Here is a 57671-nt window from a genome sequence, read left to right on the forward strand (position 1 = left end):
GGACTAGGTTGAAGGAAGTTTGCACTTTACTTCTTTCGGCGATCCTAGCAAGCAAGAAGAAACCTCAAGAAAGCAATTGGGTGATTTTAAGACCCCTTGTCGATGGCTAGGATCGACAGGAATTCAGTAAAAAAGAGATTTGTTATGACCAATTTATTTAACCATGATGAGCTAGAACTTAAAGCCGTAGAAAAGACATGGACTGCCGAGTTCTTGCTTAAGCAAGACGGAATTTTCTACTTAAAAGACATTGTCGAAAAACTCGAGATCGATGCTGCGAAAATCAAAAGACTTGTTCGCCAGATGAGAGAGGATGGTAAAAACCCGTGGGTATTAGCAGGCATTCGCAAAGTCTGGAATCACTGGGTTATCAGAATGACGGTTTTTGCGCCCTTTTACCGAGAGAATCTACGGCGAACTTACAAGAAGGTCGACCCAAATTGGGATGGAAACACGCTGTTAAGCCAGGAAGGGGTTTTTTACCTTTCCGACGTGTGTAAACTTATTCCATTTTCCGCGCATCAACTCCGCTATCAAGCAAAGAAAATGGCGAACAGCAGAGAGAAAATTGGTGTATTCAAGGACCCTGATACTAAGGGTTATGCCGTAGATATGGCGGTATTTTCCCCCTGGATTAGGGCCGTTTGGCAAGACACAGGGGTGAGCAAGTAACCGGTCTACAAGGGTGTTCAAAGCTCGCGGGTAGCGGTTGCAAAGGGGCTTTTGCGACCGCTACCCGCTAAACCAAAAATCTACCCATCACGGGAAAAAGAAACAGAGAAATGGTTTTTTCATTGATCTCCCACCTTGGGGGCGGATTCGTCGCGGCTGAAGGTCGATTTGGGTTCAGAACGCATGCAGTTCGGGTGCATCAACGTTCACGGGCCTATTTCGAGGCTGCCGCGACATTTTTTTGAAACGGGTGGTGTATGCCAATATTCAGGCTATTTCGGAAAAACAAGAAAAAGGAGAGCGCCCCAAGCTTTGCGGTTCATTCTGCCGGCTTATCCCATCGTGGAAACGTACGGGAAACGAACCAAGACGCATTCATGTTTCCAGATAAGGCGAGCTGTGGTTCTGCTGTGATGGCTGTTGCCGATGGCATGGGAGGACACGAGGGCGGCGAGGTTGCTGCAAAGCAGTGCATCAAAATCTTTGGCGAAACCCTCAAAGATGGTTATGACGGCGCCTGGCGGTGGCCGGACGCCTGGGGAAAACCGCCGAAAACCGGTGAAAGAGACCTCGAAAGCTTCATCCTTGAACATGCCTTAATGACCGCGCATCTCGCGATAAGCAAGCTTGCGCGGGAAGACAGCACCCTGCATGACATGGGAACCACTTTCACCGGCGCATTGATCGAAGGTGAAACGCTTTACAGCATCCACGCGGGGGATTCTCGGCTGTTTCTCTACAGGAACGGTTTTTTAAAACAGCTCACCCGCGATCATCGTTTTGACCCCGCGGTGAGTGACACGCTGATGATCCCGGCGGAGTTGGCTGAACGCTACACCCTCCCAAACGTCTTAACCCAATCCGTTGGTAATGGACCTTTAAAACCTGACCTTGACAGTCACAAGCTACAGTGGGGCGATGTTCTTTTGTTTTGCTCCGACGGCCTAACCGACATGATCTCCGACGAACACATCCGGCGAATTCTTGGGGCGGAACCATCCGCACAGCAACGGGCTCAAGCGCTCATCGATGCCGCCCTTCTCCAAGGTGGACGGGATAACGTTACCGCGGTGGTTGCCACGTGTCAGTAAACATTCGCTGTTGGTAAGCCTGAAAGGATCTTTAAATGAAACGTCCAACCGGGCGTCCCATGAAATACGCGTCCATCATCGAACAGCTTGATGAGGACGATCTTTATACGCCGGCAACCATCGCCGATTTCGCGGAAGAAATCGGTTTCATAGACGCCCGCGATCCCGAGCAACATCGACTTGCGCGTCAACGGGTGCGCATCGCGATGGGCCGTTTCTCAAATAACCATAACTTTCCCGATGAGGGTGACGGCTTTGTGACGCTTCGCGGCCAACCGCCCATCCCGGCCTGGTTTGGGTGGCGCTGGAAAAATGCCATCCATGATTGACGTCAAATCCTTTCCATCTCCTCGGCCGTGGTCAGGGGCTTCCTGTTGTCCCACGAGGCACCCGACCACGGTTTTTTTTAGGCCGCGTTTCGCTTCACCTTTGCAAGTTTGAGGATGTTGTTTTCGATTTTAACCATCCACGACCGATTTGTGTCGGGGTCGAACTCGTCTCGAACGTAACCATCAGTTACATCGCCCTGGTGGTTGAGGAATGCCTTAAGCACGCTTCTCGGAACCCCTAGCAGTTCGGCCAAAGATGCAAACGTCCGGCGCAACGCATGGGGCGTGAACTTGATCCCCGTTTCCGCCACAATTCGTGGTTGCAGTTCAGAGTAGGGCGCGATGTGGGTGCCCTTCCGATCTCGAAAGCCCGGAAAAACGTAAGGCGAGGAAGAATCGCGCTCATCATATCGTTTTTTCAGCAGGTCAAGAACAAAGGGGCCGATTGGCTTGATGTGGCGCCGGGAATTCTTTACCACGTGGCCAGGTAGCGTGATGGTTCCGTCAGTAAACGAAATGTATTCCCATTTCAGTTTGCGGCATTCACCACCGCGAAAGCCGGTAAAAAGGCCTAGCAGATAACAAAGCAAGTGGCTTCTGTCGGGCTCGCCAAGGGGCGACTGATACAGTTTGACGAATGCTCGGGCAAGAGAACCCAGGTTCTTTTTCGTGACCACAAGCTGTTCCTTTTGCCATTTGAGGTCAGTCAGCTTTAGGGCCGAAATTGGACAAGCAGGAAAGTCTCTTTCCTCTTCAATCGTATAAATCGCGTACGCCTTATTCCACATCGATGAAAGCATCTGGAACGCTGATTTCGTTTCGCACTTGCTAATTTTTAGAATTTCCTTGTGGCGAACTTTCTGTTCCTTGATCGAGATTTCCGAAACAGGTCGGGACATCCAGTCCGAAAAATGGCGGCGAAGGGTGTACCCGTAATTTTGGATGGTGTTGGGTTTTAAAGATCCTTCAGCCATCGCTGTTTCAATGGTGACCCCCAAGGTAATGGGTTGATCCTCGGGTTGGGAAACAAGTGCGTCTTGCATCTCTTCGCAATCGGTTTTCTTCTTCCGTGGGTCCTGGCCGAGATCACAAAGGTGAAGAAACCCGCGCGCTTCTTTTCGGGCGCTTTCGACGTCCCAGGCTTCCAACTTGCCAATTTACCTTGACCGGTGGTTGGCTGGATTTGGCGCCGCTAGCGTCTTTGACCCGAGATTCAAAAAAGTAGTTGCTCTTGGTTCCGACGCGGAGCTTTAGACCTTTGACGAGCGTGTCACGGTAGACGATTTGACCGCGTTCGGTGAAGGGTAGGCCGACGAGCTTCGCTTGGGTAAACTTGAATTCGCGTTGTTGGGTGCTTGCTTGTTTCTTCATGTAAAGGTGACCTCGCTTGTTTTGATTCGTGTCGAAGTTGCGACATATGCGACACGAACGAGCTAAACCAGGGGAAACCACGGAAGCAAATCGCCACCGCGGCCACCTTTACATTATCCTGAAGGGCATTAAATAGAGCGACTTAGGGATTAAATTAGTAACCAGGGGGAACCAAGCAAAAACCCCACAACTATTTGTGAGAAATGCGGGCTAGTGGACGCGTTGGAGCCAGTGGCGCGTTTCCGCCTCGGGGTCCTCGGCCTCGGTGACGGCCGTGATCACGGCCAGTGAATCCGCACCCGCCGAGAGCAAGGTGGCGATGTGGTGTTTTTTGATGCCGCCAATGGCCACCAGCGGGTAAGACAAGCTGCGGCGCCAGCGGCGCAACGCCTCAATGCCTTGTGGGGCGAAACGCATGTCTTTGGTTTGGGTGGTGAAAATCGGACCGACGGCCATGTAAGAAGGCCGCAGGGCGAGGGCGCGGGCGACCTCCCAATAACAGTGGGTGCTGACGCCCAGACGCAGGCCGGCCTGGGCAATCGCGGCAAGGTCGGCTGTTTGCAAATCTTCCTGGCCGAGGTGTACGCCGTAGGCACCCTCGTCGATGGCGATTTGCCAGTAATCATTGATGAATAGGCGACAGGAACTTTGGCGTGCGATTTGGACCGCACGGCGAATTTCGTGGACCAGGGCTTGACCGCGCAGCGCTTTGACGCGTAACTGGCAGGTTTTGACGCCGAGCGGGAGCAGGCGTTCCAGCCAGGCGCAGGAATCAACAATGGGGTAAAAGCCGAGGCGGTCGGGGCCGCAGTCTGGGAAGCGGAGGCGGTTGTTGCCTTCCTCGGCCGTGGCCGTCAGCCAGGGGAGGTCGCCTTCAAACTCCGGCCAGCCGCCCTGGTGGACCGGTGCGCTGCCCGCGCCCAGTGGCTGAGCCAAGCGAATCGATTGGCCGACAAAGGCCTTGGCAATGACCAGCGCATCGCGGATTTCGTAGCCAAGGGCAAGGGCGGCGGCGAGGGCCGAGGACAGAGTGCAGCCTGAGCCGTGGTTGTTGCCTTGGGGATGCCGTTCACTGGTGAGCCACAGGGATTGGGTGCCGTCGGTCCAGTAGTCTTGGGCGGTCGCGCCGGAGCCGTGGCCGCCTTTGATCCAAACGGATTGGGAACCCAGTGCCAGCAAATCGCGGCCGGCGCTTTCGATGTCTTCCGTGTTTTTAAGCGTGCGGCCCAGCAGGGTTTCCGCCTCGGGCAGGTTGGGGGTGAGCACGGTGGCGCGCGGAATCAGCAATTCACGCAGGCTTTGGATCGCATCCGATTGCAGCAACACGTCGCCGCTGGTGGCGACCATGACGGGGTCGATGACCACGGGTACGTCGAGGTCGCCAAGGTGACGATGGACGGCGAGGATGGTGTTGCGGTCGGCGAGCATGCCGATTTTTACCGCCCGCGGCATGAGGTCGTTTTTGAGCGCGCGCAGTTGGGCGTCGATCATGTCCGGGTCGGTCACCGAAATGGCCGAAACACCGGCGGTGTTTTGCGCGGTTAAGGCGGTGATCACGCTACAGCCGTGGGTGCCCAGCGCGTTGAAGGTTTTGATGTCGGCTTGAATGCCGGCGCCGCCGCCCGAATCGGAACCGGCAATGGTCCAACAAATCGGGTGCGGTTGCTTCTTGGATGTGCCGCCCTCGGCGGGGTGTTGGCTCATGAGTTGGCTCCATGCCAGAAAGGGGTGCCCAGGGTGGGGGTGCTGGGGCTGGCGAAATCGCGTTTGGGCATCACGCCGGCCTCGTAGGCCAAACGGCCCGATTCGACGGCGCCGGCGAAGGCGCGCGCCATGGCGACGGGATCCTGGGCCAAGGCGACGGCGCTGTTGATCAAGACACCGTCGTAACCCATTTCGAGGGCGCGGACGGCGTCGGAGGGGCGGCCGATGCCGGCGTCCACGATCAAACTTACCTCGGGTAGGCGAGCGCGGATCATGGTCAGATTAAACGGGTTAAGCAAGCCTTGGCCGGATCCGATCGGGGAGGCCCAAGGCATCACCGTGCGGCAGCCGGCCTCGGCCAAACGCGTACACAGCACCAGGTCGTCGGTGGTGTAGGGGAATACCTCGAAATCTTGGCGGATCAGTTCCTCGGTGGCTTCCAGCAGGCCGATGGGGTCCGGTTGCAGGTTGTAGTCGTCGCCGATCACTTCCAGTTTGATCCAGTTGGTGTCGAACAGTTCGCGCGCCATTTGCGCGGTGGTGACGGCTTCTTTGACGGACTTGCAGCCCGCGGTATTGGGCAAAATGCGTTTGCCGAGATCTTTAATATAGTCCCAGAACTGCTCGCCGCCGCCGTCGGCGGGGTTTTGACGGCGTAACGAGACGGTGAGCACATCGGCGCGCGAGGCTTCGATGGCTTGGCGCATGATATCGGGTGAGGGGTACAGCGCGGTACCGATCAGCAGCCGGCTCAAGTTCCGGCATTCGGGTTCGTGCCACATTTTAGCCTCCCTGCATGGGTGAAAGGACTTCCAGCGATTCACCGCCGCGTAAGGTGACGTCGGCGTAACGGCTACGCGGGACAAAATCACCGTCGAGGGCGACGGCAAAGCCGCGACCATGGAAGCCGCGGTCCGCGAGGAACTCGTCCAGGCGCATGGGCTTCGCCAGTTGACCGGCCTCGCCGTTTAGTGTGAGTTCAATCATGTGCCGACCTCCAGGGGGTGCTTTTTGCAGGACATCATAGGACGAAATCGCGCTGGTGCCAACCGAATCAGGGCGCATCGTCGCTTTGCAACAAGGTGGGGTAAGGTTGGGGTTCGCCCGATAAAACCGCGACGCAAGCGGCGGTGACGGCGGGGGCGATTAAGTAACCGTGGCGGTACAGACCGTTGACGCGCAACAGGCCGGCGCCGACCTGTAAGGCGGGTAGGTTGTCCGGCAGGGCGGGGCGACACTGGGCGGCGGTCTCCAGTATTTCGGCCTCGGCAAAACCGGGATGCAGGCTGAAGGCGGCCGACAGCAGTTCCAGCGCGGAACGGACGGTGACGGGCCCACGGGCGTCGCTTTCAATTTGGGTGGCGCCGATGACGACCTGTTGGTTGGGACGTGGGCTGATGTAAATCGGGTAGCGAGGGTGCATTAGGCGGATCGGCCGGCCGATTTGGACCTCGGGTGCGTACAGGCGAACGACTTCACCGCGAACACCGCGCAGGTGCGGCCATTGCGCGCGTGCGCCCAGGCCGCGGCAATCGACAACCTGATCGAAGTGGTAGCCGGCTTGCGCGGTTTGAATGCATCCCGGTGCCACCGCCGTCACCGCGACCTTTTCGTGCCAAACGACCTCGGCCGCATCCAGTGCCGCGGCCAGGGCCGGCAACAACATGCGCGGTTCCAATTGACCTTCCGGCTCGAGGAAACAGGCACCGTTGAAGCGGGGTGCCAGCTCGGGTTCCAGCTCGGCCAAAGCGCGGCGGTCCAGGCGGTGGAGTTGTGCCGCGGTGGTGTTTTTCCGGGTGACCTGTGCCCGGAACGCTTCTAGTTCACGGTGATCTTGCTGGTGGGCGACGACCAGGCTTCCACTGCTCTGGAAATAAACCGGTTCGGGTAAGCCGGCCAGCCATAGGGGCCAGGCTTTGAGAGAGGCCAAACCGAGTTCGGTGATGATGGGTTCGGCTTTTTCCAGCTCGGCCAAAGGCGTGAGCATGCCGGCACCGACCCACGAACAACTGTCGTGACCGGCGCGGCTGTCGCGATCAAACAGGGTCACCGTGTGGCCCGCGCGTTGCATCGCCAAGGCGATCATGCGGCCGATCAGACCCGCGCCCGCGATTCCTAGCGACCTGGTCAAGCAGGCCTCCTCATGAAGGGAACCCTGTCCACGCGTCCGCGAGGCGAACGCGTGGCGATGGGGTGGTTACTTGACGGGAACGTAGACCTCGGAGCCGCTCTCGCGAAACTCTTTGGCTTTTTTCTGCATGCCGTCGTCCAGGGCTTGTTCCTCGACGAGGTTGTTGTCGCGCGCGTAGTCGCGAACCTCTTGGGTGATTTTCATCGAACAGAACTTGGGGCCGCACATCGAACAGAAATGCGCCACCTTCGAGGAATCCTTGGGCAGGGTTTCGTCGTGGTAGGAACGTGCCGTTTCCGGGTCCAGCGCCAGGTTGAATTGATCTTCCCAACGGAACTCGAAACGGGCCTTACTGAGTTCGTCGTCCCAGGCGCGCGCGGAGGGGTGCCCCTTGGCGACGTCTGCCGCGTGCGCCGCGATTTTGTAGGTGACGATACCGGTTTTAACGTCGTCGCGGTTGGGCAGGCCCAGGTGTTCCTTGGGGGTGACATAACACAACATGGCGGTCCCGTACCAGCCGATCATGGCGGCGCCGATGCCGGAGGTGATGTGGTCGTAACCAGGCGCGATGTCGGTGGTCAGCGGGCCGAGCGTGTAGAACGGCGCCTCGTGACAGTCGCGCAACTCTTTTTCCATGTTCTCTTTGATGAGGTGCATCGGCACGTGGCCGGGTCCTTCAATCATGACCTGAACGTCGTGTTTCCAAGCGATTTTGGTGAGCTCACCCAAGGTTTCCAACTCGCCGAACTGGGCGCGGTCGTTGGCGTCGGCAAGGGCGCCGGGTCGCAAGCCGTCACCGAGTGAGAAGCTCACGTCGTAGGCTTTCATGATCTCGCAGATCTCTTCGAAGTGGGTGTAGAGGAAGTTTTCTTTGTGATGGGCCATGCACCACTTGGCGAGGATGGAACCGCCGCGCGAAACAATACCGGTAATGCGGTGCTGGGTGTGGGGCACGTAACGCAGGAGCACGCCGGCGTGGATGGTGAAGTAATCGACGCCTTGCTCGGCTTGTTCTATCAGGGTGTCGCGGTAAAGTTCCCAGGTCAGTTCCTCGGGCACGCCGCCGACTTTTTCGAGTGCTTGGTAAATGGGGACGGTGCCGATGGGAACGGAGGCGTTGCGGATGATGTAATCACGGGTCGTGTGGATGTTCTTGCCGGTGGAGAGGTCCATCACGGTATCGGCACCCCAGCGGGTAGCCCACACCATTTTTTCCACCTCTTCCTCGATGGAACTGGTCACCGCCGAGTTACCGATGTTGGCGTTGACCTTCACCAGGAAGTTACGGCCGATGATCATGGGTTCGATTTCGGGGTGGTTGATGTTGGCGGGGATGATGGCGCGGCCCTGGGCGACCTCGTCCCGCACGAATTCGGGTGTGATCGTGGCGGGGATTTGCGCGCCGAAGGGGTTGCCGGCGAGGCGTTTGTCGCGCTCACGGCTGACCCAGTCGTTCATTTCGCGGCGTTTGATGTTCTCGCGAATGGCGATGTATTCCATTTCCGGCGTGACAATGCCTTTGCGGGCGTAGTGCATTTGGGTGACGTTGGCGCCCGCTTTGGCGCGGCGCGGTTCGCGCAACAGGCCGGGTTCGGTCGCGATCTTGCCGGCGGTGGCCGAGTAACCGTTGTCGATGGGTTGGACGGAGCGGCCGGTATAGGTTTCGGTATCGTTGCGCGCGTCGATCCAGGCGTGGCGCAGGGGTGCCAGACCTTGGGTTGGGTCGATTTGGGCGGTCGGGTCGGTGTAGGGACCGGAGGTGTCGTAAACCGTAAAGGTATCGCCGTTGGTCAGGCTGATTTCGCGCATTGGCACACGCACATCGGTGTGAAGGGTGCCTTCTTGATAAATTTTCCGTGACGCGGGGAAAGGTTCTCTTGTAATCCGTGCGTTCGGGCTAATGACTGCATGTTCGTCTTTGGCCATCAAACTGCTCCTTAACATCAGTGGCAATACCGGCCGACGCGGGTCGGCGTATCCTTTTTAGACCGTGCCCGGGGGGGAAGGGAAAAACGTGTCACAACGGGCGTGCGACAATCGCGCGAGGTGGTGCCAAACGTTGGCGTGCGGTTGTCGGGCGTCATGACCCGGGCGGCTTCGGCTCAGGTCGGATAGAAGGCCGATCATAACACTATTAACCCGCATTTCTCACCAGGGATTCCCGATCCGACGGGCTAAATGCGTCTGTTTAACCCGAGCCGGTCATATAAAAACGGAACACCGCGGTGAATACGATCCCCACCAAAAACAGGGTGGGCACCTCGTTGAGCAAACGACACTGTTTCGAGGTGAGGTACACATCGTCTTTCTCGAAGCGGCGGCGGGTTTTGCCAACGAAACCGGTGTAACCCGCCAGCATCAACAACATCGTCAGTTTGATGTGCAACCAGGGTTGCTTAAACAAATGCGGCTGCATCGCCAGCATACTGAAACCAAAGACAAAGGTCGCCACCATCCCGGGGACGGTGATGATTTTGTAGAGCTTGCGCTCCATGGTTTTGAGCATGGTGACGCAGCCGGCGTCGTCCTTGTTTTCCGTGTGGTACACGAACAGGCGGAACATGTAAAACAGACCCGCGAACCAGGTCACCATCGCGATCAGGTGCAGGGCTTTGAGCGACAAATACATGATTGCCTCGGTTGCTACAGATCGTCGTGACGGAAGTTTTTCACCGTTTCCACAAAAGCGGCCACGTTTTCAATCGGCGTTTCCTTGTGAATGCCGTGGCCGAGGTTGGCGATGTACCCGGATTGACCGTGGTTAATCTCCAGCATGGCTTTGGTGCGGCGAATGACGTAATCCTTGTCGGCAAACAAAATCATCGGATCGAGGTTGCCCTGGACGGCGTAGTCTTCGCCCAGGATGCGGCGCGATTCGGCCAAGGGCATGGTCCAATCGAGGCCGATCACATCCGCTTCCGAGGTACGCAGGAAGCTGCGGTAGTGGGCCGCGTTTTTGATGAACAAAATGCGCGGGACACCCAGCATGCTGGTGCGTTCGAGGATCTTTTTAATGTAGGGGAACACGAACTGCAGGTAATCGTAGGCGGAGAGCGCGCCGCCCCAGCTGTCGAAAATTTGGATGGCGTTGGCGCCGGCCGCGACCTGTGCTTTGAGGTATTCAATCGTGCTGAGCGTGAAATGTTTCATCAGCGCGCGGAAGGCGACGGGATTGGCGTACATCCAGCGGCGCACGTATTCAAACGTGGAGCCACCGTGACCTTGAATCGCGTAACAGGCCAGTGTAAAAGGTGCGCCGCAAAAGCCGATCAGGGCTTTGGACGGGTCCAGCTTGGCGCGGGTCATGCTAATCGCTTCGCCCAGGTAGGTTAAGTCTTTGCTGTAGTCCGGTTCGCCAAGGGCGGCCACGTCGGCCTCGGTACGGACCGGGTTGTCGATGACCGGGCCTTCGCCTTTGGCGAAACGCAGTTGCAGACCCATCGGCATCAGCGGCAGCAAGATGTCGGCGAAAATGATGGCGGCATCCACGTCGAAGCGTCGAATCGGTTGCAGCGTCACCTCGGTGACCACCTCGGGGTTGGCGCACATTTCCAGAAAGGAATATTTGGCGCGGATCTCGCGGTACTCGGGTAAATAACGGCCGGCCTGGCGCATAAACCAAATGGGTGGGCGCGGCGTGGGCTTTCGATAACAGGCATCAATAAAAATCATGAAACGATTCCCTCCTCAACGGCGGCTTTTATCCCGTCCAACAGCATGTCCAGCTCGGTGGTGGTCATGGCGGCGTTCAGGAAACCGACCTCGTAGGACGACGGCGCCATATAAATGCCGCGGTCCAACATCAAACGATGCAATTTTCCGTAGATCTCGCCGCTTTCGGCGGCAATGGCTTCAGCCGTGCGCGGTGCTTGCGCCCGTTTGAAGTAGAACCAGAACAGGGAACCCAGGCGAATGAAACCGAGGTCGGCCACATCGGCCAACAGGGCTTCCATGCGCGGGTCCAGATAGGCACCCAGCTTTTCGATCACGGCGGGTACGTCGGCCTCGTAGTACGCTTTTAAGGTTGCGTACCCCGCGGCCATGGCCACCGGGTTGCCCGACAAGGTGCCGGCCTGGTAGACCTTCCCGAGTGGGGCGATGTGGTGCATGATCTCGGCGCGACCGCCGTAGGCACCGACCGGCATGCCGCCGCCGATGACCTTGCCCAGGCAGACCAAGTCCGGTTGGACGCCGTAATGGGCGTAAGCCATGACTTCCGGCATGCGGAACCCGGCAAGCACTTCGTCGAAAATCAGCAAGGCGCCGTATTGATCGCACAAGCGGCGCAGGCCCGCGATGTATTCGTGGCTCTGGATGAGCAAACCGTTGTTGGCGGGCACGCCTTCAATGACGACGGCCGCGATTTGCTCGCCGATCTCGGCAAACAGTTTTTGCAGGCCCTCAAGGTCGTCAAGTGGCGCAAGCGCGGTGAGTTCGGCAAAGGCGTCCGGGACCCCGGCCGAGGCGGCGGTGCCGAAAGTGGCCAAGCCGCTGCCCGCGTCGACCAGCAAATAATCCACGTGACCGTGGTAGCAGCCGCGGAATTTCAAAATCTTGTCACGGCCGGTGGTGCCGCGGGCCAGCCGAATCGCCGACATCACCGCTTCCGTTCCGCTGTTCACAAAACGCATCATTTCGACCGCATCCAGCTTATCGGCAACCAGTTGGGCCAGCGCGACTTCTTCTTTGACCGGGGTTCCGAAGGTCCAGCCGCGTCCAACCACCTCGGTGATGGCGGCTTGAACCTCGGGATGACGGTGACCCAGGACCAGGGGACCCCAGGAACCGCAAAAATCGAGGTACCGGTTGCCGTCGGCGTCGAATAAATAGGTGCCTTCGCCTTTTTCCATGAAAATCGGGGTTCCGCCGACGGAGCGAAATGCGCGCACGGGTGAGTTTACACCCGCGGGCAGTACTTTAACCGCTTGGTCATAAAGTGTTTGCGAGTTTTTCATGATCGTCCTTGCGTGACTTTCGAGAAGTGTGGGAGTTGACGTGTACCGACCGGGTTCGTCGTGAAACGAACGGAAATTTTGCCGTTTATTCTCTTGCTTTCAGGGCCAACTGATCTGGAGCCGGCAACTCTCGGATCAATGCGGCCGTCTCTGGGCGGCTGGGCTGAAAATCAATGGTCCATCCGAGCCGGCGAACCGTTGCTGCTGTTGACGGACCGATAACCGCGACTCTGGGTGGGGACGTTTGAAAGGAACTGAAATAATCCAACGCGGTTGTAGGTGCCTGGAAATATACCATGCTGTTTGGGGCAACGGGAGGAAAAACTTTGGAAAGTTTACGGGTCGCATAAACCTTATATAAAGTGCATTCTCCATCGGGGAAAGCGTCGGGAACGGTCGCTTTGGTTTTGTTGCCGCACAGGAACAGCAGGCGTGTTGGGCGGGTGCCGATTCGTTGCCGCAAACGGGTGACCAATTCGTCCGCGTTGGCCGGTGGCGCGTCGCGAAACCAACAGTCCGCCGCCTCGAGTAATGCGTGGGTGGCGGCGCCGACGGCGGCGACCGGCGGCGCGTTGGGCGGCGCGTGGTCGGCGAACCATTTGGCGGCTTGTTTCGAGGTAATGACCACCGCCTCGTGGTGTGGCCAATCCGGCGGTTCGCTCGGCGGTTGGAAAACCACCTTGCGAAACGGCAGGTGCCCGACGGTCCAGCCTTTCGCCTGCAAGGCCTGGCGAACCTCGATTGGGACGGGATCAAGTTGCGTGAAGAGAAATTGCATGCTTCACGGTCCTTGGTTTAGGTGAGTTTCAGCGCCTCGAGCGTTTCGTCGACCAAGGTGGTGATGTCCGCGGCGCGGTGTTGGAAACGCAAGGGTTCATCCGAATTCCCGTGGGCGCCGCGGAACACGCGGATTTGAAATGCGCCGTCCACCGCCTCGATGTACACGCCGAGCGGCATTTGGCAGCCGCCTTCCATGGCGCGGAGCACGCGGCGTTCGCCGTCGCTGGCGGCGGCGCTGGGCGCGTGGTGAAGGAAATCGAGCGCGCGGGTTTCATTCTCGCGAACCTGCATCGCCAGGGCACCCTGGGCCGGGGCCGGGACCAGTTCGTCCACTGAAAGTGGGTAGAAATGGAGATCGTCTTGTTGGATGTCGAGACGGTTCAGACCCGCTTGGGCCAGCACGATCACATCGGCGGCGCCGTCGACCATTTTCTGGATGCGGGTGGGCACGTTGCCGCGGATGGGCACAAACTCAGCCTCGGGCGAGTGAACCTTGAGGCCGGCGACGCGGCGATTGGAGCTGGTGCCGACGGTTAAGCCGTTGAGGTTAAAGGTGCCGTCGGCGTTTTTACCGAGCGGTTTTTTGCTGACCAGGCAGTCGCGGGCGTCTTCCCGTTCGGGGATGGCGACGATTTTAAGACCGGGCGGTGATTGGGTTGGCAGATCTTTGAGGCAGTGAACCGCCAGGTCAACATCGCCGTTGAGCAGGGCGTGTTCGATTTCCGCGGTAAAAAAACCTTTGCCTTCCATTTTGTCGAAGCGGTCTTTAACCACGTCGCCCTTGGTGCGGATGATGTCGATTTGTGCTTCGTAACCGTTTTCTTTAAGTTGTGCTTGCGTCCAGTTGGCTTGCCATAGTGCGAGCTTACTGCCGCGGGTGCCGATTTTAATCATGATACCTGCGATTTAAAGAGTGGGGATTTCTCGGCAATCTGGCGGGTATAGGCGTCGACCGCCTCGGGGCCCAATTCTTTGGCCACCCCTTTCAGGCCGAGGATCGGGATATTGGTCAACTTCTTGACCAGGACGTTGATCGTGGCTTGCAATTCTTCGGTCAACTCGTCGCCCAGTTGGGCCTGCTTGCTTTTGAGCAGGTGGTTGAGCGCGCGTTCGCCGGTTTCGCGGAAGTGATTGGAAATGGCCTTGTTGTAGTTGGCGAGGTCGAGGTCCAACCAAGCCTGCTCCACTTTTTTGAGGCCTTCGACAAACAGCGGTTCGGCCTTGGGGATTTCGGCCTGGCGGGCGGCGCGGTTGGCGGCCAGGATCTCTTCCATTTGGGCCAAATCGAAGTAGCTGATGCCGGGCAGTGTGTCGGCTTCGACGTCCACGTCGCGGGGCAGGGCCGCGTCCATCACCAACGCCTCGGGGTTGTGTTTTTCGAACCAGCTTTTGCTGAACAGGGCGTGGGGCGCACCGGTGGCCGTGATCATCACGTCGAAGGGGACCGGTTCGGCGATGAAATCGCGAAGGGCGATTGCGCTGCCCTCGTATTCTTCGGCCAGTGCCGTGGGCAGGGTTCGGTTCACGAAAATGAGCTCAAAATCTTTGGACTTAACGAAGGTGGGCAAAATGCTGGTGATAAAGTGGCCGGCACCCACGAAAACCAAGCGTTTGCTGCTTTTGCCACTTACTTGTTCGCGTGCTTTGCGGTGGGCCAGTGAACCCATGGACACCACGTTTTTGGTGATGTTGGTTTGGTGGCGAACCTGTTTGGAAACGCGCAGCGCCATGTCGATCAAAATGTTCAGGCGTGAACCCAGGTGGCCGTGTTTCTTGGCGCTGCGGGCCTGGTCCTTAATCTGTTTGGTGATTTCGGTTTCGCCGAGCACCATTGAGTCCAAAGAGCCGGCCACCTTGAACAGGTGTTTGACGGCCTCGGCGTCGCGGTAATGGTAAAAATCGCCGACGGAAAGGGTGTGGTCCATGGAGGTTGCGGCCGCGTTCAAAAAGGCGGCACAAAAAGCGGTGTCGTCCGCCGTGGCTGCTTCGGGGGCGTAAATGACAAACTCACGACGATTACAGGTTTGCAAAAAGAAGATCTCTTCGATGGCCAGGGCTTCGCGAATTTCCGTCAAGAATTGGGAAATTTGCGCCGGCTGTTGCCATTGAACCTTGGCAACCCGTTCGAGTTCTGTGCGTTTGAAACTTGTTCCGATGATGTGTAATGCGTCGTTCATGGCTCCCACCGTGTTGGGCGCGACTTGGGCCGCGCGATGTTCTTAATCTACACCAGAAGGAGGGGTGGCGCCGCAAAAGCCGGCGTTAAATCTTGTTGACGTCGTTCACAAAAAGTTCACATCGCGAAACGGTGAGTTAAGTGTCTTGAGGCAATAGATTTAGCTTGTGTCTTTCAAAAGCTTTGGCGCCGATTTAAATAGGATAAAAACGATACCAATTGTCTTTTGTCCAAATTTGACATTTTTTGCGACTTGATTTTGGTGTTTATTTGTGGTCTGTTCGGGGTCTAATTGTCGTTAAAAATTGAACTTTTTGGCGATCTGGATGTCGAGGCTGAAATCCACCGCCGGCCCGTCGCCGGTTAGATCTTCCGCGAAGGAGATTTGCGCCTGCCAATCTTTGCCCCAGTGACGGCGCCAGCCTACCGTGAAATTCACCGAATCATCCTCCAGGTTCTCTAAACCCGTGTTTTGAAATGGCGAGCCGCCCCAGTCGAGTTGGGCCAGGAGCGACGACTTTTCGCCCGTGTTGCGCTCCAGCGCGACGGAAAGGAAGGGGAAACCCCCGTTTTGGACGGCCCGCCAGGCCTCGGGGCGGCCGATGCTCACCCAGGCCGCTTGCAGGTGCAGGTGGTGTTTGCGACCGCGGCGTTGGACCAACAGGTTGAGGCCCGCGTCTGTTTCACCGCTCGACCAGTTATCGGCGCCCCAGGGCGGTTTGATTTGCAAGCTCGCCGCGACCGTGAGGCGCGGGCCTTTGCGAATCTGTTTTTTGAGGGTAATCACCGGATCGCTGAAGCCGCCGACCGGATCGCGGAAATCGATGAGGGCCGGGCCGACGCTGGGCCCTAGGAAAAAGGAATAGGTGTTGTTGGGTACATCCTCGCGGTTGTCGTTGGGCAGGTTGAGCAGGCCGTGGTATTCCTGTATGAAATGGTCCAAAAAGCCACCGCGGGTTTCGTGGTAACGCCATTCCGTGCTGATTTCCCAGCCTCTGCCGAAGCCGTAGCCGCGTTCCAGGTGAAAGGTCCACAGCTCAAAATCAATGTTTTGTACAAAACCCTCGTTGCTCTCGCGCTCGAAGACGTTGGTGTAGGTGTTGCCCAATGAGAACCGCGAGGTGCCCGCGCTCAGGACCGCCGCGGTGTCGACCCGCGGGCTGAGGAACCGTTGGTAAACCGGGTTGCGTTCGCGGATGTGGAACGGGCCCAGTGGTTCCCCGGCGGGGAGCGGGGTTGGGACGAGCAACAGAAGCGACACTAAGGCGCACACAATCAGATGGTTCAAGGGGGATCCTTTGTCAGCCCGGGTTCTAGGTTGGGGAAAAGATCATGCTAACACGGGGATCAATTCTCGTTATACTGTTCAGCCCAATGGACCGGTTTTTGTGGCCGGGACCCCTCGAACGGAGCAGGTACCGTGAACAACGCCGAACTCTTATCCTCGTTTCCTATTTATGTGGGGGACGGCCTAACCCCCTGGCAGCAGGCCGGTATTCTGGCCGAACCCGGCGGCGGCAAAACCCTGGAAGATTTTCGCACCTTGTCGTCGGCCGACCCCATCGTCCGCGCCCATTATCCCGCGACCGCCGATGCCGACGCGGTGGCTACCAAACGCTGGCAAAAGGCCCAGCGCGCCGAAAGTCAGTTCTGGCGCACCTGGCGGCAAAACACGCTTTACAAAGACGTGTCGCTTTATGATTTCTGGCTGGAAGTGGTCGAAAAAACCGGCGGTCCGCTTGCGCCGGGTCGCACCCTCGACGTCGGTTGCGGTCCGGTATCCGTGCTGAATTTTGTGCGCCCCAAGGGCATGCAGCCTTTTGGGTTAGATCCCTTGGCCGAGGTGTATGCCCGCGAGAAGTTGATCGAGTGTCGCGACGATGTGCGGCCGATGCCGATTGCCGGTTTGCCCGCGGAACGCATGCCTTTTTTAGATGAATCCCTGGACCAAGTGATTTGCCTGAACGTGCTTGACCATGTCAGCGATGCGCCGCGGGTGCTGGCGGAAATCCATCGGGTCCTCAAAAAGGACGGTTACCTGCGCCTGTACGTTCACACCTTTGCTTCTTGGATCAAACGCTTTTTGTTTTTTGATACGCCCCATACCTACCATTGGGATCATGAAGAATTTAAGGCCTTGGTCGAAGCCGGCGGTTTTAAAATCGTGCATGAACTGATGGAACCCAAAACCTTCGATCTGCCCGAAACGCTGTTGGGCAAACTGGGGTTTTTCCCCTACTGGGTTGCGACCAAGGTGGCTTATACCAGCTACTTTAAGGTGCAACGTGTTTAGCCCCGTGGTTGCCGAGGTGTGCCGGTGAAAGCCGGCGCAACGGGCCGGTCCGTCCTGCCCGTAGAAACCGTCCTGCCGCAAGTGGCCGAGGCCTTGCGGCGTCATCGTGCCGTGGTTTTGGAAGCACCCACCGGCAGCGGGAAAACCACCCGCGTGCCGCCTTTTCTGTACCGTTCCGGGTTGCTCGGCGACGGCCAACTCGTGATGCTTCAACCGCGACGGGTCGCCGCCCGCGCCTGTGCGCGCGCCATTGCCGATCAACTGGACAGTCACCTCGGTGATTTGGTCGGTTACCAAGTGCGCTTCGAGCGCCGGGTTTCCGCCAAAACGCGTGTGGCCGTGGTGACCGAGGGCATTTTGACGCGCCGGTTTATCAGCGATTCTTTGCTCGAAGGCGTTTCCTGTGTGGTGCTCGATGAGTTCCACGAACGCTCGATTCACACCGATACCCTGCTCGCCTTCCTCCACGAATTGCGGCAGTTGCGCGACGACCTCACGATTGTGGTGATGTCGGCCACCCTGCGCGGCGAGGCGATTGCCGCTTATTTGGGCGACTGCCCGATTGTGCGCGCGGAGGGGCGGCTGTTTCCCCTTGAAACCAGCTACTTACCTTTGCCCAAGCGCCACGCGTTTGGGGAGGGCGTCGCCGACGCTTTGCGGCAACTGTTTTCCGTGAATGACGACGGCGGGCATGTGCTGGTGTTTCTCCCGGGGGTGCCGGAAATTGAACGGGTTCGCCGCTTTTTGGCCGAGGGTGCTTGGCCCGCCGAGGTAACCTGTTTGCACGGGTCTTTGAGCAGCGAGGAACAGGACCGCGTGCTGGCGCCGGGCGGACCGCGCCGCATCATTTTGGCCACCAATGTTGCCGAGACCTCGCTCACCATCTACGGTGTCAGCGCCGTCATCGACGCCGGTTACCACAAACAAATGACCTACGACGTGTTTCGCGGCCTGAACCGTCTCGAAATGAAACGCATCAGTCTGGCGAGCGCGGTGCAGCGGGCCGGCCGTGCCGGTCGTCAACGCGCCGGTCGGGTGATTCGTCTTTGGGACCCAACCCAGCAAGCCCTGTTGGAAGCGGAGGAACGCGCGGAAATCCACCGTGTCGATTTATGCGATCACCTGTTGCCGATCATTGACTTCCACGGCCCCAACTTGGCCGATTTCCCTTTTTTTGAGCCGCCCGCGGCGGCGAGTCTGGATGAATCGCTGAAGGTGCTGCACATGTTGGGCGCCCTCGATCCAGCCGGGCGTCTCACCGAAAAAGGCAGAACCATGACCGCCTTCCCGCTGCATCCGCGGTTGGCCTCGATGGCGGCCTTCGCGGCCGAACACGGCGGGCTCGAGCACGCGCTGGCCCTGTGTGCGGTGCTCCCAGAGCTCCCGCGCGAAGATCACCGCGGTCTGCCCGAGCATGTTGAGGATTTCCGGGTTTGGTTGGCGGATCCCCGCGGCCGACCGCCTTTTCCCGGCGCCCGCACGGCCCAACGCGGGTTGCGGCAGCTCGAACGCCTGGCCAAAAAAACCTGGCCGAGGGCAAAAGCGCGCGCAAACTTGCGCGATGAGGACCTCGCCCTCTGGCTCCTGCAGGGTTACCCCGACCGTTTGTTCCGTGTCACCGCGCCGGGCGCGGCCGTGGGCGGTGGTGGTCGTGGTGTCACCCTGCCCAATGATCACCTTAAGGTCGGCCAACTCTTTTTAGCCCTCGAATTACGCGACGGCAAAGGCGGCGCCCGCGCCGGTCGCATCGTGCCTGTCGCGGCCACATGGCTCGACGCTTATCTCGAGGTGGAAACCCGGCTTGTTGCCGTTTACGATCCGCGGCGCCAAGCCGTCGTCGGAAAACGGCAACGCTGGGTCGGTGATTTTCTGGTTGGTGAAAAAGAAGGGGTGAAGGTCGATGATGTCGCCGTTGCCGAGGCATTGGCCGATGCGGCGGGTGCCGACTGGGAACGGGTCTTTCAGCCCGACGACCGTGCCAAGCGCCTGCTTTGCCGCTTGCAACTGGCCCACCAACACCTTGCCGATGATACCGATTGGCCCGCCGTTGACCCGCCCGGTTTGCAAGCGCTGCTGCGTGACCATTGTTTCGGCAAACGTTCGCTCGCCGATCTGCGCAAGCTCAATTGGTACGATCTGCTCCTGCAGCAGGTTCCCTGGTCCGCCCGCGAACTGTTGGATCGCGAACTGCCGGAAAAACTCACCGTGCCTTCCGGTAGCCGCATCACCGTCGACTACGAGGCCGCGCTCGGTCCGGCGGGCCGGCCGATTCTCGCCGCGCGCATCCAAGAAATGTTCGGACTCCAGCAGACGCCGCGGCTCGCCCGCGGCCGTCTCCCGGTGCTTTGCCACTTGCTCGCGCCCAGCCGTCGCCCGGTCCAGGTCACCGAGGATTTGGCCAACTTCTGGCGCAGTGGATACGCCGAGGTGCGCAAGGAGTTGCGCGCCCGGTACGCCAAACACTATTGGCCGGAAAACCCGCTGGAGGCGGAGGCGATACGGGGTGTCCGCCCCAGGAAGAAGTGAAAAATGTTTCGTATTGCCTTAGTAGTCTATTAAAATTTTAGTAAAATTATGAAAATGATATTAGTTTGATTCCGTTAGCGAGAAGTGGGATTTGATGTTTTTGACCCTTCATGGCTGTGATTAGGAGCGACTTTAGAAAAGCCAGTTTTCTTGGGTCATAAACCCTTCTAGGTTAAGAGTTTTTATCCCGAAATGTTCGCAGATAGTAGGTATTTTGGCTGAGTTTTTTCTGTACCTTTCTTCTGTTACGACTATTCCTTCTCTAACCTTTGCGGATGCAATAAGGAAAGGATCAGCCACCGGCTTGCCTTCAAAAAGTTGCTTCTTTCGTACCATGTCTCTGAAGTTTTTAGTCTCGAAGATCTCGACGACAAAGAAAGTTTCTTGTTGGCTGGGGGCCAGGAAAATAGCTTTGTTGTTTTTTACCCAGTCTAAGAAGTCGTCCTGGTCTGCTCCTCTCGTTACTTCCTCGTAAGCTTCTTTGACTGAAATGATAGATCCGTTCTTTATATACTCATCGATCTTGGTCCAAAAACTGGGGAAGCGGCTGGGATATATTTTAGACATTTCATTGAATGAGTTTGAATCGAAAATATACAATCTAAACTCCCAGAAAGATGTTTTCGAGCTTGCTTAAGTTTCTTGCTTTAATACCGAAGTGGTCAGCTAGAGTGCTTTTATTGATTTGGCCTGAGTAATATTTTTTAAAGCACAGACTGAGGAATGCGTCTCCAAGGTATGTTGCCTGTGTTCTGTAGTAGTCTCCGCCGCCTTTTCCTTTCGTCCTGTTGTGCCATTCACTGTTCCATTTTTCTCTTTTCTCTTGGTATTGATTCTTGTCAATCTGGTTGTGGTCAAGAAGCTTGCGGAAAATAACTTCTCTGCTCACATTGAAGGTATTTGCAATGCTTTTGACGCTTTCTTCTGAGCCATCATAGACTTTCATACAGAATTTGAACTCATGTGATGGGACGAGAAATTCAGCGGCAAAACGGTTGCAGACTAACTCTGTATCATAGTCGTCCTGTTGAAGGTGGTCCATATATTTTAAGTCGTCTTTTGTATAGCCGTTAAAGCTGGAGAGAATGTGGCCTAGTTCATGAAAAAGTGTGAAAATCTGGCGGCTCTTTGAAGTAGAGTTATTGATGCATATTATCGGAAAGTTATGGTCGGTGAGACAAAATCCGTTGATAGATTTTTGCTTGAGCGATCTTTTGAATACGAAAATTCCTGATGATTCTATTGCAAGGCGCCAGTTCTTTAATGCAGTTGTTACATTTGGCCATGATGATTGGGTTTCCAGAGTTATGCCAAGATGTTGACGGACCATTTTGCAAACTTTTATAATGTTGCTATTCTTGGATAGCTTTACCTTTCTAGAGAGTAGGTTTTCTGATGGGTTTTTCCCCTCAGTTAACTCTCTTAAGCTTTCCTGGCGAGCTTGCATTGCTCGGATACTGAATAGTGTGTCGGGTTCAAAGCTTTCTACCTCAGATTCTGGTATTAGCCTGAAATCGACTTTGGGGTCTTTGTCTTTTGGGGGGTCGGGGAAAAAGAAAACAGCCAGAGGGACTTTGTAAATGCTGTAAGCGATTTTTTCCAGTTGGGCATATGTTGGATGATCCCTTTCCTCTTCCCATGAAAGAATGACTTGGCTATCCTTTGAGAGCTTTTCTGCTACCTGATCAAGCGACAGGTTGGAGCGTTTTCTTGCCCATTCGAGGACTTGCCCATTGACTGCGGTAATTTTTGCTCCCAAAGGTTAGCCTCCAAAAGATTTTGGATATCTTAACATTTAAACAGGGCGACCAAAAATAGAGAACTGAACCTTAGGGTCTGGGGTCGGGAGGTTTCAGCTCATTTATCGGCTACAGCTCAGCAGCTTGTTCGGTTAGTCCATGTAAGTCTTGCAGGGATTTTTGGGGAGGTTCTGAGTCTCTGGGGAGAGAAAAGATGTCTCGTTTGGTGAATTGTGGTGAGGGGGGGGGCTTGGCCGGAGCCTTCCCAAATCTGGCTTTTTCTTTGTGTCTCGAAATCAGTTGGCCTGTCCATTTCCCAAACCATCCCAATTGCGTTAAGCTATGCATCCGAAAAACAATGCAAATGACGCGAAGCCGATTCGAGGTGTCCATGATTACTGAAGCTTTTATTCGAGATTTGCCCAAAACCGACCTCCACGTTCACCTGGACGGGTCCCTGCGGATCCCCAGCCTGATCGAAATGGCCAAGCAGTATAAGGTCGAGTTGCCCTCCTACACCGAGGAAGGCCTGCGCGAGTTGGTTTTTAAAGACGGTTACGCCGACCTCAACGAGTACCTTCACGGCTTCAAATACACCTGCGGTGTTTTGCGCGACCCCGAGGCCTTGGAACGCGTGTCCTACGAACTGGCCTGGGACAATATCAATGAAGGGGTTCGCTACATGGAAGTGCGTTTTGCACCCATGTTGAGTGTGAACGAGAACATGAACCTGGAAGACGTGCTTACCGCGGTGGACAAGGGCATGCGTCGTGCCAAACGCGAGTTCAACGACCGCCTCTTGCACGAGAACAGCAACGAGCCGCCTTTTGAATACGGCCTGATTACTTGCGCGATGCGGTTTTTCACCGGCGGCTTCAGCCCCTACTACCAAAAAATCAGCGAGGCCCACCAGTACATGCCGCAACGGCAACTCTACGGCCTGGCCAGTCTGGAATTGGCGCGCGCGGTCATCGCGATCCGCGATCAAACCGGCTTGCCCATCGTTGGCTTTGACCTGGCAGGCGCTGAATACGGCTATCCCGCCGAGGATCACCAGGAAGCTTTTGACTACGTTCACCAGCATTTCATGAAAAAAACCGTCCACGCCGGTGAGGCCTACGGTCCCGAGTCCATTTTCCAGGCGATCACCAAGCTCCACGCCGACCGCATCGGCCACGGTTACCATCTGCTCAACGAGGACTACATCAAACATCCCGGCATTGAGGACCGCGCCGCTTACGTGCGCAACCTCTGTCAGTACATCGCCGATTCGCGCCTCACCATCGAAGTCTGCCTTTCCTCCAACATGGATACCGACCCCAATTTGGCCTCCATCGCCGATCACCCCTTCCGTCAAATGAAGGAACTCAAGCTGTCGACCACCCTGTGTACCGACAACCGATTGATCAGCCACACCAACGTCACCCGGGAACTCAAGCTGGCCGTTGACCACTTCGGCCTTTCCAATCGCGATCTGAAGAGCATTATTGTCTACGGTTTCAAGCGGGGATTCTTCCCTCGTGATTACCGACAAAAACGCATCTTTGTGCGCCGAATCATTAACTACTACCACGAGATGGAAAAGAAACACAAAATCGACGTGGCACCTGTTAATGAATATTAGGCGATCCGCTTAAAACACGTGCTTTAGGCGCCGGTTGTCGCGTGAGGGCGGGCGGCGTCGAGTTGACAGTCAGCCACTTTGAACCAATATTGGACCGACACACCTTGATCAGGGGGGTCTCGGTCGTGAACCATATTGTTGGAAGTGAAGATGTATTGTTCTGAAGCGCTTTTTGAGCGGATGCAGGTCCTTGAAGACCACGAACATGAGGAACGACCGCTGCTGAAAGGCATGCGTTGCGCCGCCGTTTTGATCCCCATCCTCAAGAAACAAGCGTTCCCCATTCTCTACACCCTGCGCAGTCAACATCTACGCCACCACGCCGGCCAGTTCAGTTTTCCCGGCGGCGTGGTTGAAGAGGGCGAAACCCCATGGCAGGCCGCCTTGCGCGAGGCCCATGAGGAGATTGGCCTTGAGGCGCGTGACGTCACTCGGTTGGGGCGCATCTCCGACGCCTACTCGCCGCGCGGTTTTCACATTGAGTGTTTTGTCGCCATGGTGGAACCTTTTGAACCGGAACTCAACCTGGAAGAAGTCGAACGCGTGATAGAGGTTGATATGCATCAACTCTTCGACCCAAAACGCCATTCCTACCGACCTTGGAATAAGGATGAGCGCCACCACATCCATTATTTCGATTTCGAGGAAGGTCTGGTTTGGGGGGTGACCGGCAGGATCACCGCCAATTTACGTGAGGCGCTGCAATAGGTGTTGCCGGTGATTTGGTTTACAATGAATGGCTTGATGATTGAGTGGGTGAACCTTGAAACGACCGAACAATTTTGACGACATTATTAACAACCGAGTCAACAGCGACAAAACCGGCGAACCTTTTACCGCCTGTAGTATGTGTGATACCAAGCTAACCCAGAGCGATCTGTTTGTGATTGCCAAGGCCTATCACGGCGCCCGCTGCGTGATCGAAACCGTGCAGTGTTTGGCTTGCCAGATGGAATCGCGGGGTTACGCCTCGGAGCAATCGACCGAAAACATCATGTTGTACAGTGGTCGTCGTTTTAACGATTTCATCAAGGATCCGATTCAGCGCAAGCTCTACCATATAGAAGATCCCAACTGCTTGATTTCGGGCGAGCACCTCAAGATGGCCGATACCTTTGAACTTTATTCGTTTAACTTGCCGGGTGCTGATTTGGACGATTCCAACTTTTTATTCGTCGGCCCTACCGCGATTGAGCAGATGGGCGAGTTGTTGTCGGAGGAAACGCGCAAGTCCTGGGGCCGTCGCGTCGAGGAAATGGCACCCGACAGCCCGGAAATCATCATCTCGCCCGTCTTCGGATTATGATTTTCGAATAGGATTGGCTTTGCCTTAGTGTGGCTTGGCTTGGTATCCGCTTATTGCTTAGGATAATAGGATGAATAGAGGAAGGGCGATTGAGTTGCGATTGCCTGGTGTTGCCTGGGTGCGCCTTGGATGAGGTGTCGCGATTGGATAGGGGTTGAACCTAAGAAGCGCGATAACTCGCGGTGATTTTAGCTAAACCTCTGGGCTACAACGGCCTGTAAAAATGCTCACCGCACCCAGTGGGTGCAGTCGTGCGCGACCCCGGTCCGCTTTTTCCAAACCATTTCGCTCCAGATCTTTAGCCAAAATCCCTCGCTCTTATCGCGCTTCTTAGGTTGAATAAGGTGGTGTGTTCGCGCTTTGGAAGAGGGCGCACGGTGTGAGCGTGTTTGAATTTGATTGAACGTTCTTGACGTGTGGCGTGCCGCGCCGGCAACTCTCGATGAGGATGGTGTTTCATCTGAGTGCACCGCCTCATGGTGTCAGATCCATTCATCGCGGAAAGGCGTTGGGTGGGGTGGTCGCTTGATCGCGCCAAGTTATCCAAGGCGGAACCGGGAAACACGAAGCCGGCGGACCCAATCGCCCATCCTCGATTTATCTTCCCATCCTAAGAGAAAAACGAATCCCAAGCCCTGTAAAATGGGGCGCCTGTTCGGCAGGGCGCTCATCCAGCCAAGGCGAACAAGGCACCCAACCATCCAGGCATCCAGAAAAGGGAAGCCGCCGCCGCGCCGGGGGTCGGAATCCCTGGGCGCGACGGCGGCTCGCCTTGACGCTGGTTGCCTTGTTCTCAGTTCATCCTAGTCGGGGAGACTGTTTAGGAAGGCCGCGATGTCGCGGAACCACTGGCGGGTGTTGCGTTCACCCGTGCCGATCACGTCAAAGTGATCCCAGTTGCCCAGTACCCCGAAGTGCTGCCAGACGCCCCGTTGCGGGCTGCCGTTCCAGCCGCGAATCGTTGCGTTGCTGCCGAGGTCGGGACCGTCCATGCTGAGGGTGTTGACGATGCCGTCGTTTTGATACCAGTCGCTGTTGATGCGGATGCCGGTGACCGTGGTGCCTTTGTAGGCGCCCATGAACAGGGCCATGGGTTGGAACGGCAGGAACATCAAGAGTTCGGGGTAGTGGTGGCCCGTGAAAATACCGCGGTAGGTGGCCTCCGTACCGTAGGAGAAGTAGTAAACCTCGCTGATGGTTTCAAACCGTTGGTTGATCTCGCGGGCGCCGTCCGGGCTCAGGTCCCAGGCGCTGATGTCGCGCATGTCGGGCTGCCAGACACGGCTGTTCCAAACGCGGCGGTTGTAGCTGGAGAAGCTTTCACCCGCCTCGCGGCGCAGACCCCAGTGGTCGAGTTTGAAGTCGTAAACCAGGGCGTCACTCAAGACGCCGGCCAAGGAAGCGATGGCCGCGATCAGGTCTTTGGCGAACGGCACAAAGGTGGTGATACCCGTGGCCAGGGTGGTGCCGTCGTGGGGGGCGGCCAAGGTCATGGCCGAGGAGACCCAGTCGGCGCGACCACCGTAGAAGATGCTGTCCGGCTCGCTTTCGCCGTCGCGTTGGGCCGGATCACCGTACTTCAGTAGGTGGGCCAGAACGCGAACGGTTTGGCCGCCTTGGCTGTGGGCCAGCAGATGGATTTTGTTGCGTTTGCCGTTGGTGGTGCGGCCCCAATCCTCGTAGAGACCCCGGTGGTAGGTTTTGCCAAAGCGGTCGTGGCCGTGGATGCGGGCGTGCTCCGCGCCGTAATCCACGCGGGTGCCGAGGATTTGTGCGTAAAGTTCGCAAGCGCGATCCCAGTTACTGGAAACGGGGCCGACCGCCGCGGTGTGAACCTGGTAGCCGCGGTTGTTGAGGTCGGTTTCCGTGTCATAAAAACCGCCCCAGTATTTGAAGCCGAGCAATTCGTCGCGGCCCCAGCCCAGGAAGCCGTGGACCAGAACCAGGGGGTACCCGTTGCCGCCGGCTTTGTGGCGGATGCTTTGGAGGGCTGGGTCGACAAATTCAGGTTCTTGTTCTTGGACATGGGGTTCAATCGCGGGAGGGACTTGGAATTCGTAATGGATGTGGGGGTCTTGTTGGATGGTGAGCGCGTCGTATTGGAAACCGTGTGTGTTCAGGGCGTGAGCCTCGCCGGCTTGCAAGAAGGCCGGCGAAGAGGAGAGCAGCAGCAATACTGAAAGGACCATTTTGTGAATAGTCATGGTGACTAACTCCTGAAATATGCCGCGCGGAGACATTAATGAAGTGCGCATGGAACAGCGCGGCAAAAAATGATGAATGTGTAAAAGAATGAGAACGTGGAAAGAAAATAACCTTTACATTTGCGCTTGGCAAGTCTCTTTATGTAAAAAAATGAAGACATGCTCAATTGCTGACGTGGGTGTCATTATGTGATCTGCCAACGCTTAGCGGTTATCTCTGCTTTCTGCTTATGTAAAAATGTAAAGGTGTTGCGGGTCACTTTTAGAAGTTGCAACTTTATGGCAGGGCTGATTTGTTTTGAGGAATATGCTGATTTTATCGAGATTTATTATCTTTGCAGTGATGCTGTGCTGTGACATAAAAAGTGTGAATTTCGCCGCTGTGCGTCAGGTTTGGGTGGGAAAAGCGCCTTTATCGGCTTTATTCTCCTGGGGTTACTGACATGGCTTGCCCCTTTGCGATACCATAGGGGGCGCCTCTTGCTTCCCAGCAATGAAAGCGGTGGGGTTGTCCGGTTCCCGGCGGTTGCCTCGCGTTGATGGAGGATGCGTGTTTGCCCGTTTTTCGAAGAAACCGATTACCATCAAGGAATTGAGCGAGCAGGTGGTGCGCCAAGTGAAGCGCAACGCCCAGACGCTGATGCATCGCCAAGTCTATTACCGCTATATCGAAGTATTTCTTAGCGAAGCCGATTTTGAGTACTGGTTACCCTTTCGCGATCAGCTCATTGAACAGCTCAAGCAAGAGCTTTCGCGGCAGATCATGAACAAAGACGAACCCTACCAACCTGTGCTGGATATCTTCCGCGCGGAGAACAACAAAACCCATATATCGGGCGGTTTTTAACCTTGCGAACCCAGGGATTTTTGACCATTCAACAGCACGACGGGCCGCTTCTCGCGGCCATGCTTCGTCAAGATTTGGTACACGAAGCGTTGTTTCCCGGTGTGCCCTTGCGTTTTAGCTGGAACGGCGCCCGCGCCAACCTCACCGTGCGCAGTACCCTTAAAGACGAGCACATTGTTTTTCTCAAGCCTGGCACCAAGGCGGTGATCCTCGAAATGGGTGTGCGTTACGAAACCTCGCAAAGTGTGGCGCGTTTCCAGCGCGAGCCCCATGTGCTTTCCGCCATGGAAGCGGAGGAATTGGAATTTTGTGACCGTTACCTGCCCGCCTCGGCCGACCGCGCCCGTGTTCTCGCTTTTTTTTACCAGCTCCAAAACAAGCCGCTCCAAGCCGGTATCTATTTCGAAAAGGCGATTCACGCGCCGGATACCAACCCAACCCATTTTCTTGCCGCACTTTCGGCTTTTTCTCGATTAGGCGAGCACGGCTGGGTTGAGCGTTTGTTGCACTTGGTGCGCTCGCGGTTTCCCGCCTCGGCCGCCATCAAACAGTGGGAATACACTTACCGCGACCGGCAGTTGCGTTACCGCCATCTCTCGGCGCTGTACCAACAATCCATGCTCACCTCGCTTAGCCCCACGGAAATTCATTACCTTACCTGCCCGCCCTTCACGCTGGCGTTCCCGGCCGATACCAGCAACAACTTGGTGCAACTGTGTAAGGAGGCCTTGTTGCGGGGGCGTCGCCAACTGCGTGAGTACAGCGATTTTCCAAGTTCGGTTCAGGTGCGCTTGGATTCGTGGAGCACGCCGCGTCATCCCCATGCGCGCGGTTTTTTTAGCGGCGATACCATCGTCATTAACCGCGATTTTTTCCAGGGCAACGACGCCTCCGAGCAGTTGCAGGCCACGGTGAAACACGAGCTGATCCACTTCCTCAACGCCTTTTTGGCGGAAAGCCGCGATTTGCCCACGCCGCCGCGCTGGCTCGACGAGGGTTTGGCTTATTACCTCACCGAGATGTCGTTCCGCCAGGCCGATCCGCGTTTGTTTGGTTCGTTGGCGGCGTTGAATCAAGCGTTGGAGAACCCCACCGCGTCCAACCACGAGGCGGCCTGTCGTTGTGCCGCGGCCTTTGTGGCCTATTGCCTGCACGCCCTGAAAATTGAAAACCCCATCACCGCCGCCAAGCATTTGTTGCCGATGCAGGAAGCCATGTTCCTGGACAGCTACGGACATTTCCTGAAACGCACCGTGGGCTAAGCTTATTTAGCAGTGTGATTTGGCCACAACGGATCAACCGGGATCCATACATCCGCCGTGCTGGACCAACGGAAAATCAGGCGACACTAAAACTGAGCTGAACAGTTAGCGATGGACGCCGGCCTGGTAGCCGCTGTTGCGCAGGCGGTCCAGGAAGGGCTGGGCGTCTTGGTAACCCATGTGATGCGCCGCTTCAAACGCCTGTAACGCGTTGGGCCAATCCTGTAGGTTGAAGTGGACCAAACCGAGACGGTACTTGATCTCGGCGTGGGGTTCCTCATCAAGCAGTTGGTACCAGGCGCGGGCCTCGTGGTAGTCCTTGTTGTTGTAATAATGGTCGCCCGTGCTGCAAATTTTGCGTTTATCAATCACGCCCAAGGCATTGTGCAGCTTGAGGGTGGTCATGTGGTGCCGGGCGTCGTCGGCGTTGCGGTGCTGAACCGCGCGATGCAACAACTTTTGAGCGCGGTCGATTTCCCGCTGCTGGACCGCCCGTGCATCTTTGCGGTGCGGCAGGACCCGATCCAATATCTGTTTGATGTGCTGTTCCGGCGTGCGGCGTTGCGTCGCCGTTTGGGTTGCGGGCGGTTGGTCGAGCGGCATCGGTTCCGCCTGTTCGGTCGGTTCAGGTTGGTTTTGCAGCGCCGGGTGGTTGTCCAGCTTGACGCGGTTGGGCGTTTCTTCCGCCTGGCCTTGTGTTTGTTCCGGTTCGGGGTGTTTGATCACCAGCTGGTTGCTGTCGTTGGCTACCGCCGCCACCACGGTTGAGACCACCGGGCCTTGGGTCGCCGGCTTGTGGTGGGTCACCGCTGGTTGCTCCTGTTCCTTCGCTTGGGCCGCTTTGGCATCGCGTGTTTTGGGTTGCGGCCGTTGTTTGGGTTCGTTTTGGGCGGTGCGATTGAGCGAACTTTTGGTTTTGGGCCCGGTTTTTTTGGCCGGCGCTTCTTTGATCATGGCGCGTCGGTGTTTCTCAAGCACCTGGCGCAAGGGTGCCGTTTCCACCTTGAGTTCCTCCAGGTGTTCGAGGGCCAGTTCCGCGAGGTCGGGATTGTTCATTTTCAGCGCGTTGGTGAACTTGCTTCGGGTGCGTTCGATGGTCAGGTTGCGCTGTTCCGCCGTCTGTAAACGGCGCTCCATGCTCGCAATGGCGGAGCGGTCGTTGGGGCGGCCTTTGCTGTAGTTGTTGTGGATGCGTTGCATCGTATCGAGGTCGCCCAGGGCTGCCGCTTGATCAAATCGCGCCAGTGCCGCGCGGCGATCCGTGTCTAGATTCAGATGGTGCATTAGGGCGCCGCGCGAAATGGGACCGTACTCGGGGAGACTGACAATACTCGCCGCGGCCAGCCCACCACAGAGTAACGCGCCGACCAAAAGCCGGGCGCCGCGTCGGCGCGGTTTGGCGGCCGGTTGCCGTTCGGGGAGTTGGTCCGTATGGCGGGTCGGCGTGTAATCGGGGGCGTCGCTTTCGTGGACGATGGTTTCCGCTTCTTCAATGCGCAAAACCTGTAATTCGCTGAGGCCCAGCTCTTTTTGGAGTTGGTGTAGGTGTTCGCGTTCGTCGCTGTCGGGGACCGAGGTGTTGTTTAAGACGTAACGGAAGGCGCCGCGGTAAATACGCGCCGCTTCATCCTCGTTGTTGGAAACCTTGCGCACAATGGGGTTAAAGGCCGCTTCCATGGTGGCGCCGTCCTCGTAGCGGTCGGCCGGATCTTCTTCCATGCAGCGGTCCAGGAAGTGTTCCAGCGCCGTGGCCAGGCTTTCGTCGCCGATGAATTCGTGGAGGGCGGGCGAGCGGCGCGAGGGAAAACTACCGGTAATCAGGTGGTACAGCGACACCGCAAAAGCGTAGACGTCGGCCGCGGGCGTTAGGCGGCTTTGGTCGCGGTTGTACCAAGCTTTTTTTTGTTCCGGCGACATGTAGGCCACCGTGCCGCCGATGCGGTGGGGTTGGTCCTCGCGAATGTCTTTTTGCAGGACCGACACGTCGAAATCGCCGAGTTTGGCGCCGTGTTTGGGGCAGACGAACATGTTTTCCGGTTTGATGTCCTGATGGATGATGCCCTCGCGGTGGAGCGCGGCGATGGCGGCGGCGATGCCGCTCATGGCGGGTAGCAGCTCGGCCATGGGCAGGCGCTCGCCCCGTTGACGGGCTTGGCGGAAGCGTTCGGCCCAGGTGCCTTCGCTCATGAAATCCATGGTGACGTAAATTTCGTCGCTGTCGGGCAAGGCGTCCGAATCGCGGATGGGCACCAAATTGGGATGGTTGGCGCGGCAGTGGGCCGAAATCAGGCTTTCCCACTTTTTGGTGTCCTGGGACGGCGTGCTGAACGAGAGAATTTTCAGGACCTCGCGAACCGTGGTGCCTTTGATGGTGCGGTTGACCAGGTAAACCGCGCTTTTTTTGCTTTCCCACAAAATGTGCTCAATGCAGTACTTGCCCGCCAAGACGTGGCCGACCTGACGGGGTGAGAGCTTGCTGGTAAAGGGTTGACTGTGAAGGCCGTGTGATGCGGTGTGGGCAGGAAAATCCTGGTACTCGGTCATGGCGTACCCCTGAACGGAAACAAAAATAGACAGAAAGCAATCTGTCGTAGAGGCGATGCAATTCGGCAAAAAGGGACGTGGGGTTTCGGATGCGGTGCAACCTCGTCTCGAATAGGTCGGCAACGGCGCCGGTCCGCCGTTCGCGCGCCCCGATGAGGGTGACGTTAAATTCTTGGAACCCATGGCAGCAAGAAGCGTACCTGACCACGGGTAAAACCTTTTCGGAGGGAGCGCGGCGGTGGGAGGGGCCGGCGATGTGACGCTTCTTACACTTTATATGCCCGCGGGAGCACCCTTGGCCGCCAACGCTTTGTGTCCGTTGACGGATCGGTTTCAGGGGCGCGGGCTCTGTGTGTAAACCCTGTCCTCGCCGGGGGACGGTGGGGTGTCCGCGCGGGGTGCGGCCGGCGCTTGTTTGAGAGGTGCCGGCTGTTTTCGCCGGATTTGGGCGGAATCGCCGGCGCGTTAACCCGGCGAGCGTTGGGCCTCGAGGACCAGCTCGCCCAGGTGGACATGCCAGCCGACCGCCAGGGGGGCCGGCTCGCCGATGGGGACCGTGTAGTGTTCGTCGCCCTTGACCAAGCGAACCGCCAGGTTGCGGTCCGCGGGCAATAGGTAAAGGCCGTCTTTCTGGGCGATCACCGTAAAGGGAAGACCGTCGCTGGCGAAGAAATCGTGCCATTGGGTGAACACGTAGCTGGTGAGTTTGGCGCGGTTTTCGTTTTCGCGTGTGGCCAGGCGTCGCAAAATGACCGAGGTCGTGCGGTGGGCGCGGCGGCCCGCGCGGGCGAACTGCTCGGCCAGCAGCGGGTGTTCACCGAGGGTTTGCGTGTGGCGCTCCAGTTGGAAGCTCAGCTTCAGGTCGGGCAAGCGGTTTTGTTCTAAGTCCACGCACAGCTCGGGCACCACGAAATCAACCCCGGACAGGCCCGCCACTTTTTGCTCGCGGGCGATGGGTTTGGCCGCGGTGGATCGACCCGGATGGTGGAAGTAATTGAGGATCAGGCGTTGGCCGTGTTCGACATGGGAGATGAAGGTGAAGGTTGCCGTTTCGTCTTCCAGGTCGATGGTGAAATGACGGCGCGAAAAGTTGGTTTCGCCGACGCGGCGTCCGTTCTCTTTGCGGGTGCGGTAGCGGTAACGCGCGTCTTTTTTGAAATAGGAGCGGAACACCGCGCCGTCGCGCGCGTCGCCGAAGTTGCGACCGAAGACCAGGGGTTGCTGTCGACCGCCCCACAAATCCAGCAAGCGGCGATCCTGTTGCAAACACAGGGTAATCGCGGGTGCGCTTTCACTCGCGGCGGCAGCGCCCTCACCGGGTGCTCGAAAAAATTGTCGAACCCGTTCATCTTCGCGCGTCATGCATGCTCCACGGCGGCTGTTACCCGCCCACGGTGGTTATTCTAACTCGGGTTGGGCCAAATTTTCGCGGGGTCTTGGTTGCCAGTTTTCTGGAACAATCGTTAATTCAGCAGGACCGAGGCGCCTTTGATCTTGTTGGCGCCCGAGCTGCGGCTCACCAGGTGGGTGCCTTTGACAATCACCTTGCCTTCGCGGGTCATTTTTAACGAGGCTTTGCCGCATTTGAGTTCGATTTCGTCGGCGGCTTCCAGCAGGATCTTGCGCCCGTCCTTGACCACTTCCATGTTTTTCTGAACCGGCTCCGGGTTTTGGATCACGCCGAGGACCACGGGCCGCTCGATCATGCCCTGCACAAACATCAAGGCCACTTGGCGGCCGACCATGCCGGTGTCGAGGGTGACCGTTGCCTGGGCGGCGAATTCACCGTCGATGTTGGGGATGGTGATCACCGGGGTGCCGTTGTCCTCGATGCGGCTGAGAAAACCCAAAACAATGCCTTGCAACTTAGGAGCGCCGACCAGGTCAACTTGATCGAGCAGGGTCTTGGTGGCGGTGGTTTCTTCGGCGGGCGCCGCTTCCGGTTGAGCGGGTGAGGGAGTATCTGTCACGCTGGAGGCCTCTTCGCAATTGGATGTGGCGGGTCGGCGCCTTTTCCACGGCCGACCCGTGGGTACAACCATCCTTGAGACGGCGGTCCTTTGTCAAGGGGGCAACCCACTTTCGGTGGGTTCGGTTCAGTATAAAAGAAAACGGTCGGTGGGGATCGCCGCAAAAAACTGCATGCGGGCGGTGTGGTGACCGAGCCGTCGTCGCGGGTTGATGTCACCAAAAGTCGGTTTTTGTACAACCGGAACTTTAAAGAAAGACGAAAAAATGGCACAATACGAGTCCGCTTCTCGGCCTTTTTGCCGGATGAACCCTCATTCAAGAAAAGATCGAGCGCGGTGGAGACAAGCCTGTTCCGCATTCCGAACGGCTGTTCGGATGTGGTTGCCTCATATATTTATATGATTGCGTGCAGTTGGTGCCCTCAATAAGCTAAGTGCTGATTTGAGAGCTTGTTATCGCAATCAGGGCGGCGTTGAGAAAGGCGTCGCTGCAGCCGGCTTGATCTTTGCTTCCGTTCCCTTGCCAAATTATATGTACACGGAGGGATGATTCGTGAGCGCGCTTCAAAACAATGTAGCGGACCTCCTGTGGAAGAGCCCCGGTAGCGATATCACCATATTATCGATGAACGTGAATCAGGCGTTATCCGAGCTTTACACAATTCAAGTCCAGATTAAAACCAAAGATGCCGGCTTGTCCTTTCAAGACTTTTTGCACAAAGACGCCAAAATTGTGCTGAAGTGCGGCGACAAACTCAGCGACGACCGACCATTTAGCGGCATTGTTACCCGCTTTGTGCAGAGTTCCACCTATTTTGGCGATGTCGACACGACCACGGCCTCCACCAAATACTATGCTTATGACGTAGAGATTCGCCCCAAGTTCTGGCTCACCACCCAGCGTTACGCTTCCAAGGTGTTCCAGAAGAAAACCGCCAAGGACATCATTTCCGAGGTGCTTGGTGGTGCCGGTGTTACCTTCAAATGGAGCATCAAAGGCACGCCGCCCGAGCGTGAGTATTGCCTGCAATACGAGGAAAGCGAATTTGAATTCGTGTCTCGCTTGCTCGAAGACGAGGGCATTACCTACTTCTTCGACCACGAGGCCAATCAGGTTGTCTTTGCCAATGATCCCAGCGGTCATCCGGCCTGTAAACCCAACGCCAAAGCCGATTATTACGAGGGCGGTTCGGCCTGGCTGTATCAGGGCGAGGACGAAACGGTCCACCAGTTTTCCTACGAGGAAACCATCGGGACCGGCAAGTTCACCTCCAACGATTACAACTACACCACCGCGCAGACCAAAATCAAAGCCGACGACACCGAGGGCGGTGTACCCCACTTCCCCGCCTTGGAGATTTACGAGCACACGCTGAACTATCCCGACGCCGGCGCCGGCAAAAAGATTTCCACCCTGCGTAAGGAAGAAATGATCACCCGTTCCAAACGGGCGCGCGGCCGCACTTCCTGCCGCTCTTTTGAAACCGGCCACACCTTCACCCTCGGCAACCACTTCCGCGGCGCTTGGAACCGCAAGTGGATTCTGGCCTCCTGCTCGATTACCGCCGAACAAGGTTTGTACCGCTGCCATTTCACCGCCATTCCCGCCGACATCCCCTTCCGCCCGATGCGCGTCACCCGCCGGCCCAAGGTCGAGGGCGTGCAAACCGCGACCATTACCGGTCCCTCGGGTTCCAAGGTGTACCTCGACGATTTGGGCCGCTGCAAAATCCAGTTTCACTGGGATCGCGAAGGCCCTATGAACGACCGCTCCTCCATGTGGGTGCGCGTGTCCAACGGCTACGCCGGCAAGGATTACGGCATTCAGTGGATCCCGCGCGTCGGCCACGAGGTGTTGGTGAGTTTCATCAACGGCGACCCCGACCGTCCGCTCGTCAGCGGTCGCGTCTACAACGATTTCAATTCCTGCCCGCTGAAACCCGCCAACAAATGGCAGAACATCATCAAAACCATTAAGGACAACCACATCCTGTTCGACGATGAGGACGGCAAAGAGCTGATCCACATTCGCGCCCACAAGGATATGAAAACCTTGGTGGTCAACGATGAGGACTACGACGTCGGCCGCCACCGCACCATTAAAATCGGCAAGAACCACACCGAAAAGGTGGGCGCCGATATGACCATTACCGTGGGTGGCAACCTCACCGAAAAGGTTGGCAAGAACTACAGTGAGTCGGTTCAAAAGAACTACAACATCACCGTCAAAGAAAACATGTCGACCACCGTTGATAAAAACAAACAGATCGATGTCCGCAAGAACATGTCACAAAACGTGCGCGACAACTACACCGTGGACATCGGTAAGGACTACAAGCTGAAGGTCGCCAAAAAAGCCGACCTGAACATCAGCAAAACCACCAAACTGACGTCCGGCGATAACCTGACGATCAACGGCAACAAAAAAGCCGTCATCAACATCAAGAACCAGTTGACGTTGAAGTGCGGCCGCGCCTCGATCATCATGAAGAAAAACGGCGATATCCAGCTCAAGGGCAAGGTCCTCAACTTCAAAGCCTCCGGCAACATGAAGCTGAAAGGCAGCAAAATCGCCGAGAACTAACCGTCGGCATCCGCCCACGAATCATCCCTCGGCACGGCCCGCATCCCGGATGCGGGCCGTTTCGTCCTCGGAGCACCGCCAACCCCATGGATAGCGATAACCAAACCTTCGCCGAGGTCGGCCACTTCGGCGGCAAAAGCCAATCCGGTAAGGATCAACTCCACTGCTTGTTCAAAGCGACCTATCTCTTTGACGCGGAAGGCAACCTGGCCCAACTGGAAAACCAGGAGCCGGTGTTGCTGGAAGATACCTACCTGGGCGAGGCCGGCCAGTCGACCCTGCTCGAGGCCGCCGATCTGAGCCTGTGCCGACCGACCACCGAAATCGCCGTGGTCGGCGCCGTCTATCCGGCCGCCGGCGAACGCGCGCGCGGTTTGTTTCGGCTCAGCTGTGGCGCGGTGAACCTGGAAATCGCCGCTTTTGGGGAACGACGCTGGCAACAGCGCATGGGGCTGCCCTCCTTAAGCGATCCCGAACCCTTCGAAAAGGTGGCGCTCCACTACGAAAACGCCTTCGGCGGTGTGGACCAACGCCACGACGACCCGAAGAAACAGGGCTACGAGGCCCGCAACCCCATCGGTAAAGGGTTCCTGCTGGCCCATACCAAGGTCGCCTTCAGCGAGGTACCCGTGCCGCAACTCGAGGACCCCAAGAAACTGCTCAAAACCCCATTCGACAAACCCGAACCCCGTTGTTCCGCTTTCGTGCCGCCCCATTGGGAACCGCGCGTGAGTAAGGCGGGCACCTACGACCAGAACTGGTCGGAAACCCGTAAGCCGCTGTTGCCGGAGGATTTCGATCCCCGATTCTGCAACGCCGTGCCGGACAACCAGTGTTTTGCCGAATTTGCCGCGGGCGACGAAACCATCGAACTGCAAGGACTGCAACCCGCCGACCTCAACAAGGGCGCCTGCACCTTGACCTTGCCGGGGCTGCAACCGATTTGTGAAATAACCTACCAAGGGAAACCGAATGTGCCCGTTCCGCTTCAGTTGGAAAAAATACTCATTCGCGGCGAGGCGCGGCGTTTGGTGTTATTGTGGTCGGGGATCTTCGATGAATTCGCTTCCTTTCGAGAAATCAAAGGAACCGCCTGGCGGCTTTAGCCGGCCGAGCAATGCCGACCCGTCGCACCTATAGCGACCCAACCCATTACTTATCATAGCGTTAGAAAAGGAGTTAGCCATGGGCGTTACCGTTGGTGCCAATTTCCGGTCCGTTGTTCACAAACGCAGCAGTGGGGTGACCATTTGTTTCCCCGACGTGTGTAAAACCCCGACCCCGGGCGGACCTATCCCGATCCCGTACCCCAACATCGGCCGTTCCGCCGACACCGCCAAGGCCGCCAAAAAGGTCAAAGCCGACGGCTGCCCCGTTTCCAAAAGCAACTCCAACATTCGCATGACCTGCGGCGACGAGCCGGGTGTGCTCGGCGGCATTATTTCCGGCAAGATCAAAGGCAAGTGCGATTGGATTACCAGTTCCTTTGATGTGAAGGTCGAGGGCAAAGGCGTGGTGCGCGCGTTTGATATCTGCCTGCACAACAAAAAGAACACCGCGCCCTACCCGATCCTGCAGAAACCCATTGTGGTGATCGTGATGGACGAAAAACCCAAGTGTCTGATTTGTGACAAAGCCTTCTGAGCAAGGATGGGTACCGCCGTTGGGTAACTCGTGGTTGCCCAATGGCGCCTGGCTGATTACACTAAGAAATCGGCTGAGAAACGTCCAGGTGCATGCCCGTTGGTGCTCTGGAAACCACATGTTTGAAGGGAGACCTGCCGGTTGCAACACGCCCCCACACCCACGGCCTTGGTTTCGTTGCGTCCCGCGTCGCGCGGTGAGACGGCGGAAGGGAGACCCTAAGCATGCGCCGTTTTTACGAGGCGTTGTTCGAGGAGCACCTGGAAGAGGCTTCCTTTTTTTTCGAGCAGCGCATGTACCTGATCCACGACATCGAGTTGAGTTGGCGTGATCACGAGGAATACGAGGTCCGTTTCCAGCGCCATTACGAGGGGTTGCTGTACGGCGGCGAACCCGCGCTAAAGGCCTGTCTCGAAAAAGGCATCGACGGCGATTTTGGCGAGTTCCACACCGCCCTGCGCGTGTTTTTACAGCGCGACCGCTACGATCTGCTCTGTCAGGTGTTGGATGAGCGACCGTACCTGGATGAGCCGGAACACCGCCACGCCGTGTGGACCGCGATTGTGTTGACGCGCAACTTGGACCACGCCGCGCGTTTTATCGGCGATGTCGCCGAGCGCTGGCCGGATTTGGTGCCCGCCGCGATTCAAACCATCGGCTGGTTGCGTTTAGAAGATCAACAGCCGTTCCTCGAGGATTTACAGTACGGCGACGTGGATTACACCGAACAGCTGCTGGAGGCCTGGGTGCGGCTGGCGATGCCCGCCTCGCTGAGTACCTTGGAAGACATCGCCTTCCGCGGCGACCAGGACGGCTTGCGCCATTGGGCCGCGCTGGGTTTGGCGCGGCTGGGCAGCCGTCGTTTGCTGCAATTCTGTTTGCAGGACGTGAGCATTGGCGGTTGGAGTTTGTTGCCGGTGTCGGTCTGCGGGAATCAAACCCTGAGCGCGCGGCTGTTGGAACAATACGGACTGGAAGGCGTCAAACACGGCGATGCGCTGCTGGCGCTGGGCCTGCTGGGCGAGGCGGGCGCGGTCCCCTTCCTGATCCAGTGTTTGAAAGACGAAATCTACGGGCGCGAGGCCGCCGAGGCCTTGAACCTGATAACGGGCGCGGACCTGTTCGAGGAGACCTTCGTGCAGGAGCAGGTCGACGAGGACGAACTCTTCGAGGAAGAAATCGAGGCCTGGCGCAACGGCGAACCGGCCCGCAAGGCGGACGGCTCCCTGGCCGGCGAATACGTGGTCACCCTCACCCAAACCGCGGCCACCTGGGAAACCTGGTGGCGCGACAACGTCGGCCGTTTCCACACCGACGTCTGGTTCCGCCGCGGCGAGCCGGGCCACCCGCGCAACTGCGTGGCCGCGCTGATGATGGAAACCCACGCCAACCGCCTGCGCTGGTGGCTGGGCCAGGAGTTGTTCGTGCGTTTTAACATCGACATGCGCCTGGAGCTGGAAATGCCGATCAACATCCAAATCGGCGCGGCCCAACACATCGCCCGCTGGATCGAGGAACACGGCGACCAGTTTTTGCCGGGCCGTTGGTACTTTAAGGGCACGGTCTTGGGCGGTTAGCGGCTGATCACCCTACGGTCGTGTTCCGCCATGGCCGCGCGCAAGTGTTGGTTGAAGCGAACCGGTTGGGTTAAGGCGTGAACAAAGCGCACCGCATCGTCGGTGTTTAGGTGGATGGTTTCGCCGCCGGGGTGTGTTGGTGTGGGTTGCGTGGTGTCGGATTTGGGTGTGTGTAGGTTTTTAGTCGCGGGCCTTAAAGTCTTTGGTTTCTTTGGTTTTAGTGGGGTTTGCATCGCGATCCTCCAGGTTACCCTGGAAGATTTAGGCGCCAAAAAGACCGTTGTCAAGCCGTGGTGCCGATTCAGTTGTTACAACCAGCGTAAGGCGTCGATGGTGACGGCTTGTTTGGCGCTGTCCAGGTCGGGATCGTATTTCATCCAGCCATATTCGTTGAGCGGTTTTAGCTCGGGTTTGGGATCCTTTTTGCCCAGGCCTTCCAAAAAAGATAGAAGCGTGGTGGCGGGGGCTAGGGCGCGCATGAGGTTGCTCAGGCGTTGCACGAGGTCGGGTTCTTTCTCCCGGAGTAGGATAAATTCGAGGGCGACCATGTGTTCCGATTCGTCCGCGTCGGTCCCGTGGAATTTACACCAAAGGTAGTAATTCTGAAGCACATTGTGGCAATGGCGGATGCTGCGCACGTGGTAGCGTTCCATGCCCGTTTGGATGTGTTTGATGACCTCGTTTCTTCCGGGAAGCGGGGGTTTCTCGTCTTTCCATAATTGGTCGAAGCGGTCGGTGATCAATTTTTCTTGGGCTTCCGCGCCGAGAATCGGCAGATTGAGGGTGGCGTGGAAGATTTTGCGGAAGTAATTGGCGGCATAACCGCTTTCCATACCGTCGTACCGTTTTTGAATAAAGCGTTTGGCCACATCGGTATCGATACCGGCGATAAAAATCACCCGCGCCTTTTCGCTGACGAAGAGGTTTTTGAGCGCTTCCAGCATTTCCAGGGCTTTGTCGGGGAGGCATCGGTCCAGGTCGTCGAGAAAGACCACCAGGGGGTGGGCGCCGGAACAGTGGTTTTGGCTGATGGCATCGGTGAGCGTGGCGAAGTCCTCGCGCACTATCTTAATGGGATCGTCGTACCGTGCGCCGCGTTCATCCAATGAGTTTTTGACCGTGTCGCTGATGTCTTTGACGTTTTTGAAACTGACCGCCTTGTTGGTGGCGACTTGGGCGACGGCGTCGACCGTGCTTGTAAACAGCGCGAGGGAAAAGATACCGAGTTTTTCCGCGGTGACCTTCCATTTATTTTTCGCGCGCCGGCACAGGTTGGCGAGGAAACACTGGACCACATCATCCGCCCGTTCGTATTCCCAGGGGTTAAACCAAAGGGTGGGGTAGTTTTTTTCTTCGAGGCTGATTTCGAGTGCTTTCATCAGGGAGGTTTTGCCGCTGCCCCAGGTCCCGTTGAGCGACAAACAAAACGGTGGTTGGATCTTGGTGTGAATCAAGGTTTCCAGTTCGGTGAGGAAGTGGCTCCCTTTGAGCGAGGCAACATGAGGTTCGCCCAGCAAAGGATCCAAGGCACGAAAGGGCAACAACTCGGACGCGGTCATGGGTTCCTCCGGGGTGGTGGTGTTTCGGCGAAATGGGTAAGGTGAAAGCGAGAGTCTTTGATTATTTTAGGTGGCATGATCGCCGGGTGAAGTTATTTTTTTGAATTTCCCTCGCGCTGTGTTTTCTCTTTTTGTGGTTAGTTTGTTCCGCGGTATTTCTGTAATGGCGAATGGATTTTTGTTTTTTTTTCGGTGGGGTGTTTGGGTTGGTGGGGGCGGTTTGAGGTGTGGTTGGGGCGGTTTGACCAGGTGTAGCCAAGGCTTTTGGCGATGTCCTGTGGTGCTCCTCTAGAGCACCCGGAATGGGGGTCGGTAACCCATGGTTGGAACCCGACTGCTTCGCGCCGGGTTCCAACCATGGGCTGAAATCCCGCACGGCGTTGCCGTGCCACCGGTTTGCAGGCCGGCGTCCCATAGAATCCATTAAGGTTTAGCCCGCATTTTTCTCAAGGATTTGTCGCGAGAAGCTGAAAACGCTTATGCGTACGTAGATTTCGACCAAGCCACGGACCAGGGGGCCGGCCATTCGCGGGGCGGACCAATCGCGAGGCGGACCAATCGCGAGGCGGACCTTTCACGGGGCGGACCTTTCGCGGGGCCGACCTTTCGGCCTAGTAGCTGAGACGAAGGCGGCTCGACCGAGTAATGCTGAAGGCGCCCCCTCGTATTCGCATGGCTTTCGGCTTCTTAGCAGAATTCCTTGTAAGCAATGCGGGTTAGGTGGAGCGGTGTCGCATGATCGCTACAGGCCGGCCTTTACGTGTCACGCTATCGTTCTTTGATGACTGGATCACGCGAAAGCTATCGGTAACCCGGTGCCACACCCCCGAAAGGACAGAATTGAGGAAAGAATCGTTGAAACAAAAGTCCGCATCCTGCAGACCGGATCAGTAACCCGAGAGGGCAGCATCGAGGAAAAAATCGTTGCAGCAAAGGTCCGCATCCTGCAGACCGGATCAGCAACCCGAAAGGGCAGCATCGAGGAAAAAATCGTTGCAGCAAAGGTCCGCATCCTGTAGACCGGATCAGCAACCCGAGAGGGCAGCATCGAGGAAAGAATCGTTGCAGCAAAGGTCCGCATCCTGCAGACCGGATCAGCAACCCGAAAGGACAGCATCGAGGAAAGAATCGTTGCAGCAAAGGTCCGCATCCTGCAGACCGGATCAGCAACCCGAAAGGACAGAATTGAGGAAAGAATCGTTGAAACAAAAGTCCGCATCCTGCAGACCGGATCAGCAACCCGAAAGGGCAGCACTGAGGAAAGAATCGTTGCAACAAAGGTCCGCATCCTGCAGACCGGATCAGCAACCCGAAAGGACAGCATCGAGGAAAGAATCGTTGCAGCAAAGGTCCGCATCCTGCAGACCGGATCAGCAACCCGAAAGGGCAGCATTGAGGAAAGAATCGCAGGAACCCTATGTTGAAGCTGAGGCTTATTCCCCCGAACGGCAGCTAGGAGGATGGGCTCACGTGAAACCCAACGTTGGCCTGGTGCCTCATCCCTCCAAATAACGGTGCGTCCAACTGGTACGCAAGCTTGTAAACCGTTGGCAAGGTGAAACCTTGCCGGATTTCAGCCCATGGTTGGCACGGGAAGCGCAGCGCACCCGAGCCAACCATGGGTTCGCGTCATTCCCCATTCCGGGTGCTCTGTAGGAGCACCACCACCCCATGGGAAACACACGGGCCCTGGCGTCAACCACGCAACCCTGGGGCATTTTTAGATTGATATGAGGACCTCTGGTTTTGGGGTTTCTTTGTTCCAGCACCGGGCTTCCTTGACCCGGCCGGTGCCTAGAACGGGTTTGAATCCTGTTTTGTCAAATCGCCGGCTTCGGTGGAACCAAGTTGGCCAATTTTGTCATTTGGACCGGTGCGCCGTTTGTCATCGGGTTGTCAGGGCGGGCCTGCCCAAGGTAGCCGTGTTGACACAAAACTGGGAGGCGAACACCAAGGATCAAGCATCAAGGATCGTGCTCGGGACCACACCACACCACGCAACGAAACCCGAGGAAGTTGCTGCGGAAGGCGGGATGGTAGCTGAAGCGGCAGGCGGCCCGCAACCCGGCGGAAGGGAAGCTCCAGCCGCCGCCGCGCACCACGCGCGGGGCCCCTTTTACGGCCTTTCCATAAGCCGTCTCATCGGTGATTGCACGACGCCCCGGTGTGACAAAAGTGTCATAGATGTCGACACACCACTCCCATGTGTTACCCGACATGTCAAACACACCGGCGGGTGTTTTGCCAAGTGGGAACAACCCCACCGGTGTTGTATCGCCGTGGTTACCCTCGAAATTGGCGTGTTGCGGTGAGGGTTCGTCGCTCTGCTTGGCTGCCCAGGGGAAACGGCGCCCCTCCGAGCCGCGCGCCACAAATTCCCATTGAGCTTCGCTTGGAAGCCGGACGACCAGTTTGTCCGTCTGAAAAATGGGGGGGCGGCTGCCTTCTAGCATTTGGTGTTGGAGCCAGCGACAATAAGCCGTTGCCTCGTAGAAGGAGATGCCCGTGACCGGGTGGTTCCTTTTCATGTTGGGCGGCTGGTTGGCTGTTTCCCAAAACGCCGGTTTGGTGTCAGGCGTCAACCATTCTTTGTGGTCTTTATAGAATGAATCCGCCGGGACCTGTTCGTCGAACCAGGCGTCGAAACGACCCTCCGCGACGGATTGAAGCCAATCCCAGCCCTCGGGTTCCGCCAGCCACCATTGTTGGTTTTGATAACCGCCGTCCGCCACGAACGCCGCGAACTCCTGGTTGGTCAGCGGGTATTTGCCGATCCAATAGGGTTTTTTGATGGTGATAGGGAGCGGCGGTTGTTCATTTTCTTGCCCGTCTTTTTCGCCCATGATGAATTCCCCGGGTTCGATGCGCACCCAGCGATCCGCACGGAACATACCCAGTCGTGGGTCGTGGACCGCGCCCAGCGCCGAAACCGCCTCGGCGCGGTCTTTGGCCGGGATGGCGTTGGTTTGGTACAACAATGCCTTGGCGGCACGGCTTGATGCCGCGCTGACCTCGGGAGGGAGCGGGACCCCGGCGCCGGTGAGGTCGGCGACCGCCGCGGTGGCCAGGGCCACCCCATGGCCGTAGTTTCGCCACGCTGCTTGGTCTGTTCCGACGTGCTGTAACAGGGCGTCCAGCCACAGCTTAAACCGCCCGGGGTTGGTGCAGCCCAATTCCGTGAGCGCGAGCAGCAGGGGTTCGTGCCACCAGTCTTGGGTTGTGTAATCGCGTAGGAACCGGTTGAGTCGATTCTGCTTGGGGTGTTCTCCTAACTCCTTCTGGTGAATCAGGTGGATCAGGTACAAACCCGCCTGGTATTCCTGGTGCCCGTGATGACTGAACCGCAGGAGGGTCTCGTTTGGGTGGTCGCCGTCACGGCGCAGCAAAATACCGACCCGCAGTTCCAGGCATTGGAGCAGGTGGTTCAACGCTTGGTCTTCCGTGGCCGTGGGGTTTGGCGTTTGTGGCCGGTGTTGTTCCCAATGCGTGCGCAAGATCTGGATCACCGTGGCTTCGGTGAACAACACACAGCCTTGGTTTCTGGAGGGGTTGCCCTGTTTTTTTGACAGCGTGTGGCATTCGCCGGCGAGGTCACGCACGCTGTCGCGCAGGACGGTCTGTTGCCAATCTTCTAGGAACAGGGTGTCGCGGTCCTCGTCCTTATTTTGCAGGAAGAGGTTGAAGACATCGCGGTAGAGTTGGGCGCGCATGTGGGGCATGGGTTTGTCGTTCAGTCGGATGACGGCCAGCAAGGTGAGGATGTTGGGATTTACCGCCATTTCACGCACATGGTCGTGTTCTTCGATTTCACGGATCACCTGGTTGGCGAAATCGGGGTTGGGTGCATTGGGAAAGTGGCTGTTCAGCCGGGCCACGGCCGCGAACCAGCTATGGAGGAACTGTTCCCGTTGGGTTCGGTTCATGGGGTTCACATGGTAGGTTTTGAATTGGCAGCGGCGTTTTGCGGTGATGAGTTTGTGTTCAAAGGCACGGGTGCGACAGGTGATCAAAACCGAGAAGCGGTCGTCGGGGTAGGCTGAAAGAAAGGTGTCCAGCGCTTTAAACACGGCTTTGCGCTGCGCGACGGTGGGCAGTTCGTCGAGCCCGTCGAGCAGGAGCACCGCGCGCCCTTCCTGAAAAAGACCGTCAACCTGGCTGCCAAGCCTGCTGATCTGTTCCAGATAGCCGCGCAAGGCCGATGGGGTCGGGGTGGTGCTTGTTTGCAGGTAGGTGCCGAATTCGTGGCAGACCACGAAGAAAGGAACCGGCAGTGGGGCCTTTGCTTGGGTGTCCTGGTACCAGAGTTGGCGGGCGGTGTCGGCCAGGGCGTGGGACAGCAGGCCGGTGGTGGTTTGGCCGGCGAGGTAGCGCAGGAGCGACGTTTTGCCGGAGCCGGGATCGCCAATGATGACTAGGTGTTTGCCCTCGCTGGGTAAGGCTGAAACGGCGATCCTGCGTTCGCTGAGGTTGCCCAGAAGTTCCGGGGTGGGATCTTTTTCCCGACCGGGCGTGCGGTGTTGGGCGCTGAGATCCACAAAAACGTCGCTGAGTTGGATGGCGCCGGCATCCGCGTCTTTGCCGCGGAACCCCTGCACCACGATTTTGGTGGTGTCCCGTTGTAATCCGGTTAAATAGGTGCGGAGCGGGTCGGGCAGGGGTTCAGCGCCTTTGCTTTTGGCGACCCGTTCCAGCCAGGGCTGGAAGGAGAAGGCGTCATGGGTGACCGTGGTGAAACCGTCGCTGGGACCGGTGGCCAGATCGCGCAGGCGTTGCAGGGTGGCGGCGGCTTGGGTGTACCAAGTGCTGTGGTAGGCCAGGTCGCGGGTTGGGTCGGGGTGTTCATGGTGGAGGAAAACAAACAGGGGTGGGCCGTTGGGGTTCTCGGCGCGGCTTGCTTTGAGTTCGGCGAGGGTGGGGATGGTGGCGTCATCGTGGCTCTGGCGAGCGAGCGCGATGTTGAGGAAGAGCGCATCGTATTGGGCGAGCCGGTCGACATCGTAGGGGACGGTGCGGAAGGCGAAACCCCAGGTGGCGGCCTGGTCCGCGTTCCATTGGGTGATGGCGGTGTCGCGGTTGTGACGGATGCTGTCGGGGAAGGCGGGCGTGGCCCAAACGGCGATGTTGAGAAAATCCATGGCGGCTCACAAAGGTGAAGATGGTCGGCGTTTGGGGTGACGCCGGCTAAGCGAAGTTTTTGGCGCTGATGCGGTGGTGTGAACATCCAGGATTTTAATAAAAAAGGCGTTGAAAAAGAAACCTGTTCGATTTGGAAGCTGTGTGGTTTTCGGGATTTTTGCCTTAATCGTGTGGTTTTGCCGTCGTCTCGCGTGGCGGGGCAGTTCGAAGGCTCCGGGCGGTCGTCAGATAAAGGCGCGCAGGGTGATTGAGATACGGCGGCCGGTGAAGCGTTTGAAGTGGGGGACCTCGTGGGTCCAGCGTTGGTTGGTGGCGAAGGGGATGAGGACCACCGCGCCATGGCCCAGGGTGACATCGTGGAAGCCTTTGCCGCCGTAGGGTCGCAGTCGGAAGATGCGTTCCTCGCCCAGGGAAACGGTGATGATCGGTGAATCGGGCACCATGTGGGCGGTGGCGTCGCGGTGGCGGCCGATGTAGTGGCCTTGGGTGCCGTCGTACCAGTTGAGCAGCAGGCTGTTGATGCCGTCGTGGAAGCGCTCCCGTGCCCAGGCGAGGAACGGCGCCAAGGTGGCGGTGGTCGGCAACGCGCGGTTGATGTTGCCGGAGTAGACGTAGTCCTTGCCGTAGGCTTGTTGCCAACGGGGGGTGGGCACCGGTTTGCCGTGCATGTGCACGATGTGGAAGTCGGCGGGACGGCTCGCCCAAAGCGAATCGAAGCCGGCCGTGTCGAGGATGAGTTCCGCCGGCAGCGTGCCTGTTTGGATGTGGTGGCCGGCGTCCAGTTGGTGGTTTTGCATCGGTTTCCTCGCTTGCCCGCCTATTCTACGGAAACCGTGGGGGCCGACGGGGATGATTTTCTGCTTTTTGGGATTGGCGTTTGGGTCCGTGGCGGCCGTGTGTGGCCTGTGTTGGGTGCTGATTGGACGGCGTGGTGGCGTGTGGTTGGGTGGGTTGATTGGGTGGGTGACGGTGTGTGGTTGGATATTGATCCGGCGCGTACCTTCAGCACGCGCCGGGCCAGGCCCACCGAACCCGGATATCCATCATCTTTCCGGGTTAGCCTTCCTCCCGCCAGTGGTTGCGGCGTAGGCGCAGCAGCAGGTTGTTGAGGTCGGGCCGACAGGTGTTTGCTTCCGGCAAGGCGCTTTGCTCATAGGCCTTTTCCAGCTCCGCCTCGTAGCGATCCTTTAGGGTTTGCAGGCGTTCCAGGAAACCGGCGTCGATGGTTTCCTTTTCCGCGCCGCCGCGTTTGATCGCGATCAGTTCGTCCAGCAGTGGTTCGCCAAAATCTCCGTTGAGCGTGGCCAGGTTCATTTCCATCTCGCCCGTACGCATCAGGTGGATGCCGGTGAACAACACGCGGAACACGTACAGAATGGGTTTGGCGCGTTGCTCCTTTTCCTTAAGGAACAGCTTCCATTGGTTGGCGGCGAACCCCAGGTAATGGCGCGCGTGGTGGCGGGTGATGCAGCGCCGGCCCAGGGTCTTGAGCTCCTCGTGGACCTGGCCGCCGTGCAGCACGAGCGGGGAGAACAGTTGCTCCAGCACATACCCGTTGCGGCCGAGCATCATGCCGAAAAACTTGGCCGCGTCGTGGGTGACCAGGTCCAGTTCCAGGCCGTCCTGGTCCCAAATGCGGCTGATGGTTTCCTCCGGTTGGTCCAGGCCGAGCACGGCCTCGCAGGGCAGCAAATGGACACCGCGAATGTCGACGTCGGAATCGTCGGAGGCGAACCCGTAGAGATGCGCACCGCTGACGGTGGCGAAAAGCAGGGGATGGGGATGGTCTTTCACGACTTGGATCACTCTGGCGTCCATGGTTTCCTCTTTTAATCTAAGCGTGTCGCCCAGCTTCGGGCTTCGATGAGAAAGTGATTGACGGTTGCGTAGTCGGGCCGTTCCGGGAGCCGGGTGTCGCGCAGGGCTTGCTCGAATTGGGCGTGCAGTTTGAGCCGCCAGGCCTCGATTTGCGCCACCGTCCAGGTGCCCGCGCGGATGGCGAGCAGGTCGTCGCGATGGTCCGTGACCGCCACCGGCACCTCGCCCCGTTGCAACAGGCCGATGCCGGACAGGAGCAAGCGAATCAGGTGCATCGCGTGTTTCCAGTTGATGTCGCTGGGATCTTTTTCGCGGCGTTTCTCCATGCGTTTGAACTGGGACAAGACATAACCGTTGTAGGTTTGGTAGGCCAGCTTGGAGAGGAAGGCGGCGCGGATCGCCAGCAGTTGTTCGGCCACCGCGTTGGCTTCCACGACCAGGGGCGTGTACAGGCATTCCAGGATGTTGGGATTGGCCTTGAGTGCCAAATTAATGAACTTCTGGATTTCCCAATAACAGTGGTCCTGTTCCTTGTCCTCGAGCTGTTCCGGCACACCGAACAACGACCAGTGCAGGCGGGCCGGGGGCAGGTAAATGCCGCGCAGGTCGGTATCGGAGCCGGCGTGGCTGAGCCCGTAGGCGCGCGAACCGACGATGCAGCGGTAGATCACGCCGCGGTGCAGGTCGTAATCGGCCAACAGGCGCAAGCTGGAATCGTCGCGCGCTTGGTGGGCTGAAAGCGTGGTGAGCTGGTCGCGGCGGTACAGGCCCTTGGTGGCGTCGACCATGCGGACCCGGTAACCGTGGTGGCCGTCGACGGGCTGGGCGACGATGGAACCCACCGCCCCGGCGGGAATCGCCGGATGGCTGCTGGTCGCCGCCAGGTCGACGCGGGTCACCACCTTGGTGCCCACGGGCAGCAGTTGTCCGAAATGCTGTTTTTGACTCATGGTTTCCTCTCCTCGGCGGTGAGCCGGCGCGGCGTTGCGTCGCTGTATTAGGTTAAGCGCAATTCGGGCCGAAATCCGGTGAGGCGACCGACAGAGTTTCGCTTGTGTTATGCTGGCCCGGCAATCATATCAAGGGGGATTGGGATGCAGGGACGGCAGGTATTAATTACCGGCGGAAGTGCCGGGATTGGCTTAGATTGTGTGCGGATGTTGACCGAGGCCGGGGCGCGGGTCCACGTTGTGGCGCGGGATCGCGAGCGTTTGGATGCGCTACAAAACCAATTTGGCGAGCAGGTTACCACCTTGGCGGCCGATTTGGCCGAAACCGACGCGGTGGCCGCGGTCGGCGCCCATTTGGAGGCCGTCGGGGTCGCGGCCTTGGACGGTTTGGTCATCAACGCGGCAAAATACGGGTTTCGTTCTTTGAGCGACTGTTCCCTCGCCGAACTCCAGGCTTATTTTCAGGTCAACGCGATTAGCGCGATCCAGCTCATCAACCTGACCTTGCCCCTGTTGCGCAAGGGCGAGGGCCGTTCGATTGTGTGCGTGTCCTCGACACTGGCCACGCGGCCGATTGCCGGGACCGGCGCTTACGCCGCCACCAAAGCCGCGCTCAACAGCCTGGTACAAACCTACGCGCTCGAGTGCGCCGGCGATCAGATTCGCGTTAACGCGGTGTTGCCGGGTGTGGTGGATACCGACATCCACGAGCCGCGGACGGATCAAGACCCACCCCGTGCCGAGAAAATGGCCGCGCTGGGGCCGATGCACCCGCTCGGCCGTGTCGGCTCCGTGCGCGATGTGTCCGCGCTGGTGATGTTCCTGCTCGGGGATCAAAGCGCTTGGACCACGGGTTCTTTATATAATGTGGACGGCGGCATCAGTCTGGTTTAACCGATCGCCGGAGAGGGGGGCATGTGCCCAAAATTGTGTTTGCCCGCAAGGTCTCTTTTCACGCCTTGCACCATTACGCCCTGCCGCAATTGAGCGCGGCCCAGAACCGCGCCTACTTCGGCGACGCGGCCGAACCCCATCGCCACCTGTGGTCGGTGACGGTTTGGCTGAGCGGCCCGCCCGCGCCCGAGACCGGGATGGTGGTGGATCTGCCCGCGGTCGATGCGGTTCTGAAGGAACAGGTGGTGGCCCGTTTCGACGGTCGCCACATCAACGAGGTGGATCCCTTTTTCGCCCGTTGCCAACCGAGCACCGAAACCTTGGCCGACTACTTTGCGGCACGGTTAGCGCCCTTGCTGGCGCCCGCGGTGCTGGAAAAACTGCGCGTGGCCGAGGCCGACGACTTATTCGCGGAGTGGTGGCGATGAAACCGACCAAGGGATTGCCCCCAATGGTGCTCGCCTCGGGCAGTCGCTACAAGCAGGCGATGCTGGCGCGTTTGATGATGCCGTTCACCATCCAAGCCGCGGATATCGACGAAACACCCGATGCGCATCAATCGCCGCGCGAAAACGCGGAACGTCTGGCCGAGGCCAAGGCGCGGGTGTTGGTGGAAAGCCGGCCGGGGTCGTTGATCATCGGCGCCGACCAAGTGCTGGCCTTCGAAAACACCATCTTGCATAAACCCGGCACGGTGGAAAACGCGGTTGCCCAGCTGCAACGGCTGCTCGGCAAACGCCACACCCTCCACACCGCGGTTTATTTAATATGTAGCGAACGGAAATGGACGGCATCCTTTTGTGTCGATACCCACCTCCACCTTTACCCGGATATTCCGGCGGCGACGCTGCGCGCGATGGTGACGGCCGACAAGACCTGGGACTGCGTGGGCGGCTACAAGTACGAAAGTCGCGGGATCGCCCTGATGCAGTCGGTGGAAACGGTGGATCCCAGCGCGGTCGTCGGGTTACCGCTTTTGCAACTCAACGCGGTACTGCGTGGCTGGGGTTACCCGGGGTAAGATTGGATCGTCGCGAAAACGTCAAAAATTCAAACCTTGTTTTTGGAATTCCCAGTGAAGTGATGAAACGTGCGTTGCGTCACTGTAAAGGTCTGGTAATTGTTGGTTTGCTGGTAGGTCGTGTCGGGGGTTCCCTGCTTGTTCGCTGGTTTTTTCGGATAATCCTAATGAAAGTTCGCATTCGAGCCGAATCAATTGCCATGGTTTTTCGTTTCGAACCCGCAATTCTCACAAGAATTCGTCGCGAGAAGCAGAAAGCCTTGTGAGTACGAAGATTACGACCGAGAGACGGCATAGGCGTAGCAGCGCTACGGCGAAGGCGACGCGACCGAGTAACGCGGAAGGCCGCCCCCTCGTAATCGCATGGGTTTCGGCTTCGTAGCAGAACTTCTTGTGAGAATTGCGGGTTAAGAGGGTGAAGACACGTTCGGCGGCCGGTCGGCGAACCGGTCGGCGACGAATGAAAGGATTGGCGTGCCCAAAACTCTGTACAAAACACAAGGCGGCGTGAACGCGGTTTGGCTAAATCGAGTCGGAACCTTCGTCCGCGGTGAGGAAACGGCGCTGTTGCTAGGGGGGCTTGGAACGCGTTGGCGGCGATTTGTCCAGAGAAAAAGTAAAAAATTGCAAAAAAATCGCAGTAGAGGGTCGCCGGCGCTTGTCAAACGGGCATCGCGACATTAAGATACGGTACGATGCGGGAGTCACTTGTTTAGGGCCCGGTTGTCTCTTTTAGATGAATCAAGGGATGAGACGGCCGCCAATCAATACCCCGGCTTGAGTGCAAGCACCCTACGTTTTCTCAATGCGTGAAAGTCCCGACAAAAAATCGTGACGAGATTTGAGTTCCGTTCCTGTTCGACCGATAGAGGTACTGAAGTTTTAGAGGCGAGCTATACAGCTAATGATTTTATCAAAAAACCGTCATTTGCAACCACGATCCTCATCCAAGCAAGCGAACACGAATTGGTTTGATTTCCTCAGATCCTTCTCGATTCCCATCCAGCAATCCCAATGGGCTCCCAGATGAGCCTGGTTTTCCATTCCTCACCAAGGAAGGCCGGGGGTGACGCCCCGAACAAGAGTCTGTAGAGGGTTCGGAATAGTTGTCGCTCTGCCCGGCTTTAAGTGGCATTGCGCAAAATGGCGAGGTGAACAGTTTGAAAGAAGATTTGCCCAAAGAATTTAATGACCTTCTCGATATCGGCAAAGAGAAGGGTTATCTCACTTATGATGAGATCAACGAATCCCTGCCGGACGATATGGCTACACCGGAAGAGCTAGACGATCTGTTTCAGGCGATGGCGAACCTCGGGGTCGAGTTAATTGACGACTCCGGCACCAAAATCCCCATCCAAGAAGAGGGCGGTGAAGCGCGCAAGACGGCCGCCCAAAGTTTAACTTCTTCCGACGACATGTTCGATATCAACCAGGAAAACAAACGCGACGAGGGCGGTTTTGAAATCGACCTGTCGCCGAGTGCGTTGGAACGCACCAACGACCCGGTCCGCATGTACCTTAAAGAAATGGGCAATGTGCCGCTGCTGACCCGGGAAAAAGAGGTTTTCCTGTCGAAGAAGATTGAGCGCGGCAAGAAGATTACCTTTAAGGCGCTTTCGCGTTTCCGCTTTTTGGTTCCCGAAATCATGGAGTTGGCGCGCAAGATCCGCAATGCGCCGGAAGAAGTAAAAACCGTTTCCGACAATCAGGAAGGGGACGAGGAAGACAGCGGCAAGGCGCGCAAGCAAATGCTGCAGCGCTTGGACGAGTTGGAAGAACGCGAAGCCCAGATTGTGACGGAAGAAAACCGCCTCAATGGGATGAAAGACCGCGAATCCGACGAGTTCCGCAAGCAGACCAGTGTGGTGGTTCGCCTGCGCATCAACACCTCGCGCATCATCCGCGACATCCCCTTTAGTCAGAAAGAAGTGGCCCATTTGATTGAAATGGCGGCCCGCTACTACAACTCGATCATGACGTACGAGCACAAGCTCAAACGCATCGCCACCAAAATGGGCAAACCCGCGTTTCAGGGCCAGTTGGGCGAACTGGAGAAGGAACGCCAGGATGCGCAGATGGCCTTGGCGCTAATCGAAGGTGAGTTGGGTGCCAGCATCGACCGTTTCAAGTTGAACTACAGCAAGCTGCGTCGCGGTGAGTTCGAAACGGAAGAGGCCAAACGCCAGCTTATCGAAGCCAACCTTCGTTTGGTTGTTTCGATTGCCAAGAAATACACCAACCGCGGTTTGCAATTCCTGGATTTGATTCAGGAAGGCAACATCGGTTTGATGAAAGCCGTCGACAAGTTCGAGTACCGTCGTGGTTACAAGTTCTCGACTTACGCGACATGGTGGATTCGTCAGGCGATCACCCGTGCGATTGCGGACCAGGCCCGGACCATTCGGATCCCGGTTCACATGATCGAAACCATCAACAAGTTGATCCGTACCTCGCGGGCGTTGGTCCAAGAGATCGGTCACGAGCCGACCCCGGAAGAAATTGCCGAGAAAATGGATATGCCGGTGTCTAAGGTTCGCAAAATCATGAAGATCGCCCAAGAGCCGATCTCGCTGGAAACGCCGATTGGTGAGGAAGAGGATTCCCACCTGGGCGATTTCATTGAAGACAGCAAGGTCGTTTCGCCGGTCGAAGCGGTTATTTCCAACAACCTCAAGGAACAAACCACCGATGTGTTGGAATCCTTGACGGCGCGTGAAGAAAAAGTGTTGCGCCTGCGTTTCGGTGTCGGCGAGGAAAGCGAGCACACCTTGGAAGAGGTTGGCCAGAAATTCGCCGTGACCCGCGAGCGGATTCGCCAAATCGAGTCCAAGGCCTTGCGCAAGTTGCGGCATCCGTCGCGTAGCCGCAAGCTGAAAGCCTTTTTGGAAGGCAGTCGCTTTAGCTAAAACACCGATCTTCGGTTACAATCACCCTCCAGGAAGCCCCCATCCGGGGGCTTTTCTTATTTGGGTGGCGCGAGCCAAGGTGAAGGGAGTGCAAGATTGGCAGCATGCTTCTTGGTTATGTTATGGATGGGTGTGCCGTCGCCCGAGCTGGAATCCTTTTTTCAAGCCGCCAAACAAGGTGATACCGAGGTCGTACAGGCACAGTTGGCGGCGCATCCCGAATGGGCCGCGGCGCGCAACAAGCGTGGACGCACCGCGCTGAGTTTGGCCGCCGACGCGGGCCGTGACGCGGTGATCGTCCCGCTGGTTGAACAAGGCGCCGATGTGAACGCGGTCATTGGCAAAAGCGGCTGGTCGCCGCTGATGTACGCGGCCTATCGCGGTCACGAATCGACCGCGCGTTTGTTACTTAATTTTGGGGCCGAGGCTGATTTCCAAGACAACCGCGGCGTGACCGCGGCCATGTTGGCGGGTTACCGCGAGGATGTGACCATGCTGGCTTTGTTGGTGGAACAGGGTGCCTCGTTGAACCTGCGCAATGCCGCCGGCGAGAATGCCCTGCTGTTTGCGGCCGAGCGTGCCAACGCCCAGGTCACCGCGTTTTTATTAAGCCAGGGCGTGCCCGTGGATGGCGTGGATTTTTCCGGGAACACTGCCTTGCTGAAGCTGGCGCCCAAGGGCAATCGCGGTGCGGTTGAAGTTTTGCTGGATCAAGGTGCCGATGTTCGTGTGCAAAACGACAAGGGTCAAACCGCGTTGATGCTGGCCGCGCGCGGCGGGCACATGGACATCGTGCAAATGCTGTTGGCGCAAGGGGCTGATTTGGATGCCCGCGATGTCGCGGGTGAAGGCGTGGCTTTTTATGCCTTCCGCAATGGTTACACACCTTTGGCACGGGTCCTGATTCAGTGTGGTTTTGAGCAGGATCGCCCCAATCGGCGCGGGATGACCCTGCGCCAATTGGCGGAGCGCAAGCGTTTTGATTTAGAGGCGGATGTTTCCGGTCAGGTGGTTTGGTTGCGATGAGGAAAGCGCCCTGTTACGCACAAATCACGGGTTGCGGGCACGACACACCCGAGCGGGTGGTGGCGAACCACCAGTTGGAAGAACGATGGTCGTTACCGCAAGGCTGGATCAAGCGGCGTACCGGTATTGAGCAGCGTTCCTGGGCCAAACCGGACCAGGCGGTCTCCGACATGGCGATTGCCGCGGGGATACGGGCCTTAACCGACGCGGACTTGGACCCTGGCCGCGTGGATTTGGTGATCCTCGCAACCAGTACCCCGGATTACCTGTTGCCGCCGACCGCGCCTTTTGTCGCCGCCAAGATGGGGTGCACGAACGCGGGCGCCTTTGATTTGGCCGGCGCCTGCTGCGGCTTCCTCTACGGGTTGAGTATGGCCGAGAGCCACGTTGCCCTGCGTCACCAAGTCGTGTTGGTGATCGGCGCGAATTTGTTGTCGCGACGTTTGAAGCCCGACGATCCCGCGACGGCCTGCCTGTTTGCCGATGCCGCGGGCGCGGTGGTGCTGCAGCCGAGTGAGACGCCCACTGGTTTGTTGGGGGTGGCGCAAGGGGCGAACGGGGCCCAGTGGGACACGATCATGATCGCGGAAGGTGGCTCGCGCGCTAATTTCGGCGCGGGTACCTGGAAACGGCGCGGCCATTTGATGACGATGAAAAACGGCGGTTCCTTGTTTCGCGAGGCCGTCCACGACATGGCGACCGTGGGCCGCCAGGCGATGGCTGACGCGGCTTTGCAGATGGACGCGATTGATTGGTGGATTCCCCATCAGGCCAACGGCCGCTTGATTGAGGAAGCCCGCAAAGCCTTGGATGTGCCGGTTGAGAAAACCCAGAACCGGGTGGCGCGCTTCGGCAACAGTTCGGCGGCGACCATCCCGTTGGTGTTGTCGGTCGCGGTGGCTGAGGGCGAGATCCAGCGCGGGCAAACCCTGTTGTTGACCGCGGTCGGCGCGGGCATGTTGCGCATGGGTTTGGTTTGGTCGTTTTGAGGTTGGCCGCGTAGGGTGTGAATCTTTGCATCTACAGGTGTCGGGTGGTGGACGGTGTCGCGGCATGGTGTGTTGAAGGAAGATGGCGGGTGTAGGGTGGCGTGTTGACCCGGCGCGTATATAAGGTACGCGCACACCGCCATGTGTGGGGTGGCGTGTTGACCCGGCGCGTGCTGAAGGTACGCGCACACCGCCATGTGTGGATCATGCTTTATTTGAACGTTCGCCACCGGCGAACCTCTTCCAGCTACCCTGAAAGGGTTACCTATGGCAGCCCAGGGCAACGCCCTGGGTGCTTGGGGTTCACATCATGCAGGCGCTGAAGGTGCCGGCATTCGTGGGCTTACGACATACAATCCCGTTCCTTTTCCTCAAACCCTTCGTTCTTGGTTTTTTGGGAAAAGGGTTCCAACGCCGGTCCCTTCAGGACTGGGTGAACCGTATCCCGGGGGTCCTAGGGTGGCAGGCGCTGCGCGCCTTTACCCCAGGCTGCCATAGATAACCCTTTCAGGGTAGCGGGAGGTGGTTCGCCCGTGGCGAACATTCAAATAAAAGGTGGTCCCCACCTGGCGGTGTGCGCGTACTTTCAGCACGCGCCGGATCAGCACCCAGGCGGGCATGGCGGTGGCCGGATCAGCACCCAGGCGGGCATGGCGATGGCCGGATCAGCACCCAGGCGGGCATGGCGGTGGCCGGATCAGCACCGAGGTGAGCATGGAGGTGGCCGGATCAGAACCCAGGCGGGCATGGCGGTGGCCGGATCAGCACCCAGGCGGGCATGGCGGTGGCCGGATCAGCACCCAGGTGAGCATGGAGGTGGCCGGATCAGAACCCAGGCGGGCATGGCAGTGGCCGGGTCAGCACCCAGGCGGGCATGGCAGTGGCCGGGTCAGCACCCAGGCGGGCATGGCGGTGGCCGGATCAGCACGCCGGCGCGGGTTTTCCTAACCCAGGAAGTCCAACAGACTCTGGGTGTTTAGCGTTCTCTGTGAACGGAGTTGGGCTTGGATTTCATTTTGCACCTGCTCCAAACCAACGATCTCTTCCGCCAGATCCGCGTCTTCTAACTCGGCGAGGACCGACTTGAGGTTTTCCTCGAACAGACCGTATTCGTCCCGCTCCGAGATCAAACGCACGTTGCGCGTGCCCACCTCGGCCACGGTTTCGTTGAGCCGCTCACTCGTCGCCCGCAGCCGCGGCAGTTCCGCGTTAATCGCAACCTCGTCGTTGTTGCGGTAGGCCGCTTCCAGGTTGGTCAGAATCTCGATCATGTCGGTGGGATCGCCCGGGCCCGTCGGGCCATAGGCGATCTCTGAACCAATGAAGTTGGTGGGGATGGTGTCCGTTTCGTTGATGCGGGCATTGGTGATGACGGTGTTACCCGAATAAACCGTGCCGGTTGCGTCGAAGGGTTGGGTGGTGACCAGGTTGCCCGAAAACAGGTATTCGCCCTCGTGCCGCGTGTTGAGCCGGTTGATGATCAGCTCGCGGTATTCCGCGATTTCATCCGCGACCGTTTCTCGTTCCAAATCGTCGTTAAGATGGGACGTACCCTGTACCGCCACCTCGCGCGCGGAATCAAAGGCATCGCGAATGCTGCCCAGCGCCGTTTCAATCGCCTGGTTCTGCTGCAAAATCTGTTCGACATTTTTCTCAAAGGCCGCGTTTTGGCGAAGCTGGTTTTTGGTTTCCTCGATGCGCATGTAATTGACCGGGTCGTCCGACCCGCGCAGCACCTTTTTACCGGTGGCCAAGTGCTCGAGGATTTCGCTCTGATCGAAATTGGAACGTTTGTTGTTAAGCAGGAATTGGCGTTGTGCGCTGAATTCGCCCAATCGATAAACCACGTTTCACCTCCTTAACGATTGTTCAAAGACCCGGTCTAGCCGAGCCGGTTAATAATGTCGGCCGTGAGCTGGTTGATCACGCCGATGAATCGGGACGACGCCTGGAAGGCGCGCTGGTATTGGGTTAACTGGACGGCTTCCTCGTCGAGGTTGACCGCCGAAACTTCGTCGCGGCGCGCCTGGGCCTGGTCCAGCA

The 57671-nt window shown here is 57.7% G+C and carries 48 protein-coding genes (1 of these 48 running past the window's edge); 20 read left to right on the forward strand and 28 right to left on the reverse strand.

What is annotated here, in order from left to right; all coding sequences use genetic code 11:
• Positions 1–144 precede the first annotated feature (144 nt).
• The 3 genes from J3U88_RS01160 to J3U88_RS01170 all read left to right on the forward strand — a co-directional run bounded on the left by J3U88_RS01160 (position 145) and on the right by J3U88_RS01170 (position 2092).
• Positions 145–672: a hypothetical protein gene (locus tag J3U88_RS01160; RefSeq protein WP_207856284.1), complete on the forward strand. Its 528-nt coding sequence runs from the start codon at positions 145–147 to the stop codon at positions 670–672.
• 257 nt (positions 673–929) lie between these two features.
• Entirely contained in the window at positions 930–1763 is an 834-nt protein-coding gene (locus tag J3U88_RS01165) for a PP2C family protein-serine/threonine phosphatase (RefSeq protein WP_279382446.1), read from the forward strand.
• 35 nt (positions 1764–1798) lie between these two features.
• Positions 1799–2092: a hypothetical protein gene (locus J3U88_RS01170; RefSeq protein WP_207856286.1), complete on the forward strand. Its 294-nt coding sequence runs from the start codon at positions 1799–1801 to the stop codon at positions 2090–2092.
• Positions 2093–2169: 77 nt separating this feature from the next.
• On the opposite strand, the gene J3U88_RS01175 is transcribed toward J3U88_RS01170, so the two are convergent.
• The 13 genes from J3U88_RS01175 to J3U88_RS01235 all read right to left on the reverse strand — a co-directional run bounded on the left by J3U88_RS01175 (position 2170) and on the right by J3U88_RS01235 (position 16497).
• The gene (locus tag J3U88_RS01175; RefSeq protein WP_207856287.1) at positions 2170–3240 is read right to left on the reverse strand and encodes a tyrosine-type recombinase/integrase; all 1071 of its coding nucleotides are present in this window, start codon (positions 3238–3240) and stop codon (positions 2170–2172) included.
• Positions 3241–3673: 433 nt separating this feature from the next.
• Positions 3674–5167 carry a bifunctional hydroxymethylpyrimidine kinase/phosphomethylpyrimidine kinase gene (gene thiD / locus J3U88_RS01180; RefSeq protein ID WP_207856288.1) on the reverse strand — a complete coding sequence of 498 codons (1494 nt, stop codon included), beginning with the start codon at positions 5165–5167 and terminating at the stop codon, positions 3674–3676.
• Positions 5164–5949 carry a thiazole synthase gene (locus J3U88_RS01185; RefSeq protein WP_207856289.1) on the reverse strand — a complete coding sequence of 262 codons (786 nt, stop codon included), beginning with the start codon at positions 5947–5949 and terminating at the stop codon, positions 5164–5166. The genes thiD and J3U88_RS01185 overlap by 4 nt, the downstream gene beginning before the upstream one ends.
• A gap of 1 nt (position 5950) precedes the next feature.
• Positions 5951–6154: a sulfur carrier protein ThiS gene (gene thiS, locus J3U88_RS01190; protein ID WP_207856290.1), complete on the reverse strand. Its 204-nt coding sequence runs from the start codon at positions 6152–6154 to the stop codon at positions 5951–5953.
• 67 nt (positions 6155–6221) lie between these two features.
• Entirely contained in the window at positions 6222–7298 is a 1077-nt protein-coding gene (thiO, locus tag J3U88_RS01195; protein ID WP_207856291.1) for a glycine oxidase ThiO, read from the reverse strand.
• Positions 7299–7364: 66 nt separating this feature from the next.
• The gene (gene thiC / locus J3U88_RS01200; protein ID WP_207856292.1) at positions 7365–9224 is read right to left on the reverse strand and encodes a phosphomethylpyrimidine synthase ThiC; all 1860 of its coding nucleotides are present in this window, start codon (positions 9222–9224) and stop codon (positions 7365–7367) included.
• A 262-nt stretch (positions 9225–9486) separates the two neighbouring features.
• Entirely contained in the window at positions 9487–9927 is a 441-nt protein-coding gene (gene hemJ / locus J3U88_RS01205) for a protoporphyrinogen oxidase HemJ (RefSeq protein WP_207856293.1), read from the reverse strand.
• Between the two features lie 14 nt (positions 9928–9941).
• A complete protein-coding gene (gene hemE / locus J3U88_RS01210) occupies positions 9942–10970 on the reverse strand; it encodes a uroporphyrinogen decarboxylase (RefSeq protein ID WP_207856294.1) in 1029 nt (342 codons plus the stop codon).
• Complete coding sequence (gene hemL / locus J3U88_RS01215) at positions 10967–12253, reverse strand: glutamate-1-semialdehyde 2,1-aminomutase (protein WP_207856295.1); 1287 nt, start codon at positions 12251–12253, stop codon at positions 10967–10969. The genes hemE and hemL overlap by 4 nt, the downstream gene beginning before the upstream one ends.
• 85 nt (positions 12254–12338) lie before the next feature.
• Complete coding sequence (locus J3U88_RS01220; protein WP_207856296.1) at positions 12339–13031, reverse strand: uroporphyrinogen-III synthase; 693 nt, start codon at positions 13029–13031, stop codon at positions 12339–12341.
• A 17-nt stretch (positions 13032–13048) separates the two neighbouring features.
• Positions 13049–13927 carry a hydroxymethylbilane synthase gene (hemC, locus tag J3U88_RS01225; protein WP_207856297.1) on the reverse strand — a complete coding sequence of 293 codons (879 nt, stop codon included), beginning with the start codon at positions 13925–13927 and terminating at the stop codon, positions 13049–13051.
• A complete protein-coding gene (gene hemA, locus J3U88_RS01230; protein ID WP_207856298.1) occupies positions 13924–15210 on the reverse strand; it encodes a glutamyl-tRNA reductase in 1287 nt (428 codons plus the stop codon). The genes hemC and hemA overlap by 4 nt, the downstream gene beginning before the upstream one ends.
• 297 nt (positions 15211–15507) lie before the next feature.
• Entirely contained in the window at positions 15508–16497 is a 990-nt protein-coding gene (locus J3U88_RS01235; RefSeq protein WP_207856299.1) for a DUF3187 family protein, read from the reverse strand.
• A gap of 132 nt (positions 16498–16629) precedes the next feature.
• Here J3U88_RS01235 and J3U88_RS01240 point away from each other — a divergent pair, with 132 nt between their 5' ends.
• Together J3U88_RS01240 and hrpB are read left to right on the forward strand one after the other, a co-directional pair.
• The gene (locus tag J3U88_RS01240) at positions 16630–17502 is read left to right on the forward strand and encodes a methyltransferase domain-containing protein (RefSeq protein ID WP_207856300.1); all 873 of its coding nucleotides are present in this window, start codon (positions 16630–16632) and stop codon (positions 17500–17502) included.
• Between the two features lie 24 nt (positions 17503–17526).
• Complete coding sequence (hrpB, locus tag J3U88_RS01245) at positions 17527–20028, forward strand: ATP-dependent helicase HrpB (RefSeq protein WP_207856301.1); 2502 nt, start codon at positions 17527–17529, stop codon at positions 20026–20028.
• Positions 20029–20160: 132 nt separating this feature from the next.
• Here hrpB and J3U88_RS01250 read toward each other — a convergent pair whose 3' ends face one another.
• Both J3U88_RS01250 and J3U88_RS01255 read right to left on the reverse strand, forming a co-directional pair.
• On the reverse strand, positions 20161–20628 hold the full coding sequence (locus J3U88_RS01250; protein ID WP_207856302.1) for a PIN domain-containing protein: 468 nt from the start codon (positions 20626–20628) through the stop codon (positions 20161–20163).
• 1 nt (position 20629) lies between these two features.
• Positions 20630–21787 (reverse strand): XRE family transcriptional regulator, encoded by a 1158-nt coding sequence (locus J3U88_RS01255; protein ID WP_207856303.1) that lies wholly within the window; start codon positions 21785–21787, stop codon positions 20630–20632.
• A 371-nt stretch (positions 21788–22158) separates the two neighbouring features.
• On the opposite strand from J3U88_RS01255, the gene J3U88_RS01260 reads away from it, so the two are divergent.
• From J3U88_RS01260 to J3U88_RS01270, 3 genes are all read left to right on the forward strand, one after another.
• Entirely contained in the window at positions 22159–23391 is a 1233-nt protein-coding gene (locus J3U88_RS01260; RefSeq protein ID WP_207856304.1) for an adenosine deaminase family protein, read from the forward strand.
• Between the two features lie 150 nt (positions 23392–23541).
• The gene (locus J3U88_RS01265) at positions 23542–24099 is read left to right on the forward strand and encodes an NUDIX hydrolase (protein WP_279382447.1); all 558 of its coding nucleotides are present in this window, start codon (positions 23542–23544) and stop codon (positions 24097–24099) included.
• A gap of 55 nt (positions 24100–24154) precedes the next feature.
• Positions 24155–24697, forward strand: a complete 543-nt coding sequence (locus J3U88_RS01270; RefSeq protein ID WP_207856305.1) for a hypothetical protein — start codon at positions 24155–24157, stop codon at positions 24695–24697.
• Between the two features lie 803 nt (positions 24698–25500).
• Here J3U88_RS01270 and J3U88_RS01275 read toward each other — a convergent pair.
• Entirely contained in the window at positions 25501–26901 is a 1401-nt protein-coding gene (locus J3U88_RS01275; RefSeq protein WP_207856306.1) for an esterase/lipase family protein, read from the reverse strand.
• A 550-nt stretch (positions 26902–27451) separates the two neighbouring features.
• Between J3U88_RS01275 and J3U88_RS01280 the strand changes: the two genes are divergently transcribed.
• Positions 27452–27748, forward strand: a complete 297-nt coding sequence (locus J3U88_RS01280) for an FhaA domain-containing protein (protein WP_207856307.1) — start codon at positions 27452–27454, stop codon at positions 27746–27748.
• Positions 27749–27768: 20 nt separating this feature from the next.
• Positions 27769–29010: a hypothetical protein gene (locus tag J3U88_RS01285; RefSeq protein ID WP_207856308.1), complete on the forward strand. Its 1242-nt coding sequence runs from the start codon at positions 27769–27771 to the stop codon at positions 29008–29010.
• Between the two features lie 105 nt (positions 29011–29115).
• Here the strand turns inward: J3U88_RS01285 and J3U88_RS01290 are convergent, their stop codons facing one another.
• From J3U88_RS01290 to J3U88_RS01300, 3 genes are all read right to left on the reverse strand, one after another.
• The gene (locus J3U88_RS01290) at positions 29116–31554 is read right to left on the reverse strand and encodes a serine/threonine-protein kinase (RefSeq protein WP_207856309.1); all 2439 of its coding nucleotides are present in this window, start codon (positions 31552–31554) and stop codon (positions 29116–29118) included.
• A gap of 465 nt (positions 31555–32019) precedes the next feature.
• Positions 32020–32916 carry a hypothetical protein gene (locus tag J3U88_RS01295; RefSeq protein ID WP_207856310.1) on the reverse strand — a complete coding sequence of 299 codons (897 nt, stop codon included), beginning with the start codon at positions 32914–32916 and terminating at the stop codon, positions 32020–32022.
• Between the two features lie 101 nt (positions 32917–33017).
• Positions 33018–33524 (reverse strand): DUF6484 domain-containing protein, encoded by a 507-nt coding sequence (locus tag J3U88_RS01300; RefSeq protein ID WP_207856311.1) that lies wholly within the window; start codon positions 33522–33524, stop codon positions 33018–33020.
• 553 nt (positions 33525–34077) lie between these two features.
• Between J3U88_RS01300 and J3U88_RS01305 the strand changes: the two genes are divergently transcribed.
• The 4 genes from J3U88_RS01305 to J3U88_RS01320 all read left to right on the forward strand — a co-directional run bounded on the left by J3U88_RS01305 (position 34078) and on the right by J3U88_RS01320 (position 39329).
• Entirely contained in the window at positions 34078–36108 is a 2031-nt protein-coding gene (locus J3U88_RS01305) for a type VI secretion system tip protein TssI/VgrG (RefSeq protein ID WP_207856312.1), read from the forward strand.
• Positions 36109–36194: 86 nt separating this feature from the next.
• Positions 36195–37214 carry a DUF2169 family type VI secretion system accessory protein gene (locus J3U88_RS01310; protein ID WP_207856313.1) on the forward strand — a complete coding sequence of 340 codons (1020 nt, stop codon included), beginning with the start codon at positions 36195–36197 and terminating at the stop codon, positions 37212–37214.
• Between the two features lie 79 nt (positions 37215–37293).
• A complete protein-coding gene (locus tag J3U88_RS01315) occupies positions 37294–37752 on the forward strand; it encodes a DUF4150 domain-containing protein (RefSeq protein WP_207856314.1) in 459 nt (152 codons plus the stop codon).
• A gap of 224 nt (positions 37753–37976) precedes the next feature.
• Positions 37977–39329: a hypothetical protein gene (locus J3U88_RS01320; protein WP_207856315.1), complete on the forward strand. Its 1353-nt coding sequence runs from the start codon at positions 37977–37979 to the stop codon at positions 39327–39329.
• On the opposite strand, the gene J3U88_RS01325 is transcribed toward J3U88_RS01320, so the two are convergent.
• The 7 genes from J3U88_RS01325 to J3U88_RS01355 all read right to left on the reverse strand — a co-directional run bounded on the left by J3U88_RS01325 (position 39326) and on the right by J3U88_RS01355 (position 48792).
• A complete protein-coding gene (locus J3U88_RS01325) occupies positions 39326–39562 on the reverse strand; it encodes a type II toxin -antitoxin system TacA 1-like antitoxin (RefSeq protein WP_207856316.1) in 237 nt (78 codons plus the stop codon). The two genes, J3U88_RS01320 and J3U88_RS01325, sit on opposite strands and share 4 nt — an antisense overlap.
• Positions 39563–39637: 75 nt before the next feature.
• Positions 39638–40888: a KAP family P-loop NTPase fold protein gene (locus J3U88_RS01330; RefSeq protein WP_207856317.1), complete on the reverse strand. Its 1251-nt coding sequence runs from the start codon at positions 40886–40888 to the stop codon at positions 39638–39640.
• 790 nt (positions 40889–41678) lie between these two features.
• Positions 41679–42245, reverse strand: a complete 567-nt coding sequence (locus tag J3U88_RS01335; protein ID WP_207856318.1) for a hypothetical protein — start codon at positions 42243–42245, stop codon at positions 41679–41681.
• 607 nt (positions 42246–42852) lie between these two features.
• Positions 42853–46023, reverse strand: coding sequence for an SUMF1/EgtB/PvdO family nonheme iron enzyme (locus J3U88_RS01340; protein ID WP_207856319.1), 3171 nt, complete (start codon positions 46021–46023; stop codon positions 42853–42855).
• A gap of 225 nt (positions 46024–46248) precedes the next feature.
• Positions 46249–46821: an alpha-ketoglutarate-dependent dioxygenase AlkB gene (locus J3U88_RS01345; RefSeq protein ID WP_207856320.1), complete on the reverse strand. Its 573-nt coding sequence runs from the start codon at positions 46819–46821 to the stop codon at positions 46249–46251.
• 259 nt (positions 46822–47080) lie between these two features.
• Positions 47081–47842: a nucleotidyltransferase domain-containing protein gene (locus J3U88_RS01350; protein ID WP_207856321.1), complete on the reverse strand. Its 762-nt coding sequence runs from the start codon at positions 47840–47842 to the stop codon at positions 47081–47083.
• An 11-nt stretch (positions 47843–47853) separates the two neighbouring features.
• The gene (locus J3U88_RS01355) at positions 47854–48792 is read right to left on the reverse strand and encodes a nucleotidyltransferase domain-containing protein (protein WP_207856322.1); all 939 of its coding nucleotides are present in this window, start codon (positions 48790–48792) and stop codon (positions 47854–47856) included.
• Positions 48793–48936: 144 nt separating this feature from the next.
• Here J3U88_RS01355 and J3U88_RS01360 point away from each other — a divergent pair, with 144 nt between their 5' ends.
• From J3U88_RS01360 to J3U88_RS01395, 6 genes are all read left to right on the forward strand, one after another.
• Complete coding sequence (locus tag J3U88_RS01360; RefSeq protein ID WP_207856323.1) at positions 48937–49686, forward strand: SDR family NAD(P)-dependent oxidoreductase; 750 nt, start codon at positions 48937–48939, stop codon at positions 49684–49686.
• Between the two features lie 23 nt (positions 49687–49709).
• Entirely contained in the window at positions 49710–50114 is a 405-nt protein-coding gene (locus J3U88_RS01365) for a 6-carboxytetrahydropterin synthase (protein WP_207856324.1), read from the forward strand.
• The gene (locus tag J3U88_RS01370; protein ID WP_207856325.1) at positions 50111–50707 is read left to right on the forward strand and encodes a Maf family protein; all 597 of its coding nucleotides are present in this window, start codon (positions 50111–50113) and stop codon (positions 50705–50707) included. The genes J3U88_RS01365 and J3U88_RS01370 overlap by 4 nt, the downstream gene beginning before the upstream one ends.
• A 1160-nt stretch (positions 50708–51867) precedes the next feature.
• The gene (rpoD, locus tag J3U88_RS34905; protein WP_341535167.1) at positions 51868–53613 is read left to right on the forward strand and encodes an RNA polymerase sigma factor RpoD; all 1746 of its coding nucleotides are present in this window, start codon (positions 51868–51870) and stop codon (positions 53611–53613) included.
• A gap of 96 nt (positions 53614–53709) precedes the next feature.
• Complete coding sequence (locus J3U88_RS01390) at positions 53710–54639, forward strand: ankyrin repeat domain-containing protein (RefSeq protein ID WP_207856326.1); 930 nt, start codon at positions 53710–53712, stop codon at positions 54637–54639.
• Positions 54636–55628 carry a 3-oxoacyl-ACP synthase III family protein gene (locus J3U88_RS01395; protein ID WP_207856327.1) on the forward strand — a complete coding sequence of 331 codons (993 nt, stop codon included), beginning with the start codon at positions 54636–54638 and terminating at the stop codon, positions 55626–55628. The genes J3U88_RS01390 and J3U88_RS01395 overlap by 4 nt, the downstream gene beginning before the upstream one ends.
• Before the next feature lie 944 nt (positions 55629–56572).
• On the opposite strand, the gene J3U88_RS01400 is transcribed toward J3U88_RS01395, so the two are convergent.
• Both J3U88_RS01400 and flgK read right to left on the reverse strand, forming a co-directional pair.
• Positions 56573–57475, reverse strand: a complete 903-nt coding sequence (locus J3U88_RS01400; protein ID WP_207856328.1) for a flagellin N-terminal helical domain-containing protein — start codon at positions 57473–57475, stop codon at positions 56573–56575.
• A gap of 35 nt (positions 57476–57510) precedes the next feature.
• Positions 57511–57671, reverse strand: partial view of a flagellar hook-associated protein FlgK gene (flgK, locus tag J3U88_RS01405; protein ID WP_207856329.1) — the 3' portion only. It continues 1345 nt past the right edge of the window; only the last 161 of its 1506 coding nucleotides appear in the window; the start codon falls outside the window, past its right edge; its stop codon occupies positions 57511–57513.

It is taken from the genome of Acanthopleuribacter pedis, from assembly GCF_017377855.1.
Lineage (GTDB): Bacteria > Acidobacteriota > Holophagae > Acanthopleuribacterales > Acanthopleuribacteraceae > Acanthopleuribacter > Acanthopleuribacter pedis.

Coding starts and splice junctions, on each gene's coding strand:
- J3U88_RS01160 (WP_207856284.1), top strand. CDS start 145: ATGACCAATTTATTTAACCATGATGAGCTAGAACTTAAAGCCGTAGAA.
- J3U88_RS01165 (WP_279382446.1), top strand. CDS start 930: ATGCCAATATTCAGGCTATTTCGGAAAAACAAGAAAAAGGAGAGCGCC.
- J3U88_RS01170 (WP_207856286.1), top strand. CDS start 1,799: ATGAAACGTCCAACCGGGCGTCCCATGAAATACGCGTCCATCATCGAA.
- thiD (WP_207856288.1), bottom strand. CDS start 5,167: ATGAGCCAACACCCCGCCGAGGGCGGCACATCCAAGAAGCAACCGCAC.
- J3U88_RS01185 (WP_207856289.1), bottom strand. CDS start 5,949: ATGTGGCACGAACCCGAATGCCGGAACTTGAGCCGGCTGCTGATCGGT.
- thiS (WP_207856290.1), bottom strand. CDS start 6,154: ATGATTGAACTCACACTAAACGGCGAGGCCGGTCAACTGGCGAAGCCC.
- thiC (WP_207856292.1), bottom strand. CDS start 9,224: ATGGCCAAAGACGAACATGCAGTCATTAGCCCGAACGCACGGATTACA.
- hemJ (WP_207856293.1), bottom strand. CDS start 9,927: ATGTATTTGTCGCTCAAAGCCCTGCACCTGATCGCGATGGTGACCTGG.
- hemE (WP_207856294.1), bottom strand. CDS start 10,970: ATGATTTTTATTGATGCCTGTTATCGAAAGCCCACGCCGCGCCCACCC.
- hemL (WP_207856295.1), bottom strand. CDS start 12,253: ATGAAAAACTCGCAAACACTTTATGACCAAGCGGTTAAAGTACTGCCC.
- J3U88_RS01220 (WP_207856296.1), bottom strand. CDS start 13,031: ATGCAATTTCTCTTCACGCAACTTGATCCCGTCCCAATCGAGGTTCGC.
- hemC (WP_207856297.1), bottom strand. CDS start 13,927: ATGATTAAAATCGGCACCCGCGGCAGTAAGCTCGCACTATGGCAAGCC.
- hemA (WP_207856298.1), bottom strand. CDS start 15,210: ATGAACGACGCATTACACATCATCGGAACAAGTTTCAAACGCACAGAA.
- J3U88_RS01260 (WP_207856304.1), top strand. CDS start 22,159: ATGATTACTGAAGCTTTTATTCGAGATTTGCCCAAAACCGACCTCCAC.
- J3U88_RS01265 (WP_279382447.1), top strand. CDS start 23,542: ATGTATTGTTCTGAAGCGCTTTTTGAGCGGATGCAGGTCCTTGAAGAC.
- J3U88_RS01275 (WP_207856306.1), bottom strand. CDS start 26,901: ATGACTATTCACAAAATGGTCCTTTCAGTATTGCTGCTGCTCTCCTCT.
- J3U88_RS01290 (WP_207856309.1), bottom strand. CDS start 31,554: ATGACCGAGTACCAGGATTTTCCTGCCCACACCGCATCACACGGCCTT.
- J3U88_RS01295 (WP_207856310.1), bottom strand. CDS start 32,916: ATGACGCGCGAAGATGAACGGGTTCGACAATTTTTTCGAGCACCCGGT.
- J3U88_RS01310 (WP_207856313.1), top strand. CDS start 36,195: ATGGATAGCGATAACCAAACCTTCGCCGAGGTCGGCCACTTCGGCGGC.
- J3U88_RS01315 (WP_207856314.1), top strand. CDS start 37,294: ATGGGCGTTACCGTTGGTGCCAATTTCCGGTCCGTTGTTCACAAACGC.
- J3U88_RS01320 (WP_207856315.1), top strand. CDS start 37,977: ATGCGCCGTTTTTACGAGGCGTTGTTCGAGGAGCACCTGGAAGAGGCT.
- J3U88_RS01325 (WP_207856316.1), bottom strand. CDS start 39,562: ATGCAAACCCCACTAAAACCAAAGAAACCAAAGACTTTAAGGCCCGCG.
- J3U88_RS01330 (WP_207856317.1), bottom strand. CDS start 40,888: ATGACCGCGTCCGAGTTGTTGCCCTTTCGTGCCTTGGATCCTTTGCTG.
- J3U88_RS01335 (WP_207856318.1), bottom strand. CDS start 42,245: ATGCGGACCTTTGCTGCAACGATTCTTTCCTCGATGCTGTCCTTTCGG.
- J3U88_RS01340 (WP_207856319.1), bottom strand. CDS start 46,023: ATGGATTTTCTCAACATCGCCGTTTGGGCCACGCCCGCCTTCCCCGAC.
- J3U88_RS01345 (WP_207856320.1), bottom strand. CDS start 46,821: ATGCAAAACCACCAACTGGACGCCGGCCACCACATCCAAACAGGCACG.
- J3U88_RS01350 (WP_207856321.1), bottom strand. CDS start 47,842: ATGGACGCCAGAGTGATCCAAGTCGTGAAAGACCATCCCCATCCCCTG.
- J3U88_RS01355 (WP_207856322.1), bottom strand. CDS start 48,792: ATGAGTCAAAAACAGCATTTCGGACAACTGCTGCCCGTGGGCACCAAG.
- J3U88_RS01360 (WP_207856323.1), top strand. CDS start 48,937: ATGCAGGGACGGCAGGTATTAATTACCGGCGGAAGTGCCGGGATTGGC.
- J3U88_RS01370 (WP_207856325.1), top strand. CDS start 50,111: ATGAAACCGACCAAGGGATTGCCCCCAATGGTGCTCGCCTCGGGCAGT.
- J3U88_RS01395 (WP_207856327.1), top strand. CDS start 54,636: ATGAGGAAAGCGCCCTGTTACGCACAAATCACGGGTTGCGGGCACGAC.